This window comes from Methanolobus chelungpuianus (assembly GCF_024500045.1).
In the GTDB taxonomy this organism is placed as follows: domain Archaea; phylum Halobacteriota; class Methanosarcinia; order Methanosarcinales; family Methanosarcinaceae; genus Methanolobus; species Methanolobus chelungpuianus.
This window is the reverse complement of the sequence record NZ_JTEO01000001.1, coordinates 57,158-113,851: the sequence shown is the minus strand read 5'-3', so window position 1 is coordinate 113,851 and position 56,694 is coordinate 57,158. Positions and strand designations below refer to the sequence as shown.

Sequence of the window (56,694 nt, the reverse complement as noted above, 5' to 3'; positions counted from 1 at the left end):
GACATCTGCAGGCCAGGACTATTCGATAAACATCTATAATGGAAACAGCACAGGTGGCATGTGCACTATATCCGGGAACCTTACGTCCGGCCATCCATTCACAATTATGAGGCACCAAGTAGCGAATCCCACACTGAGGATGAGCTCCGGCCAGATGAGCATTAACAGGACAGTACCCATAATCCTGCCGGGAGGGATATCATGAGAGGACTGACAGGAGACGAGAATGCAGTATCGGTCCCACTGGGCTTCATACTCACATTCTCCATAACGGTTCTTGTGCTTGTTATCGCTCTTTCGTCCTTCTATTCAATGATGGGACAGGCAGAGCAAACGGTCATGCGGGATGAGTTCGAAATCCATGGAAGCGACATAGCAGCCCGTATAGCATCCATAGACACAACAGTGGGCATTGCAAAGGATGCAGGAGCCACTATCGGAAAGATCAGTTACAGGCTATCCCTTCCGGACAGGATCGCCGGGGAAGAGTACTCAATTGAATTCTCAAACGCTACAAATGACATTACCATCATGTCTGGGGACAGGATCGAGACAAGGGTCAAGGTACCTTATTCCACCCGGGACACCACTGTTACTCCCACCATACTGTACAGTTCGAAAGGCGAGTTCCTGATGGTTTACAACCCCATAAACAACACTATTGAGATATCCTGAGGATGAGTGCATGGACAGCAGAAGAAGGACGGGAAAAAACATTGTTGCATCCGAAGATGCTCTCTCGGAAGTGCTTGGGTTCAGCCTGACCCTTGGGATCATGGTCCTGGCGCTTGGCGTGATTGGTGTTGCAGGATATCCCATGCTTGAACACATGCAGGAGAGAGGGCATCTCCTCAACATTGAGCAGAGCTTCTCTGTGCTGCAGCCCAATATCAACAAAGTGGCATACGGGAAAGCACCGTCACAATCAGTGGAACTTAAAATGTACGGGAGCCAGGTATCTGTCGCAGGGACCAGTCGCATGAATGTGAGCATGCGGGTATGGAACAGCAGCAGTTCAGCGTATAATACCCGTTCCATTGAAAGGCAGATGAGGACGATCGAGAATCAGTATGGAGAGAATAATGTAGCCTATGAGAACACAGGCACATGGGCCAGATATCCGCAGGGAATGTCGGTGGCTATCTCCAAACCGGATTTTGCATACTACGATAATACCTTGCTTATCCCCATGGTAACTATTTCAGGATCCAGGAGCATATCTGGCTCAGGCCTGACCCGGGTGGTCTCGCAGGGAGGGCAGATATCAGTATCAATGTACGAGAACGTATCCATGGTTAGCCTGACAATCACCAGCGACTATTATGAAGGCTGGGGAAAGTACCTTAATGAGACTTTGGAAATGGGTGTCGATAGTGTGGATCACCAGAATAAGACAGTATCCGTCAGCCGGAGTTATAACCCCGGAATAGATGTGCTTATAACATTATCCCCGATGAGTGTAACTATTGAGTAGAGGTTTTATAGTGGTTCAAAATTTGCTCCGGTCTGAAAAAGCTGTGTCTGCAGTAGTAGGAGTCATGATAATCCTTGCACTGACGATTACATCTACAAGCGTCATCCTCCTGTATTCAGCTCCTTCAATGAAAAACATGCAGGAAATGGCCACAGCTCAGAGGGCTGAGCAGGCATTTACCGTATTCGACTCCAGGACAAGCAAGGTGGCACTGGGAGAATCACCAAGCCAGACAACATCCTTCTCCATAATGGACGGAAGTGTCAGTGTCAAGGGAGATGCAAATGCCTATCAGAACAGCCAGATCGTAGTGGTATGTGCCCAGCTCAGCGAGGGATCATGGTACACTAGTTTTATGAACAACAGATTCAACTGGAACAGTTGGGAGCCTTACGAAAGTCAGCCAAACATGACTGTGTTCGAGTCACCAATGGGAAGCATTACCTATACGCAGGGAGACCGCATCATCGGTTATGAAGGGGGCGGTGTCTGGTCAAAATACCCTACAGGAAAAGCAGTTATGATATCTCCACCCGAATTCCACTATAACGGAGAGACCCTGACCCTGCCGATAATGAAAATAAAAGGAAACGAAGTTTTCAGCGGAAGGACCGATGTTGCAGTGACCGTGAATTCCAACAACATGCCTACTGTCCTCTATCCGGACCCCAGCAGTACAAAGAAAGTGAACCCACTCAGCTCGGATAAAGTACTCATCTACATAAAGAGCGAATTCTACACTGCCTGGGCCGATTACGCCAATTCCCTCACCTATGCCAGTGCAACAACCGATGATGCAAACCAGACTGCCATCGTGGAACTGGAAGTGCTGCCTGAAATGGGAAAGGACCAGCTTAAGCAGACGTTTAAGATTGGTACCCTCAATGACACAAACCCTGCACCAATGTGGGATTTCAAGTTCAACCTCGAAGCAAAATCAAGTCAGGGATTGAATCCTAACAATTATCAGATAACTGCCACATCCGGTTCGAAGACCCTTACATACTATGTGCAGAAAAGCGGCAACTCCCGCTTAAATCTTGAAATTGCATATAAGGATACTGCCATCAGCAGTACAACTGAAACTTGGCAAGGAGCCACCAGTGCAGATTATTTCCCGATAAGCGGCACACAGGCGGATCAGTCAGCGACGGTAGATCTTTTGAGTTCTTCCATTAATATGGCATATATTTCAAGAAACGGGGATTTTTCATGGCCGGATCTGGTTATTACAAAAGACAATATAAATAAAACCCAGTCGCTGAATACCGTATCCCAGCATTACATGAAGCTCCTCACCATGGACGGTTCGGTCATATTCAACATTCAATCCCCGGGAAGCTCTGATCCCGTAGATTATTCAGAATCAACACTCACGCTATTGTATGACGGGATGCCGGGAAGTATCACTTACCTGCATGTGAGCAGGAACGATCTTGAGGTTACTCTCAGTTGAATAACGTTAAAATCATCCCTTAAGGTTTAGCAAGTAGCTTTTTATATAATAAATTGAATATTTATATGGAGTATCATGGATAATAAAGGTCAGATGCACATAGATTATCTTATAGGGATTGCAATATTCCTGATCAGTATTATCTTTGTATTCAATTATACATCCGGGTTGTTTACCCCATTCCAGTCAAACTCAGATGAGGTCACATTGATAGCCGACAGGGTTTCGACAAACATAATTGAGCAGAATATGAGTGCAGGCATGCCCGGAGCAACCAATCTCCTGAATGGCACCAGAGTTGATGATTTCTTTAACTATGCTGACAGTAACTACCAGGATACTGTTGACTTGCTGGGGATGAATGGGACTTACCTGAGGTATGATATTAACGTCACACTAGAGAATACCACAGGAATTATCAGATCTGCAGGAAAGCCACTGCCATCACACGGGAATATAGGGCAGACAATAAGGGTAGTGATGCTGAGGAATGAAAGTGACGGTAATACTTCGGATGCAGTTCTATCTGTAAGAGTGTGGTGAACATGCTGAAAAAAAAAATTACTGCTGCCTTTAAGTCAAACCCTTCTGCTCAGATATACACACTTGAAGCCTTAATGGCATTGTTACTGATAATTGGCGTGATTATTTTTACTGTCCAGGCGACATCCCTGACCCCACTTACTTCCTCTACAGCCAATGCACATATAGAAGCGCAGTTGCAGATACTGGGTCAGGACATGCTTAACTCACTGGATTATGCCGAATACGGACAGGACTCGCCTCTCAAAAGAGACATACTGAACTGGGATGGAGCATATTATACATGGGACTCCTGTGAATATAGCTCAGTAAACGGCGATGTGCTTACAAACAGTTCAACTGCAGAAATACTAAAAACTGTCGCAGCTGGAAAAGGAATAGCACATAACGTAGAAGTTGCATGGCTAAGAGAGGATCTCAAGGATTCCCATAAGTACACATATAGATGGGAGAAATATATCTACAACGGGGAACCTTCGGATAACGCCGTGATAATCACCAAAAGGATACTCTTATCGGATACTGATTTTCCTAATATGGACCCTTCATCTTTCAGACAGAACACAGGTATTAGGGATGCCGATACAGGTACAGATTTCTATAATGTAGTAGATGTAAAGCTAACCCTGTGGCGTATGTAATCATTAAAAGTTAGAGGATATTGTATGAAAAAGTGGAATAACTCTGCACAGATGATATTGATCGCCGGTTTTGCCATAGGGATGGGGATTGTTGTCCTGACAGTCATGCTCAATAATATAATTTATGCAAGTAATACTGCATCAGAAGCAAATATTGAAACTAATGTATTCGATTTCGCCAATACGATGAAAATCACTACTCAGGCTTACGAAAAAGCCTATACCGGAAGCTCAATTGACAGTTCATATATTTCAAATTATACAAATATAATGGCAACCAGTTATGCTCCTTCAGGTTTTATATTCAAGCTGAGTAATGGTCCATTACAGGAGCCATATTTCACAGCGAATGGCCTAAGTAACGGGAAATCTGAATGGACTGTCGTCGAGAGAGTTAACAAAACTGATGTCTTTGAGCTAGAAATAAACACATCAACAATCGGAAATGAGCCAAACTGCCTTGTTGTGGAGGCGCTCAACCATTCAGGCATGTTCTGGTCAGTCAGAATATTCAATTCCAGTGGCATGTACTATGCCAATGTTACAGACAGCAACAGCACGAACATATTGCGTACTGTGCCTATTGGTAGTGGCTATATAAATCTAACCAATAATACGGACTTTCATTTTGATACCATGACAGCAGGGGAGCAATACAAAATCCGGATTGTAAACGGCAGCCAGGCTGGCGGGACTTTTTCTTTAGCAGGAAATCTGACCAACGGAAAGCCCTTTGAGATCAGAAGATACCATGTACTCAATGCCACTATGTCGCTTAATAAGAACGGCCATCTGGAAATGAACGTAACGATACCTATAACATTACCGCAGGGGCAGATATGACTCCGAGAATTGCCAGCAGAAATCTGGTCCTTGACGACAGGGCAGTATCTCTGTCAGTAGGATTTATACTTACTCTTACGATCACAGTCATAGCCACAATCGTTTTGATTAACTCTTTCTACGCTCTAATGGACAGGGCAGAACATACCGTAATGCGCGATGAGTTTGAGATCCATGGCAACGACATCTCTTTGCAGATATCAAATATTGATACGGCTGTCCAGTTAACCAACAACACCGGGGGAAAAGTGGAAAATATTGCTTACCAGCTAACACTCCCGGATACAATAGCAAACAAGGAGTACTCAGTGGAGTTCTCCGACCATCCTAAAGAGATAATATTTGAGTCTGAAGAAAGGGAAGAAACAAGGGTCAGCGTATCGTACACCACCAGAGAAGTCAGTATCAAGCCCACAAAAATATACAGTGGCTCAAGTGATTTCATTTTGCATTATAATACGACCTCAAACATGCTGGAGATCTGCTAAAAACAGGAGGAGCTTTATGAAAAGTATATTTACAAAGTCAGAGGATGCGGTTTCCGAAATGGTGGATTTCAGCATCATCCTGAGCATAATGCTCCTTGCCATAGGAGTAATAGTAGTTACCGGCGCACCAATGCTTGAAAACATTCAAAAGGCACAACAGACAGAGAACATCAGGCAGGGGTTCGAGGTACTGGCCCTTAATATGAACAAAGTGGTACAGGGGAACTCACCATCTCAGTCCATAGAGATGAAGATGTACGGAGGATCCTTATCTGTAGCCGGAGATAATTTTATTAATGTTGATTTAGGGGTGTGGAACTCTTCGACAAACAGTGTTGAGATGATATCCGCTGTAGGTACAAGAGTAAAGAATGTCGAGAACAGCTTCCAGGATACCACCATTTGTTATGAGAACACCGGTGTGTGGGCGAAATATAACAACGGACGGGCAGTGATGGTCTCAGAGCCCCGTTTCACTTATGAGAATAATGCCTTAGTAATACCTGTGGCTAAGATTGACGGTCTCACATCCTTATCGGGCTCCGGGCTTGTTCGTGTAACTGCAGATGGCGGGACAAAAAGAGTGGAAAGATACGAGAACATATCCCGCGTGAACATCTCCGTGACTAGCGACTATTTCGAAGCATGGGAAAAACACCTGAATGAAAGCCTGAAGATGTCAATAGTCTGGGAAAACAGCAGTAATAAAACCATATATATGAGCAAGGAATATCATCCTAATATTGATGTATATGTAGCCAATTCACCCATGATAGTTACAATAAACTAGAAGAAGGGGAGAGCTTTGAAAACCATGTTGAAAAATGATACTGCGGTTTCATCCGTGATCGGTATCTCAATAATTCTTGTTATTAGCCTGTTGTCGATAGGTCTGATGCTCCTTTACACTGCACCTTTGATTGGTGACACTCAGGAGATGGCTAAAGCCCAGAAGGTGGAACAGGCATTTACGGTCTTTGACTCCAGGACAAGTAAATCATCACTTGGAGAATCTCCTCTTCAGACAACGTCGCTTACCCTTATGGGAGAGAATATCGCAGTGCACGGGAACCCGGAGTCCTACAATGAGAGCAGCATAATGGTTATAGCTTTATCTTCCGATTCCTCCTGGTATAACAGTTTTTACCCGAACCGTGGAACCTGGAATTCATGGAAATGGTATGAAGAGAATGAACAGAATTTTACAGGATTCAATGCATCCATGGGGAAAGTAAGATACTATTCCGGAAACAGAATCATAGCTTATGAGGGGGGAGGCATCTGGTCCAGATATCCGGATGGAGGAACTATAATGGTATCGCCGCCTGAGTTCCATTATAACGGCGAGACTTTAACCCTCCCGATCATGAAAGTGACAGGCAGTGACTCTGTCGGAGGAAGTTCAAATGTGAATATGAAGGTGAAGGCCTCCAATAAGCCCGTGGTGCTTTACCCAAACACAACCCTGGGCAATAGTTTCACAAACCCCCTTAACTGTGATAAGATCCTTATCTATTTTAACAGCGAGTTCTATGACGGGTGGGCAGAGTATGCAGAGACACTGACAACCACCACTGCTATGCTTGACCACAGAAATAAGACAGCTATCATCGAGATGGATACAAAACCCAAGATGGGAACATTCCCCTTGATGAATTCGTTCAAGATCGGCAAGTTAAACCAGTCAAACTCCACACCAATCGGCAACTTCTCTTTCTATTTAGAAGCTGTAGATACCGATGCATCCAATTTTAACCCTGCAGGCTCAAAAATCACTGCTACATCAAAAACGAAGACTCTGACATATGAAGTCAAAAAAGTTAGTCAGCCTCATCCTTATACTCTCGGCTTAACTATTACATATACAGATGCTGCTTTTGGTGACGGCAGCCAAGTGGAAGTATGGGAAAGCATAAGCACTTACCCAGTTTATTCAGCTACAAACAAGGAAGCAAACAGTACACTTGACCTTGTGAATGACACTTATATGCTAAAATATGATTCGCAAAAATCTGATGAAGAATATTCTTGGGGTCCTATCAGCCCTACAAGAATGACACCGGATATTAATATCACCGGAAGCAATGCGAACAGCATACAATCAGTGAATAACATCACCCAGCACTATATGAAACTCCTGTCACAGGATGGTGTTATCGAGTGTACGTGGCTGGAAGGTAATAATGCACAGCCAAACAAGAATAAAAAAAACAATAAGATCAACATGGATGAGTCCACATACACCTTGATTTATGATGGCGGAGGCGGCGTCCTCACATACCTGCACATCACAAGCAATGATGTAGAAGTGACACTCGAATAAGTAAGCAATTAAGGGTTTTACAGAAACCCTTAAATCAATCCCGCCCATTGAACCTGCAAATAAGGTGAATCATATGAAGAAAGCGATCATCGAAACCGAGAAAGGCAACATCGTACTGGAACTGTTCGAGAAGGATGCGCCAAAGACCGTGGAGAACTTCGAGAAGCTCATAAAGAAAGGATACTATGACGGGCTCACTTTCCACAGGGTCATCCCCAATTTCGTTATCCAAGGCGGGTGCCCCAAGGGAGACGGCACCGGCGGACCAGGCTACAGCATCAAGTGCGAAACCAAGGGCAACCCGCGCAAGCACGGCAAGGGCGCGCTCTCCATGGCCCACGCAGGCAAGGATACCGGCGGCAGCCAGTTCTTCATCACACACTCGCCACAGCCCCACCTTGACGGCGTCCACACAGTCTTCGGCCAGGTCATCGAAGGCATGGATGTCGTGAACAAGATCAAGGCAAAAGACAAGATGAAGAAAGTCACCATTGTTGAAGAGTAACTCTTTTTGAAGCAGCCGTGATGCTGCTTTTTTCTGTTTTAATGTATAATTTTCTGATCCCAGATATCTACCTGATTCATGTGGGTTCATCCATTAGTCCGTACTCCTTAACTTAACAGAATCCCCCTTCAGAAAACTACTTATAGTAAAATGAGGAAGAGACCGTTATGTACAGTCGGACATAACGTAGGAAATTATCTTTGTCGTTATTCAGGCTACCGGAGGAGAGTAACAATCATGGCACTAAGCAAAAAACTGATCCTGGCTATTGCAGCCATCTTAACGATGGGGCTCTTTGTGAGCGGATGTACGGACACTGACACAGGTACAAGGCCGACGCAGAACACAACAATAACAGTATCCTCTGCTGCAAGCCTTACCGAAGCTTTCACAGCAATGGAGAAGGAGTTCGAAACAGATAATCCGGGCATAGATGTCGTTTTCAACTTTGCGTCATCGGGAACCCTCAGGTCACAGATCGAGGGCGGAGCGCCCATAGATGTGTTTGCATCGGCTGCCCGGGACCAGATGGACATGCTTGCATCAAAGGGCTTGATACATAACGATACAAGAGAGGATTTCGTGGAGAACTCCCTCGTGCTGATAGTCCCAAAGGGTAACGGTCTTGGGATCACAGGCATGGAAGACCTTACGAGGTCCGATGTCAGGAACATAGCGATAGGGAATCCGGAGACAGTGCCCGCAGGTAAATATGCAAGGGAATCACTAGTCAGCGCCGGGATGTGGGGCAGCGTTTCAGGCAAGATGCTCATGGGAGAGAACGTGAAGCAGGTGCTTGTCTACGTGGAAATGGGAGAAGCTGATGCGGGATTTGTGTTCAGCACCGACGCATCGTCTGCACGGCGGGATACAATTGAAGTGGTAACCTCTGTCCCCGTGAGCACACCCGTCACATACCCAATAGCTGTTGTCTCATCCACCCGGCATCTCGAAGAATCACAGAGATTTGTGGACTTCGTGACGGGAGAGAACGGCAGAACCATACTGGAACAATATGGGTTCAGCATTCCTCAGAGCGAGTGAGATGCAGCGCCTGACAGGACAGTTATGTCCGGAACAAAAGTAAATCTATATTGGGGACATAAGGATTCAGGACATATATTTTGGAATGTAAGTGATGATAGAACAGATCTGGTTCCCCCTTTCAATTACACTGAAAATTGCGGTAATATCCACGCTTGCAGTGGCGCTGGCAGGCGTGATCATATCATATATACTCGCAAGACGTGATTTCAGGGGAAAATGGCTTGCAGACATCTTTGTTACTTTACCCCTTGTGCTTCCACCCACGGTGACAGGTTACCTGCTGGTGGTGCTCCTGGGCAGGAACGGCTTTCTTGGCAGCATATTGTACAACATAACAGGATGGAGCATACTATTCACCTGGGAGGCCGCTGCCATTGCGGCTTTCATAGTGTCTATTCCGCTGATGGTCAAGACCACCACGGCAGCCATCGAGGCCGTGGACAGGGATTTCGAATATGCAGCATTCACCCTGGGAAGGAAGGAGCTTGACACTGCACTCTTCATTACGCTCCCGCTTGCCAGAAAGGGCATACTTGCAGGCATCGTCCTGAGCTTTGCAAGGGCCGTGGGGGAATTCGGTGCAACGCTCATGGTCGCCGGCAATATCCCGGGAAGGACCAACACAATGTCGATCTCTATATACAGCGCATTCCAGGCAGGCAACAGCGAGCTTGCCAATATGCTGGTCATCATACTCGTGGCAATATCTTTCCTTTCCATGGCCGTGACTGCAAAACTTGTTAACAGCTGGAGGATATGAGGAGGAAGTATGGGCATCAGAGTGGATTTCAGGAAACGGTACTACAGGAAGAAGAGCGATAAGAAGAGAGGTATAGAGCCGGCTTTCCTGCTTGATGCCAAGTTCGAGGCCGGCAACGAGCTGGTGGTACTTTTCGGACGCTCCGGTTCCGGGAAGACCACGACCCTCCAGTGCATATCAGGGCTGCTGGAACCAAATGGCGGTAAGATAATAGTCAATGACAGGACGTACTTCGACTGCCATAAGCAGATCAACCTTCCGGTCCAGGAACGCAGTCTAGGCTACGTTTTCCAGAACTATGCCCTTTTCCCCCACATGGATGTCAAAAAGAACATAGCCTACGGCCTGAAAGGATGGGGCGAGGAGGAAAAGGACAGAAGGGTCCGGGAGATGCTGCACCTGCTCCATATCGAGGGCCTTGAGGACAATTACCCCTCGCAGCTGTCGGGAGGACAGAAACAAAGGGTAGCGCTGGCCCGCGCGCTGGCCCCGAAACCCGATATCCTGCTGCTGGACGAACCCTTCTCGGCGCTGGACATGATCGTCCGCATGAAACTCCGGGAAAGGATCAAGCAGATACAGAGAGAGCTCGGGATACCGGTACTCTTTATCACGCACAACCATGTGGAAGCTTTCACAATAGCTGATAAGGTGGTGGTTTTCCATGAAGGGCGCGTGCAGCAGACAGGCACGCCCGAGGAAGTATTCTACCATCCCAACAACAGGCATGTTGCCGAACTTGTGGGCATGTCCAACATCTTCGGCGACGCCGTAGTGGTGGAAGCGGATAACGGGTCGGGCACTGTCCTTTTGAAGAGCGGGGAAATGCTGATAAAAGCCAACAATACCGGACTGAGAACAGGGGACAGGACATCCTGGGGCATCCGGCCTGAGAACATCCGTATTCTCCGGGAAGATATGGAAGGCACTACACAGGAGAGCAATATTTTCAGCGCATCTGTGAGGAGCACGATCAATAAGGGATCGAGCAGACTGATGGCTCTTGAAGTGCCTGAGCATCAGGACCTGCTTTTTGCTGAAGTGCCAAATCAGCTTCTGGAGAACAGGGGTCTCCAGACCGGAGATGCCTGCAGGATCCGCATTGACATGAACAGGATAGTGCTCTTTTAAAGACAGGACCGACCGCCTTCTCAGGAGATCCGGGATTTGCAGGAACTGGCAGGAAGCGAGATTCCAACAGGCTTTTAACGCAGGATTCCCTCTGTTCATAAAGAGAATGAAATTCATAGAGAAGATATTCGGGAAAAGGCAGAAAGATACTGAGGTCACACCAGTAAAGCTCCAGTTCAGCAAGCTCCCTGAACTGATCAGGGAGGAGCGCGAAAAAGAATTCGGCTCACTGAGGCCGCAGATAGGGGAGAAGTATACAGAGATAGACGCAGCTGTCAAGCAGATCAGTGGTGCCAAGAAAAGCCTGCTTGAGGCAGAAGCGCTTGCCGAAGCCAGCAAAAAGATGGAGAAAGCAGGAGACTCGAACAGGGATAATGTAGCCCATAACCTTGACCTTGTCACAGGAAAGATAAGGGTGCCTTTCGGCCGGGAACCCAGGGATGCACTTGAATTCTACATGGATGCACGATCCGTCCTTAAAACTGCCTTAGATAACACCCGCAGAAGCCAGTTATACATAAAAGCCCTCTACCCAAGGGAATTCGAGAACATCATCCTCAGCCTTGTAAACCTTGAAAGACAGCTTGATGAGCTCCATGCTCTCCTTGAGAATAAAAGGAAAAGGACAGACGCCTTTGAAAAGCTCCCTGAACAGGTGGAGAACATACATCAGCAAATGAGGATTGCAGAACAGTATAGTGAAAGGATGGCCGATCTTGAGTCAAAGTACGAGGCTGTACAGAAGGAGCTTGCAGCTACTACAGCCGGGATTGAAGGACTTGAGGGCGGCAGGGACTTTGAAAGAGCGAGAGACCTTGAAGAGCGGATCAGGGCACTTGAAGGGAAGGTGTCTGCCGTGGATGCGGAGATCAGCAGATTGTTCACGCCCATGTCCAAGGCGCTTTCCAGAATGGAAAAACAGGACAAGAACGAGATGTACGTGCTATCGCCTGAGAACAGAAAGCTGCTTGGCATGATAAGGGATGAACCTGCCTCGATCCGGGAGAATGAACTCGGGCAGTTTCTCGACATGCTCAAAAAAAGGATTGATAACAGGGACCTGGGACTTAAGGACCAGATGTACGACAAGATACTCAGGCAGATAGAAAAGCTCAGGGATCCCTCAACAATATCCGGCCTGCGTGCCCAGAGAGAACGATATGTATCAGAGATAAGATCACACCGGGAAGAGCTAAGCCGGCTGGATGTCTACAGGGAAAGGGAGAACCTCGTGAAGCAGGTAGTCCAGCGCCAGGCTTCAGCCAGCCTCCTCTTAAGCGAGCTTGATTCGGAAAGGAAAGAACTGGAGGAAACTGAGGGCAAACTGGAAGAGGCAAGGAAGATGCTCAACTCGCAGATAAAAGATATCTTTGGCGTGGACGCCGAGATAATATATGACAGCTGAGATTCACGCATCCTTGCTTACCTACATGTTCTTGCTTATCCATACATACTTATCCTAGTTCGTGAAAGCCAGCAAAAACATAATACTTTTGAAGTTCAATGTTATCCTATTATCCTTAATTCCAGATGCAGGGATCTAGTATGGGAAACAGCAAATATATCCGGTGGTTTGAAGAGATCACAATAGATGATGTTCCGTTGGTGGGTGGCAAGAATGCCTCCATCGGGGAGATGTACAGGGAACTGACAGGTAAGGGTATCAGGATCCCGAACGGGTTTACAGTTACCGCAGATGCATACTGGCACGTTCTCGAATCTTCCGGTTCTCTTAATGAACTTAAGAACACCCTTGAAGGGCTGGATACGGAAGACGTGCACGATCTCTCGCAGAGGGGAAAGAAGGCGAGAGGCATCATTCTTGATGCAGGCATCCCGGACGATCTCTGGAGCGAGATAAAAGAGGCGTATGACAAGCTCAGCGAACAATACGGGCCGGACACCGACGTGGCTGTGCGCAGCTCGGCAACTGCGGAAGACCTTCCTAATGCATCCTTTGCAGGCCAGCAGGAGACCTACCTTAACATCCACGGGTACCACTCACTGAAAGATGCATGCAGCAGGTGTTTTGCATCACTTTTTACAGACAGGGCGATATCATACCGCGTCAATAACAACTTCGACCATTTCAAGGTGGGCCTCTCCATAGGCGTCATGAAAATGGTGCGCTCGGACCTTGCATCCAGCGGCGTCATGTTCACCATCGATACGGAAACAGGCTTCGAGGATGTGGTGTTCATAACCGCAGCCTACGGCCTTGGAGAGAATATAGTGCAGGGGGTCGTGAACCCTGACGAATATTATGTGTTCAAGCCCACACTGAAGGAAGGACACAGGCCTATTATCAACAAGACGCTTGGTGAAAAGGAGATAAAGATGATATACGGCCGCGGGGATTCCAGGGTGCTGACCCGTAACGTGGATGTTCCCGAGGCGGACAGGAAACGCTTCTGTATCAATGATGACGAGATCCTCCAGCTTGCAGCTTATGCACTCACCATAGAGGACCACTACTCCGGAAAGAATGGAAAGAGATCGCCCATGGATATCGAATGGGCAAAGGATGGCGAGACCGGGGAACTATTCATCGTACAGGCAAGGCCCGAAACCGTGCAGTCCCTGAAGAGGAAAGATGTCCTTGAGACCTTTGTCCTTGACGAGAGGTCATCGGTGATCGTCACGGGCCGGAGCGTAGGCAGTAAGATAGCAGCCGGTAAAGTTCGAGTTATTCCAGATGTTTCTGTGCTTCCTTCATTCAAGGCAGGAGAAGTGCTGGTCGCAGATACCACCACTCCTGACTGGGAGCCTGTGATGAAAAAGGCGGCAGCCATCATCACCAATAAAGGCGGGAGAACATGCCATGCAGCGATCGTGAGCAGGGAGCTGGGAATCCCTGCGGTGGTAGGTGCAGGGAACGCTACTGAGAAATTATCATCCGGCATGGATGTCACGGTGAGCTGTGCCGAGGGAGACGTCGGAAGAGTGTATGAAGGAGCACTTAAGTTCCATACTGAAAGCGTAGACCTCAAGGAGATGGAAGGCACAAATACCGAGGTCATGATGAACCTTGGAAATCCCGAGGAGGCCTTTGGCCTGTCAATGATCCCCAATGACGGCATAGGGCTTGCAAGACTGGAGTTCATAATATCCAGCTACATACGCATCCACCCCATGGCACTTGTGCATCCTGAAAAGGTGCAGGACAGCATTATGCTTGAACAGATAGAGGGGCTCACAAAAGGTTACGGCAGCAAAGAGGATTATTTTGTGGAAAAGCTCTCCTTTGGAGTGGGGACCATTGCAGCCGCATTCTATCCCAAGCCAGTGGTCGTACGCATGAGCGACTTCAAATCCAACGAATATGAGAGCCTGCTGGGAGGCAGGTACTTCGAGTTTGCGGAGAGCAACCCCATGCTCGGTTTCAGGGGAGCTTCCCGTTATTATGATGAGAGGTACAGGGAAGGCTTTGCTCTTGAGTGCAGGGCAATGAAGAAGGTCAGGGACGAGATGGGACTCACCAACCTTATTCTTATGATCCCGTTCTGCAGACGTGTGGACGAGGCGGAAAAAGTGCTTGCCGAGATGAAGAAGCATGGCCTTGAAAGGGGCAGGAGCGGCCTGCAGGTGTATGTGATGTGCGAGATACCAAGCAACGTCCTTCTCGTAGACGAATTCAGCAAATACTTTGACGGCTTTTCCATAGGCTCCAATGACCTGACCCAGCTGACCCTGGGCGTTGACAGGGATTCGGAGATACTTGCCGAGTCCTTTGATGAAAGGGATGAGGCAGTCAAAAGGATAGTTTCCATGGCGATACAGGGAGCAAAGCGTAACGGCAAGCATAGCGGCCTGTGCGGGCAGGCGCCCAGTGACTTCCCGGAATTTGCCGAGTTCCTTGTGAGGGAGGGCATTGATTCGATATCCCTGAACCCTGACTCGGTCCTGCGGATCGTGCCAAGGATACGGCAGGCAGAGAAAGAGATGGAGAAGCAGGGATAAATCCCCTGCCAGCCAGAGGAAGTGCCCCGGGAGGTGCTTCTTTAAACATCCCCCGGCATCGCAAAGCTACCCGTTAAAGGTAAACTCCGGTATCTACTTAAAAGAGCCATAAGGAAAAGATATCTACTGAATCTTATTTCCATAAGTTTATATTTTCTGTTCAGTCATATTTATTCTGTGCAAAGATGCATATAGAACCGCCTGCAGAGGTGCTCTTAATATTTGCATGGAAAATGCAGCCGACAGTTTTGAGGTACTCATCCTCTGCAGGTACAGTACCAGAGATTCATTCGCTGAATATCAAAAACTGATATCAGCTATTAAAGAGTGGGAGGAGAATATGGCTAAAGAATTCTATAAGTTACCGGCTTTGAAATACGGTTATGCTGACCTGGAACCATATATATCCGAGCAGCAGCTGCGGATACATCACGACAAGCACCACCAGTCCTATGTGGATAATGCAAATTCACTGTTGCAGATGATGGATAAAGCCAGAGAAGAAGGAACTGACTTTGACTATAAGGCAACTGCAAAAGCTTTTTCCTTCAACCTGGGTGGTCATGTACTGCATGATTATTTCTGGTGGGAGATGACACCCGCGGAAAAAGCCAGCAAGGAACCGGTAGGTGAACTGGGCGAAGCTATCAGGGATAATTATGGAAGCTTTGAAAGGTTCAAGAAGGAATTCAGCCAGACAGCATCGACTGTGGAAGGGTCCGGGTGGGCAGCATTGACCTATTGCAGCGATACTAAGAGGCTTGGAATCCTCCAGATCGAGAAACATAATGTGAACCTGGTGCCTGACTATCCTATAATCATGGCTCTGGACGTATGGGAACACGCCTACTATCTGGATTACAAGAACGAGAAAGGTAAGTTCATAGATGCGTTCTGGAACATAGTTGACTGGGAAGAACTGGACAAGTGGTTCAGGAAGACGCAAAACAAGTAATATAGACCTTATCAACAGGGATTTTGCAAGAGAAACGACAAAGCATTCCGATGATTGAACTGGAGAATGCTTTACTTTTTTGGGAATTGAAAAATTTAAAGCGATCCCGGAGGGATTTGAACCCTCGACCCTCGGGTTAGAAGCCCGATGCTATATCCTGGCTAAGCCACGGGACCACTTTAAATGCTCAGGGGTACGAAATAGGCGTTTATGCATAAAAGTCTTTTGTGCCGCAGAGGAGAGTATATAAATACAGTCTCAGGGAAGTAGACTGGCAAATACAAATATATAATAGATTAACATCAAGTCTACCATCAACTTAACGAGGCTTTATAATGAGTGAACTGCTGATCTACTACAACGGCGAGTATGTCCCCAAATCCAAGGCCACCACCTCTGTCTATGACCATGGTTTCCTCTACGGGGACGGCGTTTTTGAAGGCATAAGGGCTTACAACGGACGCGTCTTCAAGTTACGCGAGCATGTTGACAGGCTCTATGATTCCGCGACTGCCATAGCCCTGAAGATCCCCATGACCAAAGAGGAAATGGAGGAGGCTATCCTGGAGACCCTCAGGAGGAACAATCTCAGGGACGCTTACATCAGGCCCATCGTCTCAAGAGGCAACGGCGACCTTGGACTTGACCCGAGGAAGTGTGCAAAACCCAACATATTCATCATCAGCCAGGAATGGGGAGCAATGTACGGCGACCTTTATGAAACCGGGCTTACAGGCGTCACTGTCGCAGTCAGGAGGAACGCAGCAGATGCTCTTTCACCCAACATCAAGTCCCTGAACTATCTCAACAACATCCTAGCCAAGATCGAGGCCAACGAGAAGGGTGGCGATGAGGCGATCTTCTTTGACAGCAACGGTTACCTTTCCGAAGGCTCAGGAGACAACATATTCATCATCAAGAATGGCAAGGTCTACACCCCTCCCACAGTCAACAACCTGAGAGGCATCACAAGGGCAACTGCCATCGAGCTGCTTGAAGAGATGGGCATCAAGGTCCATGTTGAGAACCTGGGGATGTTCGACCTCTACACTGCTGACGAGATCTTCGTCACAGGTACCGCTGCGGAGGCCGCTCCTCTTGTCAAGGTCGACGGACGTGCAATAGGCACCGGAAAGCCGGGACCCGTCACGAAGAAGATGGTAGAAGCCTTCAAGCGTGTCACCCAGAGTACCGGCACCCCGATATTCAGGTAACGCCCTCAAGTTTTAGGGAGGATACAGTCCTCTCACTGCTTTTTTCTAGTATCTCTCCTGCACTCATCGATCAGGCACTAATCAATTATATACTATCAGAATAATATACAAATGGCTAAATAATATCCTGTAGTCCTGTCTACCAGGCAGGAGGGGATTTTGTTTATGGCTAAAGATAATAGTTTAAATGATTATATGAGGAATTACAATGGATATAGCAGGAGAAAAAGGCAAAGTAGTGATGGAGAACCTGAAATACCTGAACGATTCGGTAATGGCCATACTGCTGCTGATGCCTGTGACACTTTTGATAGTCTTTGAGGCCCTTGACGATAATCCTACCCTGAAATGGCTCTCCATTCCCACATGGATAGTGTACCTTCTGGGCCTCTGGTATGTCACATCACGGATATTCAAGCTCAACAAAACGCTTATAGCGTATATTGAAGAAAAGTAAGACTACAATGGAACGCAAGGAATTCAGAGAGCTCACCCCTGTGGACGAGGCAAGGAGACTGGTCAACCATATTAAAGTGGCACCAGGCACCGAATATGTATGCATTGGCAATGCCACGGGGCGCATCCTGGCAGAGGATGTGCTCTCCGGTGTTGATGTTCCCGGATTCAACCGTTCCGTTAAGGATGGTTATGCCCTGCGTGCCAGAGACACTTACAGGGCCACCGAGCCCGAGCCTGTGACATTAAGGGTGACTGCATCCATTCCGGCAGGCTGCGCAGGGAAATTCTTTGTTGGTGATGGTGAGGCCATAGAGATCTCCACCGGCGCGCCTATTCCTGAAGGCTCTGATGCGGTCATAATGGTGGAGCAGACCAAGCAGGTCGGTGATGATGTGCTTATCTACCAGCCTGTGCACATCGCCGAGAACATCATGAGGGCAGGCAGTGACATAATGAAAGGGGAGCGCGTGCTCAGGAGGAATACGCGCATAGGATCGCGGGAAGTAGGTGTGCTGGCATCCATTGGAATAATGGAAGTGCCTGTAAAGAGGCTGCTCGTAGGGATCATTTCTACAGGTGACGAGCTCGTCGAACCGGGGAAGGAACTGCTGTCCGGGAAGATATTTGACGCTAATTCATATGCTATTGCCTCAAATATAGAGGAATGCGGCGCGGTCCCCAGGATGTACGGCATCGTCCCTGATGATGAGAAACAGATGGAAGAGGCCCTTGAGAGGGCCATAAATGAGTGCGATATCGTTCTCACTTCTGGCAGCACTTCGGCCGGCATCGGTGACATCATGTACCGGATCATTGAGGAAAAAGGAGAGACACTCGCCCACGGGATATCCATCAAGCCGGGCAAGCCTGTAGTCATCGGGATGATAAACGGAGTGCCCACTATCGGCCTGCCGGGAAATCCAACCTCGGCGCTGAGCATATTCAACGAGTTCGTAGCACCCATATTATACAATTCACTGGAAGTCGCACCTTCCTTTAAGACAAAGGTGCAGGCGGTCATGGGCACAGGCATTCGCTCAGGCGGCCGTGAGGAATTGTTCCCAGTGGGAGTGGTGCGCGGCAGGGCATACCCCGCAGATAAGACCTCGGGCGCTATTACAACCCTTGCAGATGCGGACGGCATTATTGAGATCAGGGCGCATACGGAGTATATAGAGGCAGGCAGTCCCGTGGAGGTTACCATGTTCGGGAATGCAAGAAGCCCGGACATAATGTTCGTAGGAGGGCAGTGTCTTGGTGTTGACCTGCTGGAGGATGTGACAGGAAAGATTATCAGGACACTCAACATGGGTTCCAGTGCAGGATTCACTGCCATAGCCGGGGGAACCACCGACATTGCAGGGGTCAATATGCCTGATGCTGAAGGGGAATACAACTCACATGTCATCAGGAAGATGGGGCTTACTGATGTCGTGCTTGTCAAAGGGTACAAACGCGAACTGGGACTCATCTTCCGCCCGGAGACAAAGGTAGGGGGAATTGATGACCTTCCGGGCCTGCGCCTGATAAACAGGAACCGCGGTTCGGGAACAAGGGCCATACTGGATATGGAACTGGGCAGGCTGGCTGAGCAGAAGGGCATTTCAAGAGCTGAACTTACAAAGACTATTGAAGGCTACAACTCCGGATCAAAGACACATCGCTCGGTCTGTGAGAGCATAAAGGATGGAAGAGCAGATGTAGGATTCGGCCTGAGAGCTGCTGCGGAGGAGGCAGGTCTTGCGTTCTTTCCTGTGACCGAGGATGAGTTCGATCTTGTGGTACGCAGAGAGGTGCTGGATGCACCGGAGATAGAGGTGCTTCTGAGGACTTTGGTCTCAGAGGAATTCTCAGAAAGACTCCCGGCAGGGCTGCGCACCTACGGGAGAACGGGCGAAATGATATTGTCTTTCTGATGGGACGGATGGATGATGGGTAACTTATCCGGGAAAATCTTTTTTAGTTTAGCACGGTATTGTAGGTGCAAATGAGCATAAATGAAGAAATAATAGCAGTAGAGGAAGAAATAAGAAAAACGCCATACAATAAGGCTACTTCCTTCCACATAGGCAGGCTTAAGGCCAAACTTGCCAGGCTGCGGGACGAGGTTACGAAAAAAGCCTCCAGCAAGTCAGGCGGAGAAGGCTATTCTGTAAGGAAATCAGGCGACGCCACGGTTACCCTGGTAGGTTTCCCTTCAGTCGGCAAATCCACCCTGCTGAACAAGCTCACCGGTGCACATTCGGAGGTGGGCGCCTATGAGTTCACCACGCTTGATGTTATCCCAGGGGTTCTGGAGTACAAGAATGCGACCATCCAGATACTGGACGTGCCGGGACTTGTAAAGGGTGCGGCAAGCGGGCGCGGACGCGGCAAGGAAGTCATCGCGGTGGTGAGGAACTGCGACCTTGTGCTGTTCCTGCTGGACGTGTTCCAGCCCCAGCACTATCAGGTACTCACCCAGGAGCTATACGATGCAGGAATACGCCTGAACCAGAAGCATCCCGACGTGGTCATCAAGAAACAGGACCGCGGAGGTGTCACTATCAGCAGTACCATCGAGCTTGATATGCCCGACGAACTTATCAAGACTATCCTGGGCGAGTACAAGATCCACAATGCCCACGTGCTCATCAGGGAGAATATCAACATGGACCAGCTCATTGACGTGATCATGGGCAACAGGGTCTATGTGCCGGCAGTCGTTGTAGCAAATAAGGTAGACATGGCGGATGAGTACACGCTGGGCAAGTGCAGGGAGGAGTTTCCCGATGCGACCTACATCTCAGCGGACAAGGAAAAGAACCTGGCGGAGGTCAGGGATGTCATTTACGATGCCCTGGATTTCATAAGGATATACCTCAAGCCCCAGGGAGGCCCTGCCGACATGGAGGAGCCGCTCATTGTCCGCAAAGGTATCACAGTCGGCGACATATGTGACCGCCTGCACCGTGATTTCAGAAGAAAGTTCAGGTACGCCCTTGTCTGGGGCACTTCGGCCAAGCACCCCGGACAGAGAGCAGGCCTTGACCATGTCATGCACGACAAGGATCTTTTGACCCTCATCATCGCAAAATGAGCCTGCACAAAAAATAAGTACCATCATGCATTTATTGTGCTGACCAACGTAGTCCTGTAGGGTAGTGGTCAATCCTTTCGGCCTTTGGAGCCGAAGACCGTGGTTCGAATCCGCGCAGGACTACTTTGATTTTTCTTGAATATTCCCTACTACAGAACCAAAATACAATAGATATTTATTTTATGACCCCCGACTAAAATTATACAGTATCCTTGCTTATTGGAAGTATATTGGCGCCGGCAAGGACAAAAAACGATGGAAGGGAACTGGGATTGAGAGCAAACGGGATTCCGGAAGGGAATGTGAAAGGGGAAAATAGGATGCACAAACTTCATTTTTCAATCGGTATCAACACGTCGAGAGAGAAGGTATGGAACACTATGCTCGGCAGGGATACCTATCGGCTGTGGACAGATGTATTTGGACCCGGTTCCCACTATGTAGGCGACTGGAGCAAAGGAAGCAAGATGCTCTTCCTTGGACCTGAAGAAACAGGTGCTATGTCCGGCATGGTGAGCCGTATAAAAGAGAACCGGCCCTACGAGTATATTTCTATAGAGCACATAGGCATCGTTCAAGACGGAAAAGAAGACACTACAAGCGAATCAGTAAAGGGATGGGCCGGTGCACTTGAGAACTATACATTTAAGGAAGTGGGCAGCACAACAGAAGTGCTGGTAGATGTGGACACAGCAGAAGGAGAATACGAGCAGATGTTCCAGGCTACCTGGCCTGAAGCACTGCAAAAGTTAAAACAGCTTGCAGAGAATGCATGAGATCGACTCGTTCCCTGCCCACCCTGCAAGCTGCCTGAAGCAGTTCTTCAACATACTAGCTGCAAATCTAAAAGCAGCAAAGCCTAAGAACATCAAAGCAGCACATCCTTCAGTCCTGCCTCTTTTACCATTGCTATGGCTTTTTCCGTCTCCTGCCGGCTCAGGCACCTGTCAATCCCAGGATACCTGCAGGCAAGATACTCCGGCCTGTACTGGAACATAAGGTTGAAGCGGGTTTCCGGTATGTTCCGGGAAGTCCAGTCAACTACCTTTCGGGTACAGCAGTCCAGATGTCCGGGGAGCACCAGGTGGCGAATCAGTATTTCCGCATCACTGCTTGCAAATTTCAGGTTGGATGCGACGGTTTCCATGTATCTCCCGGCTTTTGAATACTTCAGTGCGCACTCGTTGTTCCCGTACTTGAGATCGGCAAGGAACACATCCACCACGCCCTCAAGCAGCTTTCCGGCCTCAGGAGAGTGGTACATATTGGAATTCCATACTACAGGCGTATTTACGGAAATTTCCCTTATGATCTTGAGCATATTGTTGAGGTGTGGAGTAGGTGTCACCAGGTTCAGGTTCCTGGCTCCCTTAAACCGCATTTGATCGATTTTGCGGGCAAGCTCGACAGGACCTATCTCTCTTCCGCGCTCAGGATGCATGGATATGTCCCAGTTCTGGCAGCAGACGCAGGAAAACACACACCCGGTAAAGAATATCGTATGTGATGGCACAAGCTCCGGCTCCTCTCCCATGTGCAGGAACTCGGCAGCGTACCTGGAAGTGTCCGTCAGCCTGCAAAACCCCTTCTCTCCTCTGTTCCTGTCCACACCACACCTGCGCCGGCACAGGTGGCAATTCCCGATAACTCTTTCCGCGATCCTTATCTTCAGGTCAAGAAGACTCTTCTCTGCTTTTGCCTGGCTGATCTCTTCATTGAAGCAGTATATCCGTCTTTTACACTTCCTGTATTTACCCATGTGTTCGTCATGGATTTTCCAGAGCTCTTCTTCACCGGAATCCTCATTAAAGACAACAGGTATCCTTTTCAAGAGCCCGGCTCTTGAAGGCAATCCATTGTTTGCGATCTTCAGGTACTGTTTCAGGAACAAAGGTTCAGGCATGGTAATTCCCTCTTAATGCCAATTGACACAAAATGATGTCATTGCATGAATTGAGATACTCAGGGATCCAGTTCTTCGCTGTCCCTGCACCTGCAAAGATCGCATACTGCCACATCAACATCTGATTGCTTGTTCTTGACAGGACAGTAGTACTCACCTTCATGAGAAACTATCATAAGCCCGCCGGGAAAGATCATCCCGACAGGATGGATAGTCCTTTTTGCAATGAACACAAGATAGGGGATGACCACAGATGCAAAGCGATGAAATGCTTTATGCTTGCTGTTCCCATCATCGGTCTGATGGCATATTCTCACTAGCAGGCTCCTGTATTCCTCATCATCGATCGGCTCGCTTTTATCGGGATATCTGCATATCCTGAGCTCCTGGAAGGCTTGGTAGAGATGAGAGAAATAATCGGAAGAATAAGCTCTTCTGTACTTTTCAGGCAGGTCCTTCACGCTGTCAAAGATTGCTGCCCTTGCAAGGCAGATGTCCTGGTCCGTGATCTGCCGCGCTTCCTTCTTCAGGGCGCTGAGGAGTTGTTCGGATTCCATCCAAAAGGGAGTATCTGGCTAATCATAGATATATGCAACCTTACAGGCAGCCTAAGAAAACATTAAATTATTTCCTGCTAAATTCCCAGTGGTAATTATGACAGAAGAGATAGAGGTAAATGAAGTAAAGGGCTTCCAGCCAAGGTCGGTCCGCTATGCAGGACAGATGGATGAAGCCTTTGGGGAAGGGCTTGCAGGTTTCTACAGTGCGGTCTGGGCAGACCGGGAAGGAGGGCTTTCAAAGAAGGATAAGCACCTCCTGGTGTTTGCAATCGCCTGCTCCAGCCTTAAGACAGAGAGCGCGGTCAAGATACTCCAGAGGCTCAAGAAATTCGGGGCAACTGCCGAGGAGATCAAGGACGCGATGATGATAGCAGCATGGACCGGCGGCATCCAGAATTTCACGGATGTCTCACCGCAGGTGCTCAAAGAAATGGAAAGGCTGGGCTTTTGAGCCAGCCACCTTTGATGCTGATCAGACGAACAGGCCCAGGATATATCTCCCGAAGAAGTAGACCTGCAATACAAGGATGAGGGGCATCCCTATCTTAAAGGACGTATGGCGGGTCTTATGGCGGAAGTGCTGCATTCCTGCAATAGAACCTATACTTCCGCCAATAATGGCCCAGAGGAAAAGGGTCTTCTCGGGTATCCTGCTATCGCGGGTTTTAGCTTTTTTCTTATCCGTGCCCATCAGATGAAAGGCGATCAGGTTCACAGCCACAAGGTAAAGAAGAACTATCGTGGAGATATTCATAACCGTTGATTTATCACATTGTTTTTAAATATTTCCTGTTAAGCATCCGATCTTGAACTGAGAAGTTTTATTAAGAAGAAACTGCACCATGATATATGGTACTAAACGCAATTCCTGTTGTAATTAAGGAATGATGGTAGGCGATATTCATGAGATCGAAGTGGTTGTTGTTTATTTTCTTAATAGCACTCGTAATAGTTTCCGGGTGTACGGAAGAACAGGCAGAATCAGATGACACAACGGAACAACCCATAGCACCGGCAGTCGAAGAGAATGCTGAAGAAGAATCAGCATCTGCCGTTGCGACCCAGGAATATGGAGTAAGGCTGGACTATACTTATTTCTCACCTGCTGAACTGGAGATAAACAGAGGAGATACAATCACCTGGAGAAACAATAACAAACAAAAGATATACACCCTTGTCAGCAATGAGGGGCTCTTTGAGAACCAGGTTATGAAGTATGGAAATGTGTATCACTATACATTTGAAAACAGAGGAACATATAACTTCAGTGAGGCGGAGACTCCTGAAATGACCATGACCGTAAACGTCAGGTGAGATCGCATATTATCTGGAGGCCACTTCCATGTGGCCCTTTTCTGATATTTGATCCCTGCATTGTGTTCCTGATCACTCTGCTTTCCTGAAGTCAAGGGATATGGAATTCATACAGAACCTCTCACCTGTGGGCGCGGGACCGTCATCGAATACGTGACCCAGATGGCTGCCGCACCTGCTGCACAGGACCTCGACCCTTTTCATGAAATGGCTGTTGTCTTCCTGCCTGATAACCCTGTCCTCAGCAATGGGCCTGGTGAAACTTGGCCAGCCTGTGCCTGATTCATACTTATCATCAGAGCTGAAGAGCTCCTGTTTGCATGCGGCGCACAGATAGGTGCCTTTTTCCTTGAGATTGTAGTACTTGCCTGTGAAGGCCGGCTCAGTGCCTTTTTGCCTCAATACAAGATACTGGTCCCTGGATAATACCTTTTTCCATTCCTCTTCAGACTTTTCAATCTTCTCTGCCATCTTATAACCCCTGAGAAAAACAATGGTTCCCTGATAGAACTCACAGGTACAGTGATAAATAAATGTCGATACCTATGTTTTCATATATAGATAAATATAAATATTAGCACAAAGCAATAAATATTGAGAAAACAATCTCTCATTTGAATAGTTTCGGACTCCAGCCAGGATAAGATGCCAGGGGGTATTAACACCGAATGGATTGCGTACTATGAAGAGAACAGGAAGCATGCACTGGACCTGATAGAAAACATGCCGCTTTCCGCACGATACAGGAGAGAGCTCGACCTGTGGATAAACAACTATCTTGATCCCTTTGCCCTTAACAGGACAGTGGCAGCAAGAAAGAAGGATTCTGCAGACCCGTTCGCCCTGATCCGCACAGAAGCTGAGAAGGACCTTGAATTCACTGTGCTCAATGCCACAGGGAAAGACAGGACCGGAGAAGATATTTTCCTTCTTGAAAGCAACCTTTTGCTGCAGTTCAATCTGCTGCTGTCACACATCAAAGCATCCTGAGGGTAAGTGAGGAAGATGTTTCCTGCATCTTTACCTATGATTTTCCCTGTCATTCAGGTATTGCCAGATTATTCCTTATCAGAGGACGTCAAAGATACCCAGTTCTGCATATCCTGAAAACAACGCATTTATGAACCTTCAGGACTATTTTACTTACATGCTCAATATCAGAAAACCCCTTATGCTCATGATACTTGACGGATGGGGTTACACACAGGAAACAATAGGAAATGCAGTGCTTGCCGCCAGGACACCGGTGCTTGACGGCCTTACGGACAAATACCCATGGTGCCTCCTGGAGGCTGCGGGGGAGCCGGTGGGCCTCCCGAGAGGACAGATGGGAAACTCAGAGGTCGGGCACCTTAACATCGGTGCAGGAAGGATAATCTACCAGGACTTTACCAGGATCAATAAGTCTATCGAGGATAAGGACTTTTTCAGGAACCCTGTGCTGCTTCAGGCCATGGATAATGTGAAAAGGAACAAGTCCTCCCTCCATGTCATGGGGCTTTTCTCATATGGGGGAGTACATAGTCACATGGAGCATCTCAGGGCCCTCACAGAGATGGCAAAAAAAGAAGGGCTTGAGAACATTTACATACATGCTTTCCTGGATGGCAGGGATGTTCCTCCGAGGGCTGCCCTTGAGGACATGAAGGGACACGAGGAGTTCTGCCGCTCAATTGGGTTCGGAAAGGTTGCCACGGTCATGGGCAGGTATTATTCAATGGATCGCGACAAACGCTGGCAGCGCACGCAACTTGCATATGACGCCCTCACCCAGGGAGAAGGACTTATCGCAAGGGATCCGGTATCCGCCATCGAGCTGGCCTATGAGAGAGGGGAGAACGATGAGTTCGTGAAGCCTACTGTGATAACTGATGAACAGGGGATACCGCTGGCAACCATCAGGGACGGGGACTCACTTGTGTTCTACAACTTCAGACCGGACAGGGCCCGCCAGCTGACATATTCATTTGTGAACAGGGATTTCGACGGTTTTGAAAGAAGGGCGTCCCCTGAAGTGTTCTTTGTATGTATGACAGAGTACGACGAGACACTTGAAGTGCCTATTGCCTTCCCGCCCGAGAATATTGAGAACACCCTGGGAGAAGTGCTGAGCAGGGAAAGTCTCAAGCAGCTCCGTATTGCCGAGACAGAGAAATACGCCCATGTAACTTTCTTCTTCAACGGAGGCGTGGAGAAACAGAACGAAGGTGAGGAGAGATGCCTTGTGCCCTCCCCCCGGATCGCGACCTACGACCTCAAGCCTGAGATGAGTGCCTATGAGGTCACCGACGAACTGATAAAGAGGATAAGGTCCGGGAAGTATGATGTCATTATCCTCAATTTCGCCAACATGGACATGGTGGGACATTCCGGTACCATGGATGTCACTGTAAAGGCGGTTGAGGCTGTTGATGAGTGCGTGGGCAGGATTACCGACACGCTGGTAAGCGTGGGAGGAGCGGCCTTTATTACAGCGGACCACGGCAATGCAGAAAAGATGATAGACTATGCCACAGGAGAGCCTCATACTGCACATACGTCCAATCCTGTTAGGTGCATCCTTGTAAACGGTGGTGAAGGCATTACACTCAAACCCGGAAAGCTCGCGGATATTGCACCTGCCATGCTGGAACTCCTTGGCATCGGCAAGCCGGAGGAGATGACAGGGACTTCCCTGCTTGTCAGGAACGGCTGAGAACAAGTATAAGTTACAATCAAAATTTAGAACCAGCTGTCAAGTGTCCTCTGGCCTGCACCGGAAGACGCTTCCAGCTTTTCCAAGGCCTTGGTGACCCTCTCGCGGGAAAAATCGTGCTCGTCGCAAAGCAGCTGCAGGACCGAGTCCGTTTTTGGTTTCTTCCACCTGAGTGCGTAATCCTTCGTAACAGGCGGGTTCATGAAGAATTCCTTTATGTCAGCCAGCCCGGGGATCTCGTTGCCGGTCCTTGCAAGGACTTCCTTTATGCCGCCATGCTCCTTAACAAGCTTGAGGGCTTTCTTGGGACCTATGTTTGCAAGACCCGGATTATAATCCGTACCCACGCAGAGGGCAATATCTATCAGCTGCTCGCGGCTTATGCCCAGCCCGTTAAGGGTTTCCTCCAGCTGCATTATTTCCGGTTTCACATCCACATAGAGATTCTTCCTGGGCACTTTCCTTTTTCCTGATACCGTAAGGTTCCTGACCACACGGGGAGCACCGAATAGCAGGGAATCATAATCCTGGGAACCGGTGTAATCCGCATCCCCCCTGCTCACCATGTAGGCAGCCTGGGCCTCACCTTCAGAGGGTGCATCCACAAAGGGTATACCCATCGCATCCAGCAGTTTCCTGGAGTCTTCGACGATTGTCGCATCCACGCGGGAAGATGCCTGAGCATATTTGTAGGCTTCCTCTGCGAGCCCGGCCTCCTGTGCCTGGGTCCATTTGATCTTTGCATTCTCACGGGCCTCCACACGCTTCTCTATGGTGGAGGATTTCATCTCAGGGGGCTTTCCGTCAAATACAAAGACAGGTTTTATGCCTGCCTCCATGAGGCTCGACATCCTGTAAAGCAGGCCTGAGAGATGGGAGGTGACATTCCCCTTTGAATCCTTTAAGGGAGTACCATCCCTCTGGCGTATAATACTGAGAAACTGATAAAGCGTGTTATAGGCATCTATGGCGATGACCTTCGACGAAAGATCCGATAGTTCTACGGGTTTCTTTTTCAGGAGGTCCCCTAGATCAACACCCATTTAATGCCCTCCCTGTCCTTTTACTCCACTGGCTGAAACTATTTATTCCAACCTGACATCGATGACGGAATCATCATTGGCATCTATTTTCCCCACTCTAAGGATGTTTCCCGCCCAATCGATAAGATTTGTTTTTGTAATCTGTACCTGATGGATATCGTTATTGAGTTTATTTTTGTGTATTATAAGCAGATTGCGTCCTGCTTCCTCGTTCTTACTCATCTTTGAGACAATGTTCTTGATCAGTTGCTCAAACTCAGAGTATATCAGAACCTCGGAGCATTTCCCAGCTTTCTTGATAATACCTACCGGCTCTAAGTTAATGCGCATATACGCACCTCTGTAATAGAATGAAAACTATCGAATCATACTACGTCATTCGACGTATATATGGTTTTCGGATTTGTAGTCGGTACTTTTGACAAACAATTGAAAGGCGGGAAAATTATCTGTAACGTGTCCTGTCAAGAGAGTCCATCATCTCATCCATTTTCACAAGTACTTCATTCACTCTTTTATCCAGGTTGCCTTCAACACTCTGTACATTGATCCTCAGGGAGCGTTCCTTTGCCTCCAGTATATGATCGATCTTTCTCAGGCGCATGTCCACTGAAAGGATCATCGCGGCAAGGGCTCCCACCATTACCATAGCGGAAAGTACTATTAAAGCGTTTGCAGGGCTGTATTTGAACCTTCCAAGCCATTCATAGGTAAGAACAAATGCAGATACTACCATTACGATAGAGAATATTATGTCACGGCTTTCCATTACGTTCCCTCTTGAGTTATATGAGTTTCCTTGCTATTTATATTATTTTCTTTTTAATAAAGATTGGCATAGAATTAAATACTGCATCTACCTCTAACATATTTGTAATAAATATAAACATTTGCAAAACATTTGCAGCTATTGTTCAACTACTGGATATTTGACAACGGGAGTTGCGATATTGAGCTTAGAAAAAAACAGCGTTAAGGAATACGCACCAATGCTTGCAATGGCAGGCATTATAATAGTAGTGCAGATGATCGCCTTGCTGCTTGCAGCACCAATGGCAGCCAATGACATGAGGGCTTTCGAGGACCCGGACTCTGCCGCTAACAGCATATACTATATCATACTCGTGCTTGCATTCACCTTCGTCCTGCTGGTGGCTATCAAAAGGAACATGAAATGGGTCATCCAGCTGACAATATTACTGGCCGTGGGTTCCACGATGTATTATGTGTTCTATGCCCTGCTATCCATTGCGGACATATCCCCGCTGACAAACAACATAATCTCCATTGCTGTCGCAGCCGGGCTCACGATCCTCCTTTACAGGTTCCCTGAATGGTATGTGATCAATACCATCGGCCTCATAATAGGTGCCGGGGCCAGTGCCATCTTCGGGATATCACTCTCCATCCTGCCTGTGGCAATACTGTTGGCACTTCTTGCAATATACGATGCGATCGCAGTTTACAAGACAAAGCACATGATAGACCTTGCAGAAGGCGTGATGGACCTGCGCCTCCCGATATTATTCGTGATTCCCAGGCATATGAAATACTCTTTCATTGAGGATTCTTTCAAGAAAGAAGAAGGAAAGAAGAGGGAAGCTTTCTTCATGGGCCTGGGTGATGCCATAATGCCGACAATACTGGTAGTGTCTGCAAACGTCTTCCTGGTGCAGAAATACGGGGCGGAGCTCCTGGCCGGGTTCATAACGATCCCTGCAATTACAGCAATGGCCGGGACCATAATAGGATTTATTGCACTGAGCGTACTGGTGATGAAAGGGAAACCACAGGCGGGACTGCCTTTTCTCAATGGAGGAGTTATCCTTGGGTACCTTGCAGGTGTCCTGATAGCCGGAACCCCCCTCTATTGACCTTTTTTACTACTCTCGGTCTTACTTTTTTCTTATTCCTCTTCAGGAAGCTGGGAAACAATACTGCAGATAGAACAATTACTTCCCCTTCCGGAACTTTCGTTTTTGGGGTTGGTGACCTGAGAGTCCAGGGAACGGGTCCCCTCAGCAAGCACCGCTGCGCTGGAAATGGTAGCTGATATCAGCATAGCACTGAACATCTCCTCCTTTGTGATTCCGAGACGTTTGGCAACCCTCAGATGGGTCTTGAGGCAATACTCGCATCTGAGTGCAGAGGCTACTGCAATGCTTATCAGCTCAACCGTTTTTGGATCAATGAAATCCATCTGCCTCATGACACTGTTCTCATATATCATTCTTGAGATGAACAGGCCAGGCATATCCTTCATGAAGTTTATGATATAGGGAATCTCACCATAGCGCTCTTCCACATCCTCAAGCATATCAGCGACAGCATCTTCCGGCTCCTGGTCCAGGATCTTTTTTATCTTTTCGATGTCCATACTCATAACCCCATAAGTCCGATATCCTGTGAATCTGCCTATAATGCAAAACCTACTTCTGATTCACGTTTGATCTTTATTAGTATATAATCCTTCATCTTAGAAGGAAGCACTCTTGCAAGTTCCATAAGACGGGTCCCTTCGTCGAATTCAAGGTTCTCCACCTTCCCATGGAACTCATCGTATGGGAGCTTTACCCGCAACCCGTCCAGCTGCAGGGTCACCGGGGCAGGCGTTAGCACCTGTTCTATCTCCGGGATCTGTTCATAGATCTCTTTCATTACCCTAGGGGGGAGCACCGCGAGAGGGTCTTTTGAAAGGTCCTCCCTCATTATCCCGACTACCTCTGCCACTTTCCTGTTCATTATGTCCAGGGAACTCAGTTCCTCCGACTTTCGCAGGCGGTGGGCTACCCTGCCTATGTTCCCAATGTAGACATCAGCATTAGGGACATCCTCAGTAAGAAGATCAGGGCCCCCTGTCACCACAATTGGGATCTCGATGCCTTCAAAGAGCTTGGGTTTCTTGTTCTTGATACAGTCCGCAAAGGTCCCGAAAGAGAACAGGGCAATATCATGCTCATTTATGAGCCGTCTTTCATAATCTGCAGAAAGTGCAACCCTTCTTCCCATTCCCCTTGCAAGGCCTATCATGTTTGTATTTGCCCCGTCCCTGCGCAGGTGCTCGGCAACGTCACAGGCCGAGTGCGGCAGGTGGTGAACTGCAAGCGTGGGAGAGACAACAGCGATCTCGGTACCCGTGAGAGGGGCTGGCGTCAGCTTCCCAAGGAGTTTTTTCCCCAGCTCTTCGACAAGATGGACATCCTTTTTGGGGATGAGCATTATCAGGGTGACTTCGGTTGCTGCCGGGATCTTCTGGATCAGGTACCCTCCCAGGTCTTCGAGAAGCTCGGTGATGAGGGTATGCTTGTGAATCCCACCCTCGTAGATATAAGGTTCAAGCACTGCAGCCATTACCGGGCCTCCCTGAGCTCAGCAAGCATCTGATGCGCTTCCTGTATCCATTCCGGTTTCAGGGTGTCTTCGCTTGCTACGAAAATAAAGCTGTTCTCCTTCATGGAGTGATAGCGTACCCTGAAACCCTCCGGGGTCGATCTGATAGCCATCTCGATAAGCCTTGACTGGAGGCTCTGCTTTGGGTCAGCTATCAGCATGCCACCCAGGTATTCTATCTCCTTCCCGGGATCCTCATCCTGGCGCACTACAAGAGTCTTCCTTTCGGGCTGCAGTACCTGGCCACGCCCGTATCTGGCCCAGAGCTTTTCCAGAAGCTCTGGAAGATACTTCTCCTCCCTCAGGGATATTTTGACCTCCTTGCGCTCCATCACCCCATAGCCAAGGTCTGCAAAATCCCCGAGCCTGACGGGAGGCTGGCTGCCTCTCAACAGGATAGCCATCTGGAACAGGGAGTCCTCCGGCCTGAGTACGACTTTTATCCGCCCTATGGCCCCGCCCAGCACAAGCTCCGAGATAACATCTGCTATAATACTCCTGTAAGCTTCCGCTTCCTGCGGGACAGCAGACTCCACGACAAAGGTCTCAAGAGCGTCCATGGTGCTACTCCTCCACGAACCCTGATGCAAGCAGGGCGCTTCCCACGGCACCTATCAGATGGGAGTTCGGAGGAACCAGCACCTCTATCTTGAGCAGCTTGCTGAGTGCCTTGGGCACTCCTTCGATAAGGGATGAGCCACCTACAAGGATAAGGGGCTCCCTGACATCGACTTCCTGCAACTGCTGCTCGAATATCTGCTCCACCACACTGTAACAGGCTGCTGCTGCGACGTCCTCCGGGGTGGAGCCTTTTGCAAGGGAATTGACCAGTGACTGAATACCGAAAACGATGCAGTAGCTGTTCATTTCCACATTCTCCTGCATTCCTTTCACTGCCAGGGCCCCGAGTTCGGTGATGTCTACACCAAGCCTCTTGGCAGTCATATCAAGGAAACGGCCCGATGCACCGGCGCAGATGCCACCCATGGTGAACATGCCCGGTATGCCGTCCTCAACTGAGATGGCCTTGTTGTCCATACCACCGATATCGATCACAGTCGCAGGGCCTTTCTGCTTGTTTGCAAGATAGACAGCACCCTTGGAGTTCACGGTGATCTCCTCCTGCACCAGTTTGGCCTTGAAGTGCTCACCTATCAGGAAACGCCCGTACCCCGTGGTTCCTATTGCCTGGATGTCCTCCTGTTTGACACCCGCCTGCTCTAGTGCCTGGTTGAAAGCCTCGGTGGCACTCTCTATGACCTTGATCGTGGGCACCCATCCGGACCCGATGATCTTGTCATCCTTCATCACGACAGCCTTGGTCGTAGTGGAACCCGAGTCTATGCCTGCAGTGAGCCCTGTCTGGTGCTCCCTGGCAAGCAGGTGCTTCCGCCTTGCTATTGTTGTCAGGGCCTCCATACGGGTCATCAGGGTTGCCGCCGTTGTGCGCTCGGTGAATGAATAGCTGATAACAGGGATATCGGAATATTTGTGGATATATCGTCTGAGTTCGTTCCTGACGATCGCAGCCTCTGCACACCTGAAGCAGGAAGTGATGAACACTCCGTCCACATCCGCCATTCCCTCGACCACGGCCCTGGCCCTTGCCATCATGAGCCTGAGGTCAGGGCTGGCTGCCTCAATACCAAAGTCCCTGCCGATATTGTCCAGGGAGGATACATCTATCTCCGGGAAGACCAGTTTGGCATTAACGGATTTTGCCACGGACTCAAGTTCCTTATGAACACCTGCATACTCAGAGCCACAGGATACAAGGGCTACCTTTACAACGGATTTCTCACTCATGCCTTATCTTCCTCTTCATCCTTGGGCAGGGACTTTAAGAACTCTGCGATCCTGTATACAAATTCCTTGGCCTCTTCCTCATTATCCCCACGCGGATAATCAACTTCCAGGACTGGTATATCACGCTGCCTTATCAGGTACTTTGTCAGTTCGTTGGTACGAGCACAGCCCATGCAGCCAAAGGCCATGGGAGACTCGTTGACAATTATGCCTGCCTGTGCCTCCTCTATCATGGGGCCTACTATTGACATCCTTCCTCTCACTCCGGCAGGCACTTCCACTGCCGCGTACTTCAGACCCATTTTGGGCTCCTCGGCTGTAATGTTCAGTGGCGGTGAATCCACGCTGACCGTTGAGATCTTCTCTTTGATCTTCTCCATCATAGCAACGGGTTGATGGCCGAACCGTTCAACCAGATCGGAAAGGATAAGGCTGTTTGTCGGGTATATGATGACTTTTACCATGATATTGCCTCATAATTGGGATTCAATTAGGTCTTCCAGTTTATCGACATCAAGCTTCTTCTTTTGCTTTGCCTCTTTGAGAGGTGCTTTCCTGTCATAGGCATCGAGCGCCTTGCCGATAGTGGGCAGCATCTGCACCTCATGCCTAAGGTAATGAAACCCGGGCCTTGGGCCGCCTCCGCGGGACGAGCGGCACCTCCTCTCGTCTCCCGGCAGGAAACCTCTCTCTTTTACGAAGATATGGTTCCGGTCAAGGTCCACCACTTCCTTCACGACCCTGTTCACCGCATCCCGGGGACCTGTGACCATTGTCCCGAAACAGGTTTCCTTGATAACTATATCGGTATTGGACTGATATATCTTCATGGCAGCATCTACAGGCAGGACACTGTCAGAGCTTATCACCACGATCTTGGTGATATTATCACTTTCCCCTTCTGCCATCATGATTCGTCCCCGCTGCTGTCTATGATATACACGACATCGTCTTCCTTAAGGTTCTTTAGCTTGCCAGTGTCGACGACCTTCCCGATTATGTTCGTGCTGCCGAATCTCTCACCGGTCGGTCCGAAGAGATCGTTGTCCTCCAGCTTGACACCTATCATACCGGCCCTCTTGGCAGCCTGGTTAGTGACACCTATCTCACCGCCTCTCACCTTCCCCTGGGGAGTGTTCTCAGGCAGGATCTCCTTGTACTTGTCAGCCTCTTTTTCCATGGCCTTGAAGATATATGTGTTGTCATAGGTCATAAGCACAGCCAGGGCGCCCACAGGCTTGTACTGCATCCCGGTGGCGTGCCTGAAGAAGTCGAGTGTCTTTGGAGCAAGGTCCTTGTACAGCTCAACCCTGATAAGATGCTCTGGATCAACTCCTCTGAGTGTCACTTTAGCCTCGCCCAATATGCCTATTGTCGTAGCGGGGGTTTGCGTGACAATGAAACCGTCATCCCCCATGTAACCTTCCCTGATAACTTCCACACCCAGGGGCTCCATTCCTGCTTCAGCTTCAGCATAGTTCATCCCAAGCAGCATTATCGGGCGAGGAGCGCTCTCTATCATGATCTTCTGGCCTTCACGTGCCATCTTGGCAAGCTCCAGTCCTTTAACTACGTGACCGACCACCGAATGCATGATAGTGGATGTCCTGTCATCGGTTGCAATGAACAGCTTACCTGCCCCGTATCCGACGGTTCTCACAAAGACAGAACCGGCAGAGCGGGATTCGAAATTCTCGTAGGTCACAAGCTCGCTCTGGAACCTGTGATCGGAAATATAAGAGGAAGAAACGGAATCAATGTGGAAGGTACCGTCACGGGTCACGGCAAAGAGATGTTCCGCACCCTCGGGAGCTTCGGGGTCGATCTCGATCTCCACATAAGTGAATATCCGGGAGCCGTTCTCCAGTCCTGTTGAAAGGTCTGTGGTGCATATGTGTTCCCCGGCTTCCTCAGACTCGATGACAGGCTCAATATCCAGTATCCTGTCATTCTTAGACAGGTCAGACAGGACATGCTTTCCGCTGATCACTTTTGCAAAAGTGCCTTCCTCCGGAGCTCCATACTCGGCTGAATGCCTTGCCTTGGTAAGGATCAGATGAGTGTTTACAGGATCGGAGCCACCCGCAAACATAAGCTCGAATCGCCTGTGGTCCACGCTGCCCCTGAAGGGAACCATGTCAGAAGAGAAAGGCCCGAAAGCAACTGCATCCCTGCTTATCCAGCGGACAGGCATGTCCCTGTACTCAGCATAATGGGAAACCCAGGTCTTTCTCGAGGGAGATGCTTCTTCATGAAGCTCTATGCGGAACTCACCCCTGGATGTTCTGACGGTATACCTGGAAACATCCTTCGTTTCCTGGCCAGCACGCTCGATAAGGATACCCACGGCTGTACCTTTCCTGTAAGGGGCGTTTGACACCCTGATAGCATCCTCGAGGACAGAACCTTCAGGCAGTTCTATCCAGTTCCCATTGACCTCTACCTTTATTTTATCGCTCGTGTCAAACACCTCTGTTATGACAAGATTACCGGCTCACCCGGCATCAGGACACGTTCAGGAGCCTGCAGCCGCTTCCATGCGCTCCTTATCCGTGAGTTTTGAAAGGACTGCTGCGGGAGCACCGACATCAACGATCTTCCCGTTCCTCATAAGAGCAACACGGTCGCAGATCTCCTCAAGGAAGTCCATGTCGTGTGAAACGATAACGAAAGTGTCACCCATCTTCTCACGTGCCTTGAGGATGGACTTTGTGACCTCCATCTTTGTTATCGGGTCCATGGTACCTGTCGGCTCGTCCATTACGATAATGACAGGCTCCTTCATGAGGATCTGGGCAAGCGCAACCCTGTGCCTCTCTCCTTCACTAATCTCATCTGACATCTTCGATAATATAGATTTTGCCTTTTCTTCAGTAAAACCGGTAGATATCAGTGTGTTAATGGCCTTTCTTACAGCAAGCTCGTAGGGCAGGTCGATACCTATTGATTCTGTAAGATTGTCGATGATGGTCCTGTGGTTGTACAGTCCATACTCCTGGTGGAGAATACCCATATATTTCACCGCACGCCCCCTGCATTCCGGGCCGGGTTTCTTCATATCGACCCATTCGTCACCGACCCTTACCTTCACTTCACCGCTGGTTGGCTGCACTATTCCCATCAGTATCTCGGAGGTCGTGGTCTTGCCTGCTCCGCTGGTCCCTGCGAGACCGAATATCTCGCCTTCCTTTACATCGAAAGAGATATCGTTGACAGCATAGACAACACCCCTGTTAACAGATATATACTTCTTGACAAGGTGATCGACCTTGATCAGGGTGTCGCCGACCTCGACATCGGGTTTTTTCTCCACGGCGCAGACGAGATTCATGAACTCCTTTGCTATCTTTTCCGGGGAACCTTCACTTACAATTGCCCCGTCCTCAAGGACAATGGCCTTGTCAGCCAGCTGCTCTATGACATCACACCAGTGGGATGTGATCACCATTGTCATATTATAGTCCCTGACAGCCTTGTCGATGACATCGTGAACCACCTGGGCAGTCCTGGGATCCAGGGTACCCGTGGGCTCATCAGCTATAAGCAGCATGGGGTCCCTGACAAGCTGGCGTGCAAGGACAACCCTCTGCTTCTCACCGCCGCTCAGGTCACGGGCCACGTGCATCATGCGGTGGGAAAGCTGTACCTTTTCAAGCAGGTCCACTGCCTTGCCCATTGCATCCTCAGTGGAAACTCCGATCTCAGTAAGGGAATTTACCACATTGGCAATGACCATGTCGTCACCATATAGTGCAAATGTACGCTGAAGCATGATAGCGATCCTTTTAGTGATGTCTCTCCTATGGGGGTCATGGATGGAGAGTTTTACAAAATCAGCTTCGAAAGCTTTTAAAACACCTTCACATGCCGGGCAGTTCATTCCGATCTTGCTGGGAGGCTCTATGTGTCCGCATTTTTCACAGCGTGCTAGGTGATAGATCACCTGTCCGCTTATGCCTTCATACTCTTCCACACCACGCAAAACATGCATCAATACAGTCTTGCCCGAACCGCTCCTTCCAAGTATTCCCAGGACCTCTCCTTCGTTGATAGTCAGGTTTATGTTCTTTAGAACTTTGACACCGTCAAATTCCAGTGAAAGGTCTTTGACTTCAATAAATACTGCCATACCGTTTCCTCCGCCTACTGGATGCATGGGTGTTATTGTCCATTATATCTTTCTATGCATACCTTTGCAAATTACTTAACGGTTTTGCATAGTCTGCACAAAACTAATACCAAAGTATCCGATATCCCATACAAACCATCTGACAACATTCTAATGAGTTTTTTACAAATAAGTTATACTTGGATTATCAAACTCACTACATAAACATAACGCATCGGCTTTGCGCCGTTAACTTTCAAAATAAAGGTAGATCGTTGACCCATATCCGCTCAGAGGCTCCTGCAGGTTTGCGACAGAACCTGCTTCACGATCCCTGTTACTTCATTGATGTTGTCAATGACTCTGTCTGCCGCATCCCTTAATGCCCGGGGTCTCTCATCTCCCTGCTGGGTGGTCATTATACCGATATCTGCTGCCCGGAGTGCAAGTATATCGTTCATCCCATCCCCCACCATGATAACCGAATCGTATCTTTCCTTCAGTTCAAGGATGATCTTTTCCTTGTCCCGGGGAGAGGCAACCCCGTACACATCCTTGCCCGGGATGCCCACTGTCGCTGCAAGTCTGTTCAGGTTATGATAGCCGTCTCCCGAAGCAATGAACACGTCCGCACCCATTTCCCTGAGCTGTTTTATTGTCAGAGGCGTATCTGAATACATTCTCCCACCTGTGCTAAGCACATAGGGCACCGTGCCCTCCTGCACATCAACAATGATACCTGCAGCAAGATAGAATACATCAGGACAGCGGCCCCTTACAATAGATATCACGCCCCTGAGATCGTCAACGCACACACTGCTCTTTTGTATTATCCCGTATGCTTCGTCCAGCTCTATGGGACCGCTAGAGCAGCTTATCTCGATAGAGACCCCGTACGCTTCGAGGAACTGATGGAATGTCATGGGCGGACACGAAAAGATGATACTTTCAAGATCACCGTTCATAACTACAAGAGCCCTGCGGGGTTTAAGGGCCACCAGAAGAGTGGTCTGGATATCATCAAGGATCATACCTGTGGCAGCCTCCCTTGCCACACGATACATCCGCAGGAGGGTACCTGCACTGTCAAATACTACAGCCACGCGTTTTTGCATGTAGGGTGCTTTGTACTGATGAGTGATTATCTTTACGCCGGGAAGGAGGGATACTGTGATGGCAGGGAATGTCATCAGGTATATTATATAGGACCTTGATACTTTGTAGAGAGACAGATGCAAAACAACAGAAGAACAGCAATGCTTGCGGTCCTGGCACTGCTTTTCCTTGCAGTGCTCCTTTCCCCGTCAGAGAATATATATCCTGAACTTAATCCTGATCCATGGGGTAACGAGACTATCACCGTTCACATAGACGACAGGAACGTACCAGCCCATTACAGCCCCAGCTACAGGGTGCAGGTGGAGAAGGCCCTTGACTACTGGAGCGAGGGAGGGAACGGTAAACTAGGATACACTCCTGAGTTCAGGATAGTGGACGTGAACGATGCGGATATCCTTATCATGTGGGTGGAAAACCTCGAAGCGGAGGCGGGAGTTGAGAGCGGCGTCGCAGGCTTTGCCAGGCCATATGAAGTGAACGGCAGGTACGAGCATGTGGATATCGTGCTGGAAACAGGCAACTACGCGGGATATTCATGGAGACAGTATGGGGATTCCAACATGCAGGAGATAGCAAAGCATGAGATCGGACATGCATTGGGACTGGGCCACAGCAACAACAGGAAGGATATCATGTATCCGACCTACGACCGTATGGACGACATCGACCCGCTGCTCGTACAGAGGACACTGCCCCTGATAATCCTGGGAGCCCTGCTTGGGGCCGGGATCGTGTTCTACCACGGTGGAGGATGGCTGCACTCCAGGAAGAAAAGGGAGAGACTTGAGAAGGAGATATTCGGCGAAAAGGAAAAATGAAACGGAACGCAGTTTTCCAGGACATACTCCGCTATTTCAGCGGGGAAGATGTGGATTTCTCAGGCTACGAACCCGATCTGAGCGACCTTACGGAGTTCCAGCAGGAAGTGCTCACCGAAGTAAGGAAGATCCCCTACGGGCAGACCGTAACCTACGCCGAGCTTGCCTGCCGCATAGGAAAGGAGGGAGCTGCGCGGGCAGTGGGAAGTGCGCTTGCGAAGAACCCGTACCCGATAATCATACCCTGTCACAGGGTAGTTTCATCATCTGGTATTGGCGGCTTTTGCGGGGAGACCTGCGGAGAGAAAACGGAACTTAAGAAGAAAATGCTTGATATGGAATCAAGGGTATCTTCAGGCAGGGAATGAACATGTTCGGATGGACGGGAAGGACAATAGCAGTGGACCTGGGAAGCAACTCGGTCACGGAGTCGAGGACAAAGAAAAAGGATGCTGAACAGTTCATCGGCGGGCGCGGACTTGCCTGCAGACTGATGGCCGACCTGACCGGACCCCATACAGAACCGCTGAGCCCGGAAAATCCGCTTATCCTCTGCACCGGGCCGCTTACAGGCACTACGGCGCCTATGTCAGGACACTTCACGATAACAACAAGATCACCCCTTACCGGGACAATCTTTGACTCCAATGCCGGCGGCCTGTTCGGGGCCGAGATGAAATTTGCAGGAGTGGACTGCCTGATAGTGACAGGAAAGGCCGCCGAGCCTGTATATATCCGCATAGAGGATGAGGAAGTGGAGATACTGCCTGCGGACCATCTGTGGGGAAAGAACACAGGTGAAACAGCATCAGTTCTTGGCACCAGGGGGAAGGTAGCATGTATCGGAAGAGCAGGAGAGAGGCTGGTGCCCATGGCAGGCATGGTGAGTGATGGCTATGTTGCCGGGCGCGGAGGACATGGGGCGGTGGCGGGCTCAAAGAATCTCAAGGCTGTTGTTGTGAAGGGAAGCAATAAGCCGGAGATAGCCGAACCGGAAGCTTATGGAAAGGCCGTGGAGAGGATGAACAGGCTGCTCATTGCAAATCCTCCTGTATCGAAGGGACTTGCCAATTACGGAACAGCAGTCTTTGCGGACCTGTTAAGCTATATGGGTATTCTGCCTGCAGATAATTTCAGGAACACTGGATCATCTTCGGGGCAGGGGATATCAGGTGAGTCTATTAAGGAGAACTACCGGACCGAAAAGACACCATGCTTTGCCTGCCCTGGGGGTTGCAGGAGAACATTCGAGGATGGCTTCCAGGTACCGGACTATGATTCCCTGTGGGCGCTTGGGCCAAATATCGGCGGGCACGATCCGGAAATCATTACCAAGATCAATAGCATGTGTACGGATTATGGGATGGATCCCCTGTCCTGCGGGTCTGCCATTGCGGCATACATGGAGCTGCAGGGCGCCGGACTTGGTGAGGAGGAGCTTATGGCGCTTGTCAGGGACATGGGAGAAGGGAGAAGTGAACTTGCTGCAGGCTCGTACTCGTACCTGTGCTCCATGGAAAAAGGTCGGGGAAGCATGAGCGTCAAAGGGCTTGATATTCCGGGATACGATCCCCGGAGCATGGCAGGAATGGCTCTTGCCTATGCCACATCCAACAGGGGAGGATGTCACCTGAGCGCTTTCATGGCAGCACCGGAAGTGATGGGAAAGCCCATGGTCCTCAACAGGCTCACTTTTGATGGCAAGGCAGCCCTTGTACAGTACTTCGAGAATCTTGCGGCGGTCATTGATTCTCTTGTTATCTGTCCTTTTGCTGTTCTCGCTCTAGGAGAGGGGGAGCTTGCATCCCTTCTCAACGCCGCAACCGGGAAGAACTACACTGCAGAGAGGCTGCTGCGTTGCGGGGAACGCATCTATAACTTGGAGAGAATGCTCAATGTAAGGGAGGGATTCTCACGGAAGGATGACACCCTGCCGGAGAGGTTTTTCGGGAAGGACGGTCTTGACAGGGAAGCATTCATGAACGCCCTTGATGACTACTACCATTTCAGGGGATGGGATGAAAAAGGAAGGCCAACAAGGGAAAAATTACAGGAACTGGGTCTGGGCGAACAAATTGATTTATATAGTTGAATGCGTTAGTTATGCCTGCTATAAAGTATTTCCGGTTCTTGTGGGATATATAGGTTAAATTGATATATAGAACAGGGAATTATACCCCACGAATTACGATCATAGTTTAACTTTCCAATGGAGGATCATAAATGAAAGTACAAGTTGAAGTCAAGGAACTCAAAGAAGGTAAATACGTAATTGTCGATGACGAGCCATGTGTTATCAAGAGCATATCCAAGTCCAAGCCCGGAAAGCACGGTTCTGCAAAAGCAAGGATAGATGTCATAGGACTCTTCGACAACCAGAAAAGGTCAATTGTGGGCCCTGTTTCTGACAAGGCGTACGTTCCCATAGTCGAGAGGAAGACAGCACAGGTGCTCTCCTTTGGCGGGGACATCGTCCAGCTCATGGACATGGGAGACTTCTCAACCTTCGAACTGCCGGTTCCCGAGGAGTACAGGGACAGGATAAAGGAAGGAGAAGAGATCACCTACATCACAGCCATGGGCAAGATGAGGATCGACCTTAGATAATCTCACTTAAACTAGTCACGTATGTTCCATAAGCCTGAAATGATGGATGCCCTGTCGGATTACGCATCTGCCAGATATGTGATATTCGGTGTGCCTTTCGACGGGACATCATCATACAGGTCAGGAAGCCGGTGGGCGCCGGATGCCATGAGGAAGGCATCTGCAAATTTTGAAACTTATAATGCCTATTTTGACGTAGATTACGAGGACCTGATGATACATGATGCAGGCAACCTCGAGCACTATTCCACGGTGGACCAGACACTTGAGGAACTGACCCTTGCAGTCGAACCCATTGTAGCAGACGGAAAAATCCCTATCATGCTGGGAGGAGAGCACTCGCTCACCCTGCCCTGCGTAAAAGCCTGTGCCAGGTACTCGGATGAGAAGATCGGCTTTGTGGTACTGGATGCGCATTTCGACCTGCGCGAGGAGTATGGAGGGGTCAAGTATAACCATGCCTGTGTCTCAAAGCATGTCCTCAACGAGGTCACTGACAGGTATGTGACCATCGGCGTGCGCAGCGGGCCAAAGGAAGAATGGGTGTTCGCAAGGGAGAACAACATCAGGTACTATACTCCTGACGATGTCCGCAAGAAAGGTATCAGGAAGGTCCTTGAGGAGATCATTGATTATCTTGGCTGCTCGAAGATATATCTCTCCCTGGACATGGATGCTCTCGACCCGGCATATGCACCCGGCCTAGGTACTCCCGAGCCTTTCGGCCTCAGCGATATAGAGGTCCGTGAGGTGATCCACAGGCTCGCACCCATGTGCGTGGGTTTCGATATCGTAGAAATAGCCCCGGAGTACGACAACGGCCAGAGCGCACTGCTTGGCACGAAGCTGCTGAGGGAATTCATCGCGGCCCATGCCGCAAGTGAGAGGCAGCATTAGGCTGCAACTACTCACCTCGCTCATTTTTGTGCCTATGCAGTAAAAAAGCCAGGCTGCATACATATGGCAAGTAAGCGTGTTCTTCAAGAACGGCCCTCAAAATATAATTGAAGGAACAGAGCTGTCCTTCATTCAGTGGTTATATTTACAAGTTCCAGACTTCCTGATCCACCCTCCACAGTTTCTTCCATGATCAGGCCAACATCCATGGCATAATATTTATTCTCCTCTATCCCGGGTTCAAGCGGCGTCCATTCCCTGGTAACCAGGCAGTTCTCAAATGAACCATAAGACACTGTGGCGTTCCCACTCAGACTGATCACTTCGGCCATGTCCTCGGCTTCACCCTCATAATATTCCTGCCTGTACACATCACCTGTCCGCGGGTCTGCCTGCATGATGATCCCGGGTTTCGCGCCGTCCACACCGGCCTCCCACGAACCTGCAGTACTCACGACTTCACCGCCCTCATACTCTTTCGAATCCTCACCGAAATACCATACGTTCCCGTCGGTGTCCTGGGCAAACCAGTCATATGTATCTTCCACCAGCTCACCGTCCTCCCATTCCGTTTCCCTGACGATGGTAGTGGCGACACCCATTACATCTCTTGTTTCATTGGTGACATATATTTCGACATCTATAGTTGCCCCTTCATCCTCGCCTTCATAAATAAAGGTCGTACCCGGCGTCAGTGGAAAATACGGGTTGTCTATCCTCTCAACAAAATTTGCAGGATCTATTGCAGGATGGTACTCACCTGTAGAACCTCCATCATTCGCCATTCCCCCCTCACTGGCATTACCGGTCTCGTTGGTCACTCCTCCATTCGTCGTTTCCTGAAAAGGTGCTTCTTCTGAATCTGAATTGCCCGTGCATCCTGACGCAAGGACAATAAGCACTCCCAGAAAAACCAGTGCTGTGCTCATTACTGGCTTTCGCTCCATATCCTAACCTCCCTCACTCTACCGGATAGGGTAGAAGTTATCAAACCAGTTTTTTGTTGTGGGCCATAATAACATTTCTGGTATTCTGATAAGACACCTGTGAAGAGCCAGGGCGCCCTATCCAGGAATCATCTGCATGATTGGCAGAACGCCTTTGGAAACTTCCGGAACGACAGTACAGGAGCCGGAAAATTATCTTCACCCTGTTACTCCACTCAGTTAATTATTTACATTCCCCGGACAATGATACAACCGAGATCATGAGCGAAGAAGTTGAAGTAGAAGTCGTATGCCCTTCGTGCTCACCCAAGGAAGAGGTGCCGCATGACGTACTGAAGACCGGGCAGAATATCATAGTGCGCTGCCAGGAGTGCGGTACAGTGCACCCCGCAACCATCGAGAGACCGAAGGATGTAGTCATAAAGGTAATAATCAGCAAGGGCCAGGATTCCATCAGTTGCATTAACAGGATGACAACAGAGGACACAGTGGCAGTGGACGATGAGATAATAGTCGATGACGAGGAGAACGATGAGGTATACCCGATAATCGTAACAGCCATTGACACGGCCCAGAAGAGGGTCGATTCCGCAAACGCCGCAGATATCACTACCATCTGGGGCAGGGCCATTGACGAGGTTATCGTTAAGATATCCGTGCATCAGGGCAGGCATACCGAAGCACTGCAGAAGAGGGTGCACGGAGGATATGAGTTTGTAATAGGCCACACTGACAGGGTTGGCAATGTGGACTTTGAGATAACCAAGATAAAGAAAAGGGATGGCACTTTCCTTTCAGGCAAGGGTGCAACCGTGGAGGCAAAACACGTTAAGAGGATCTTTGCTGACGAAATCAAACGTAAAGGATGGTCTGACGGCAAAACCGCATGGAGTATGCGCGGGAAAGGTCGTAGCTGGTAAATCCCTTCAAGAGGACAGGAGGACGGGAAGAAGTACCTGGAACAATCCAGAATGCTTCAGGCAGCTTTTCATACCGGAGGTTCCCGCCACAGCTCCCGGAGCTGCCTCACATCCGGCAGAATGAGGATCCTACAATTTCCTACTATTTGATATTGACACTTCATTCTGGCAGAGATAATATGCTTTCAGAAAAAATGCCACTAAAATCCACGGAGAGAGAAACAATAAAAGGGGGCTCCTGGGAATTCTGGATAGACCGTGGCGGAACTTTCACTGACATTGTCGCAAGGTCTCCTGAAGGGAGACTGCTTACCCATAAACTGCTCTCAGAGAACCCCGGACATTACCAGGATGCAGCGGTGGAGGGAATCCGCAGGATACTCGGACTGGGGCCCCAGGATCCTCTGGGAAGTGAAAATATCTCTTCCGTTAAAATGGGAACCACTGTGGGAACCAATGCCCTTCTGGAGCGCAAGGGCGAGCCTACGGCCCTGGTCATCACCGAGGGATTCAGGGACGCCCTGCGTATAGCTTACCAGAACCGCCCCGACATCTTTGCACTCGAGATCAGGCGGCCTGAACTGCTTTACAGAAGCGTTACGGAGGTGAGGGAGCGCTACACCGCCGGAGGGGAAGAACTGGTACCCCTGGATACCCGAAAGGCCCGGAAAGAGCTTGAAAAGGTATACGCAGAAGGTATCAGGTCCCTTGCCATAGTACTGATGCACGCCTACCGTTATCCTGACCATGAACTCCAGCTTAAGAGAATAGCCGAGGATATAGGGTTTACTCACATCTCACTATCCCATAAGGTAAGCCCCTTAATTAAATTCGTAAGCAGCGGAGAGACCACCGTGGTGGACGCCTATCTGTCCCCGGTTTTGAAGAGGTACATCGACAGGATCGCTGCAACACTTGAGGGGGCAGGCGGAAGGACACGCCTGCTCTTCATGCAGTCAGGAGGCGGCCTCACAGATGCCCGATATTTCAGGGGCAGAGACTGTATACTTTCCGGTCCTGCAGGAGGCATCGTGGGGGCTGTGCGGACGTCGGAAATGGCGGGGTTCAGGGACATCATCACCTTTGACATGGGAGGTACATCCACGGATGTCGCACACTACAACGGTGAATATGAAAGAAGTTTTGAGACCGAAGTGGCAGGAGTTCATCTGCGTTCCCCCATGCTTCATATACATACAGTTGCGGCCGGGGGAGGCTCCATACTTCACTTCGATTCGGGCAGGTTCCGTGTGGGCCCTGACTCCGCGGGCTCGGACCCAGGGCCTGCCTGTTATCGCAAGGGAGGGCCGCTTACTGTCACGGACTGCAACCTGATGCTCGGCAGGATACAGCCGGAGAATTTTCCCTGCCTGTTCGGCCCGGGCGCGGACCTGCCCCTTGACAGGGAGACCGTCGCTCACAAATTCAGGGAACTCGCTGAGGAGATCGGCTCATTCACCGGCGAGGATTATTCGCCTGAGAGAGTTGCAGAGGGCTTCCTCACGGTCGCTGTGGAGAATATGGCAAACGCCATCAAGAAGATATCCATCCAGCAGGGCTACGATGTCAAGAATTACACTCTCTGCTGTTTCGGAGGAGCCGGAGCACAGCATGCATGCCGGGTGGCAGACTCGCTGGGACTGAGAACGATCTTCATCCATCCCCTTGCAGGCGTACTTTCTGCATACGGCATGGGGCTTGCAGACAGGAGGATACTGAAAGAGCATGCAGTCGAACGTGTGCTTGATGAAGGACTTCTCACGCAGCTGAGCATGGAATTTTCCAGGATGGAGACAGATGGAAGGGAAGAGATGCTGGATCAGGGAGTAACGGAGGAAAAGATCACTGCACAGCATAAAGTTCATGTGAGATATATCGGAACGAACACTCCGCTGCTAATGGATCCTGCCGACATGGACAGCATCAGGGCCGCCTTTGACCGTGAGCACAGGAAACGTTTCGGATTCATCATGCAGGACAGGAAACTTGTTGTGGAAGCAATATCAGTGGAGATCATAGGCTCCGGGGAAGATATGCAGGAAAACAATATTCTCCCATCGACAGGCTCTCAGGATGAAGCCACAGACTATACTCTTATGTATACCTCCGGCCAGTTCCACAGAACACCTGTCATCAGGCGAAGCAGCCTGAAAACTAAAGCCGGGATTTGCGGGCCCGCCATTATAACGGAAGAGAACACAACAGTTGTCATCGAGCCTGGCTGGGAGACAGAGCTTACCCGGAAGAACTGCCTGATACTCACAAAAGTGCAGCATTCACCGCAAAAGCAGGAGATAGGTGCGGAAGCAGACCCTGTTATGCTGGAGATATTCAACAATCGTTTCATGTCCATTGCAGAGCAGATGGGATATACCCTCCGGAACACCGCCTATTCAGTGAACATCAAGGAAAGACTGGACTTCTCCTGTGCGGTCTTTGATAAAAAAGGCAATCTTGTGGCTAACGCACCTCACATCCCTGTCCACCTGGGTTCCATGGGCGAGAGCGTCCGGTCGGTGATAGGGCGGTTCGGAGATATGCGGCCAGGAGATGTGTTCATGGTCAATTCCCCTTACAGCGGAGGTACCCATCTTCCGGATATTACCGTGATAACACCCGTTTTTATCGAAGACAGGATAGCGTTCTATGTGGCCTCAAGGGGACATCACGCCGACATTGGAGGGATAAGCCCGGCTTCCATGCCGCCTGAAAGCAGGCACATAGGAGAGGAAGGTGCCATCACAGAAGGAAGCCGGATAGTCGAGCAGGAGCGCTTCCTTGAGGAAGAGGTGAAACAATGGCTCCTCTGCGGACCATATCCCGCACGTAATCCTTCACAGAACATCGCCGACCTGCGGGCACAGGTAGCTGCCAACGAGAAGGGTGCGGCTGAACTGAAGAAGCTTGCAGAGCACTTTTCCCTTGAAACTGTGGAAGCGTATATGAGCCATGTACAGGACAACGCAGAGGAGGCGGTGAGAAGGGTTATCACATGTCTCAGGAATGGGGAAGCTGTGCAGGCCTTTGACGACGGCAGCGTGATAAGGGTGAGGGTCAGCATTGACAGGGAAAGGAGAACTGCACACGTTGATTTTACCGGCACCTCAGCACAACATCCCGGAAACCTTAACGCACCTGTGGCAGTATGCAAGGCGGCCGTGCTCTACGTGTTCAGGACACTGGTGCAGGAGGACATACCTCTCAACGAGGGATGCCTCCGGCCGCTGGAGATCACCATACCTGAGGGATGCATGCTCAACCCCTCATATCCTGCCGCAGTGGTTGCCGGGAATGTGGAAACATCCCAGGCCATAGTGGACGCTCTCCTCCTGGCGCTGGGAGTGATGGCAGGCTCCCAGGGCACCATGAACAATTTCACCTTCGGGAACGCAGAGTTCCAGTACTACGAGACCATCTGCGGCGGCTCGGGTGCAGGAAACGGTTTTAACGGAACGGATGCGGTGCACACCCACATGACAAACTCAAGGATCACCGACCCCGAAGTGCTGGAATGGCGCTTCCCGGTGCTCCTGGAGGGATTCTCCATCAGGGAGGGAAGCGGCGGCAGAGGAAAATACACCGGCGGATGTGGTGTCATCAGGAGATTGCGCTTTCTTGAACCCATGAGGGCTGCCATCCTTTCAGGCCACAGAAGGATACCACCTTCCGGACTGCAGGGTGGAGAGGATGGAAAAGCGGGACGTAACTATATCGTTAAAAAGGATGGAGTACTTCTTGAACTGGGGGAAAAGGCCGTATGTGAGGTAAGTCCCGGAGATGTTTTTGTCATTGAGACCCCTGGAGGTGGGGGGTTCGGAGAGATAGAGATATCCGGGAAGAAACCTTAAAATAAACACTGGAACAAAATGCTAAGTATCGCTGCTTATCAACCTGCTTTGTGAATAGTGAATAAAGCAAAATCACCCAATTATATGAAACCTGATAGAAGCTTAAAGGAAGTCAGCATCAAGGGAGTATTCATGATAAGTATTCTGGGTAGTTCCGTCCCTGCTGTCATGCTTGAGGATGACGAAGGCTACCTTATGCCGATACATATAGGCAATTCCGAAGCCATTTCCATAAATTCGGTGCTGAGGAATGAGACAATGCCAAGGCCTATGACCCATGACCTGATGATAGCCATGCTGGAAAGGCTGGGCTCAAAGATCGAGAGCGTGCTCATTGACGAGAAGATAGACAATATCTACTATGCAAGGCTCAGGCTGAGCAGGGACGGCGCAGACATGGAGTTCGATGCCAGGCCGAGCGACTGTATTGCAATGGCCCTCAGGCAGAATGCACCTATATACATAAACAAGGAGCTGTTCATGAGCGATTCGATCAACAAGGACAGCTTCCTGGGCTCCGGGGCCGGTAACGCCAACAGCATAGGCTGAGCCCTGCTCACGACATATCCAGGGGGACAGGCAGTATTTGTGATAGGCATAAATACCATCAGACTATAGAAATATTAATACTATGCAACCACTTTTTTACAGCCCGTTCAAAATCGCTTTTACCATAGTCCTGACACTGTTCGTTGCCGTTGTCGTCTCCGTGCTGTTCTTCGGGCTTGCCAGCACTGCTTTTGCCAGGATAGGCTTCTCATGGAGGGATGCTTTCATCCTGCTTTTCTTCTCCCTTATCGGAAGCAATATCAATATCCCTCTCCGGACTGTCGAAGCGGAGATATCCATTGAGGAGCAGCGCCATGCAAGGATGTTTGGCATCAGTTACAGGGTGCCCTTCAGGGAGACTTTCTTGAGGAAGACCACACTTGCCATCAATGTAGGAGGAGCAGTTATCCCCGCCCTTGTATCGTTATACCTGCTGAGCCTTTTCCCCGAAGCCTTCCCATACGTTCTTTATGCAACCGCCATCGTTGCTGTTATCACAAAGATGGTAGCACGCCCCGTCAGGGGAGTCGGCATAGTCTCACCCGCATTGATACCTCCCCTTACGGCGGCGCTTGGCTCCACCCTTGTCATCTCCATGACACAAGCCGCCCACGACCTTATCTTCATTACAGCTTACGTCAGCGGCACCATGGGAACCCTCATAGGCGCCGACCTGCTGAACCTGAGGGCAATAAGCAAGATAGGAGCGCCGGTTGCCAGTATCGGCGGCGCGGGGACATTCGACGGAGTTTTCCTGGCAGGAGTCATTGCGGTGCTGCTGGTGTGAAGGATCCTCGTATAGATAAGCAATTATATCAGACAGTGTCGCCCTTGCTGTCCCTGTACCATATTAAAATGACAGCCACCAGTCCAGCCACCAGCAGCAGTATATCCTCCAGGATACCAAAGGCAAATGCAGCCGAGAATCCCACAAACGACCACAACAGAGGGATTGCAAGAAGCTTTTTTGGCACTCTCGCAGGAATCCATAGCAGAAGCCCGAAAGTGAATATGGTTGTGGGGCAGGGAGCACCAAAAGTCGGCTGATACGGGTATACGTGGCCAATGAAATATCCAAAGATCGGATAGATAATAAGGCCATACAGGATCATTGCCAACCCGGCGAGTCCGTATATGTTCTTGCTGAAGCTGAAGGAAAGTTTTCTGTCAAGCACTCCATATTTAAGGAAGAGCGCAGCCTGTACTATGAATAGGAACCCGAAGATGTAGGCCGGTTTATTAATCGAGGAGAAGAAGAGGATATAGTAAACAATACCCATCCAAGACCAGAGGAAAAACAGTATACAGGAAATCAGCCTGTCAGAATAAGCTTTTTTATTAAATACAAGATATATTGAGAGTCCTGCAAGCAAGTAGAGGAAAACCTGCGCTGGAAATATGTCTGAATTATAATCAGCGAAATTGTTCAGAAACTGATCTTCTGTAAAAGGTAAACCCATTTTATCACTGGCCTTCATATATTTGGATTGTAGCGGGACATAATAAAAACATAACAATGATCAGGTATATATTTATGACTATTTTGCCGTAAGCCTTGCAACTTACACAACAAGTATTAAATAAAGAACCAATGTCTTCTTATCCATATATGCCATCTGCCAGGCTCGCCGGCAGACAAAAACACACATCATTGGAAAGGATAGGTCATAATGCTCACTAAAAGGATCATACCATGTCTTGATGTAACGCTTGACGAGGCCGGTGGGACGGTCGTCAAGGGTATCGAGTTTGTAGGACTCAGAAAAGCAGGCGACCCTGTGGAACTTGCAAAGAGATACAACGAACAGGGCGCTGACGAGCTTGTCTTCCTGGACATCACGGCCTCCCATGAAGGGCGCTCCACCATGATAAACGTCATCGAGAGGACCGCCAACGAAGTGTTCATTCCCCTGACCGTAGGTGGCGGGATAAACTCCATCGACGACATCAGGCAGATACTCCGGGCGGGTGCAGACAAAGTGTCCATCAACACTGCAGCGGTAAAGAATCCACAGCTTATAAAGGAAGCCTCGGAAATCTTCGGAGCACAGTGCATCGTCACAGCCATCGACTGCAAGAGGAACACCAACATCGAGGACAATACCGACAAGACCATACTGGAGCTGGAGGACGGCACCAAAGCCTGGTACGAGGTCGTCATCTACGGCGGACGCAAGCCAACAGGCCTTGATGCCGTGCAGTGGGCGAAGAAGGTTGAAGAGCTGGGTTCCGGGGAAATACTCCTCACCAGCATGGACAGGGACGGCACCTACGACGGCTTTGACATACCCATCACTAGGAAGCTTTCCGAAGAACTGGAGATACCCATCATCGCATCCGGCGGTGTGGGTAATCCCGAACACATGTACAGAGGTTTCGTTGACGGAAAAGCGGATGCTGCACTGGCGGCAAGCATATTCCACTTTGGGGAGTATACAGTGAACGATGTCAAGGAACACCTGAGGAAGAAGAACATCCCAGTAAGGCTCTGATGCGGTGATAGTATGGAAATCCGAGAATTCCAGCAACTCATGTCTGACCTCTACGCACACAACGACAGGAAGCGCGGACCCACGGCAACCATGCTCTGGCTGGTGGAGGAGGTCGGCGAACTTGCAGAGGCCGTGCGCAGGGATGACAGGGAGAATCTGCGGGAGGAGCTTGCGGACTGTTTTGCCTGGGTGGGCGCACTGGCAAATCTCTATGGTATCGACCTTGAGGAAGTATTCCTTGAGAAATACCCGGGCAAGTGCCCGACCTGCGGGCAAAAGCCCTGTATCTGCACAGATTGACCGCTTCTGAAATATCAGATGTGAAAGATAAGCATGATGAGAGAGCTGCCTGAATGGTACTATGACGAATTCATCCAGGTCGGTACTGATTACACGGATAAGGAGGAGATCCTGCACTACGACCAGAAGATGCAGAAGATCCGGAACATTGGCAGTGAAGCCGAAACAATGCTCCGGCTCATCGGCCTTCAGCAGGAGGACAGGGTACTGGAGATAGGATGCGGAACCGGAGAGTTCTCCATTGAGCTCTCAAGGCATTGCAAGCAGGTTGTTGCTTTGGATGTCTCCGAGGGGATGCTTGAATTTGCCAGGGAAAAGGCAAAGTCGAAAAACAGGAACAATATCCACTTCACCAAAGGAAGTTTTCTCACACTCGAACCAGATGACGGGCCGTTCGATGCGGTGGTAACCCAGCTGGCACTGCACCACCTGCCTGATTTCTGGAAGCTCATTGCACTGCAGCATGTCGGTTCAATGCTAAGGACAGGTGGCAGGTTCTTCCTGAAGGATGTGGTCTTTTCATCAGAGATCCATGATTTTGACCCCTTTATCTCAAAACTGCTGCAGAGCATCCCGGAACAAGTAAAGGATGAAATGACCAGGGAATATATCCTTCACATAAAGGAGGAGTTCTCAACCTTTGACTGGGTGATCGAAGGGCTCATAAAAAAGGCCGGCTTCAGGATAGAAGAGGCGTTCTATGAGAACGGGTTCCTCGCAACATACCTGTGCATAAAATAAAGATAAGGATCACTGTATGTGATTGAAGTCATTCTCACATTTTTAGGGGACGTTTCTCATACTGAGATTACATATCAGGCTCACAGTGAATATACAGAATACTCTCCTTCCCGTATTTTGACCGTAAGCGGTTCTCCACTTCATTGCATATGTTATGGGCTTCAATCAGACTGAGGTTCTTATCCACCTGTATATGCACATCGGTGGCAATGTTGGTGCCTATCTTTCTTGTCTTGAGCTTGTGGAAGTCCCTGACGCCTTCCGTTGAGATAATAGTGTTCACTATGTCTTCAACAACCTCTGCATCAAGAGCAGCTTCCGCAAGTTCGTTAATGTTCTTATAAGAGATATCAAATGCCACCTTGAATATGACAAAACTCAGTATGACCGCTGCAAGAGGGTCGAGGACAACCCATTTACCCCCCAGGATTATCGCACCCCCAATGCCTACCATTGTCCCCACTGATGATAATGCATCTGATCGGTGGTGCCACGCATTTGCTATCATAGCGTCACTTTTAATCGCATTGGCAGCCTTCAAAGTATATCTGTATAGCCCTTCCTTTACTAAGATCGAAGCAACTGCTGCAGCCAAAGCTATCATTCCAGGCTGTTCCAGGTTTTCGCCATGTAATACCAGAAGGATCTTGGAAAGACCGTTGACAAGGATCTCCAGTCCTATGAAAACAAGGGCAATACCAACAAAAGCCGCACATAGGGTTTCTATTTTACCGTGGCCATACTGGTGGTTGTCGTCCGCAGGCTTCCCCGCAGCCCTGAGTCCCACGATTACCACCATATCGGTAACAAAGTCAGAGAAGGAATGAACAGCATCTGCGATCATCGCCGAACTGTTACCAAAGATACCGGCGATAAATTTGAATATGGTCAGGACAACGTTCAATATCAGCCCGTTAAAGGTCACCTTTACTGCAGTATCGCTTCTGTCAGTTTCATGGGTCATATTGAACGCTCCTTCTAGTAAATAGTAGGCGATAAGACAATATTTAAGCTTTTCTACGCATTATAGGCCCCATAATGTCTTAAAAGCGCCTTAAATAGTTTCTTTTACCTTTAATTGATATATGCTCAAACACATTTTTTGTTATCCTAACATGTGACGGTCATATGTTAGGAAGAAAAACAAACTGTTGACACGGTGGGCTTATACCATCTGCAAATGTGAATTTACTTCAATGCGTTCCAACCAAATGGCGGCAAGGCAGTTTCTGGTCGGGTATACGAAGTAGTGGCGTAGACCATTATTAGATTACATCTTTTTCCCAATATAAAATACATATCCATAATACTGTTTGTATTTTGAATACAATTCTGCCTCACGCCTCATAAATGCAATCATATCCTCAACGGTTTTGTTTCCCGCATGCTTTTTCAAGAATTCTTCCTGCCTTGCTTTCTGCGGAATAAAATAATAATCGGTCCAGCAATTTTCAGGCAATATAAATGCGGCAACAGGAATATAGCCTGTTTTTTGCATGATGGAAATATTATACCCTATTGTGCCAATCTCAGGAACTGCGTCCAACCACCACTTCTCAATTTCAGCGGGGCGCTCATCGGTAAACCATGACTCGTATGTTACGGCAATATAACCATCTTTTTTGAGGAAGCCTTTCCAGTAATTCAAGCCTTTTTCAAAACCTATATTGGCAATAGCCCCCTCAGACCATATAAGATCAAATTCTTCATTCTGAAACGGCAAACTATCCATTGAACCGACAATACCTTTTACCCTGTCCTGCAAACCAAGTTTTCCGGCTGTTGCGTTAAGTTTATCGATCGATCCGGCGTAAAGGTCGAGGGCGGTGATGGTTGCTTCTGTATTTTGTGCCAGGACCGTTGTTTGAAAGCCTGTGCCGCAGCCTAAATCGGCAATTTTTGTTTTGTTTGAAAGATTCCCGATAAAAGCTAATGCCCTGATGGTTTCTTCGGCGCTGCCGGGTCCCTGCCGCTCAAGCTCTGTGAAAAATTCATTGATGAGGGCAAAATCGAGTTCGTCGATTGTTATTTCTTCCATTGTCATACTCCTTATCTTCTAATTATACCTTTGGCTTTACTCCTTTTGTTCCCGTGGGGCGGAGTTTTTTTCTATAAATCGCTCAATGTGCGCTGATAATAGCCTAGCGGCCTCTTTCTTGTCAGGCATTGTATCTGAGATGCCTAACAACAAATAAAACGGTGCATAAAACTCAAGCGCAAGCTGTTTTGGATTGCTTTTGCTCCAAATACCTTGCTCCATCATTTCACGGAATAGGTCTTCCATATAGCTGACCGGCCCGCTTACAAGGCATTTTTGATACAGTTCCATTATTTCCGGGTTTCTGTATTGCTCCAAAGTCAACATTTTTCGGAAATTACTGGTAAATTCGTCCTCCGTCAAAAAATGAAACTGCGCTTCCATGAAGACCTTGATGTTATCCACAGCAGTATTGCGGTATGCGGATGGGGATTTATCAAATGTCTCCTCCGGCACTTCATACTTGTTCGCTCTTTCGACATCCATCTGATACATACGCTCGACAATGTTGTCGAATATATCCCGCTTACTCTTATAGTGCTTATATAAAGCCCCTTTTGTAATTCCAAGCTCACCGGCAATATCGCTGACCGAAGCAGCCTCATATCCATCCCGCGCAAACAAACGAAGCGCAGTATGTAAAATGTTTTCTTTTGTGTCGGCCATCTAGAAGTCCTCTCCATGCAGTAAACTATCGTTCACCTTATTATAGTTAACGACCGTTTACTTGCTGGCGAATTCCACAAAAGCGGCACTTCAAATTAAACTAAAATTTTGCTGCCCCGTTAATAGGCAAGCCATAAAAGACTGCTTGCTGGGGCCAGCCCCAGACCCTGCCACTTCGAACTTATTTTTTGCCCATATTCCGGGCTATTTTGCAGTTTTCCTAATACACTTGGCACACATGAGAAACTTCACAAACTGGTTACCGGTTTATCTTTTATAGGACCGCCTTACATATTCGTAATCATATCTCATGGGGGTTATTTATGAACGAGTTGAAACCGGGAGAAGTGATCAGTGATTTTACGCTGTATGACCAGAACCTAAATGAAGTGCATCTGCACGACCTGAAGGGTAAGAAGATACTGCTCGCCTTTCATCCGCTGGCCTGGACCAGGGGATGCGCAAAGCACATGCAGTTACTTGAGGATAATTTCGAAAGATTCCAGGCAGCAAATGCATTGGCCTTTGGCATTAGCATTGATTCCGTGCATTCCAAGAAGGCCTGGGCCAGGGAGCTGGGGATAGAGAACACACTTTTCCTTGCGGATTTCTGGCCTCACGGGCAGGTGGCCAGGATGTACGGGATGTTCGATGAGGACAGGGGAGTGTCTCAGCGGGCCAGCATTGTCGTTGGCGAAGACATGAAGATAAGGTTCGTGAAGGTCTATGAGACCCGTTCGCTGCCGGATATTGAAGAGATATTTGATGCCCTTCGGGACTGAAATAAATTTGTCATATGCACATTAACTTAATTAGATGCGCTGCAGAAATAATTAACAATGTTTAAATAGTATCCCTTCTTCTGTAGATTGGAGGAACATCCATGAAAAAAAGGGATAGAGAAATACGTCTTATTCTTATTCTATTTATCACCGCATCCGTTGCTGCTTCCAGCGGATGCCTCAAGGATTTTGAAGAGAGCAGTAATTACGGGATAACGGATATCGAGATATCTGCCAACAGTATAAAAAGCTCCTATGCCGAACTGAACGTAA

At 49.0% G+C, this 56,694-nt stretch carries 62 protein-coding genes and 2 tRNA genes (2 of these 64 only partly in view); 42 read left to right on the top strand and 22 right to left on the bottom strand.

The window, feature by feature from the left end; translation table 11 throughout:
- The 17 genes from PV02_RS00610 to PV02_RS00530 form a co-directional block, all read left to right on the top strand.
- Positions 1-205, top strand: partial view of a hypothetical protein gene (locus PV02_RS00610; protein WP_256621382.1) — the 3' end only. The gene continues 665 nt to the left of window position 1, outside the view; 205 of the gene's 870 nt are visible here — the last part of the coding sequence; the start codon falls outside the window, past its left edge; it ends in the stop codon at positions 203-205.
- The gene (locus PV02_RS00605) at positions 202-675 is read left to right on the top strand and encodes a DUF7266 family protein (RefSeq protein WP_256621381.1); all 474 of its coding nucleotides are present in this window, start codon (positions 202-204) and stop codon (positions 673-675) included. The genes PV02_RS00610 and PV02_RS00605 overlap by 4 nt, the downstream gene beginning before the upstream one ends.
- Positions 676-685: 10 nt before the next feature.
- Entirely contained in the window at positions 686-1,474 is a 789-nt protein-coding gene (locus tag PV02_RS00600) for a DUF7289 family protein (RefSeq protein WP_256621379.1), read from the top strand.
- Between the two features lie 10 nt (positions 1,475-1,484).
- Positions 1,485-2,930, top strand: a complete 1,446-nt coding sequence (locus PV02_RS00595) for a DUF7289 family protein (protein ID WP_256621378.1) — start codon at positions 1,485-1,487, stop codon at positions 2,928-2,930.
- 75 nt (positions 2,931-3,005) lie between these two features.
- Entirely contained in the window at positions 3,006-3,473 is a 468-nt protein-coding gene (locus PV02_RS00590; protein WP_425438336.1) for a DUF7287 family protein, read from the top strand.
- Positions 3,474-3,475: 2 nt separating this feature from the next.
- Entirely contained in the window at positions 3,476-4,114 is a 639-nt protein-coding gene (locus PV02_RS00585; RefSeq protein WP_256621376.1) for a DUF7288 family protein, read from the top strand.
- 24 nt (positions 4,115-4,138) lie between these two features.
- Positions 4,139-4,957, top strand: a complete 819-nt coding sequence (locus tag PV02_RS00580; protein WP_256621374.1) for a hypothetical protein — start codon at positions 4,139-4,141, stop codon at positions 4,955-4,957.
- Positions 4,954-5,445 carry a DUF7266 family protein gene (locus PV02_RS00575; protein WP_256621372.1) on the top strand — a complete coding sequence of 164 codons (492 nt, stop codon included), beginning with the start codon at positions 4,954-4,956 and terminating at the stop codon, positions 5,443-5,445. Before PV02_RS00580 ends, PV02_RS00575 begins: the two co-directional genes overlap by 4 nt.
- A gap of 16 nt (positions 5,446-5,461) precedes the next feature.
- Positions 5,462-6,235 carry a DUF7289 family protein gene (locus PV02_RS00570; protein WP_256621371.1) on the top strand — a complete coding sequence of 258 codons (774 nt, stop codon included), beginning with the start codon at positions 5,462-5,464 and terminating at the stop codon, positions 6,233-6,235.
- A gap of 24 nt (positions 6,236-6,259) precedes the next feature.
- Complete coding sequence (locus PV02_RS00565) at positions 6,260-7,768, top strand: DUF7289 family protein (protein ID WP_256621369.1); 1,509 nt, start codon at positions 6,260-6,262, stop codon at positions 7,766-7,768.
- Positions 7,769-7,841: 73 nt separating this feature from the next.
- Positions 7,842-8,273: a peptidylprolyl isomerase gene (locus tag PV02_RS00560; RefSeq protein ID WP_256621368.1), complete on the top strand. Its 432-nt coding sequence runs from the start codon at positions 7,842-7,844 to the stop codon at positions 8,271-8,273.
- Between the two features lie 237 nt (positions 8,274-8,510).
- The gene (gene modA, locus PV02_RS00555) at positions 8,511-9,317 is read left to right on the top strand and encodes a molybdate ABC transporter substrate-binding protein (RefSeq protein WP_256621366.1); all 807 of its coding nucleotides are present in this window, start codon (positions 8,511-8,513) and stop codon (positions 9,315-9,317) included.
- A 94-nt stretch (positions 9,318-9,411) separates the two neighbouring features.
- Entirely contained in the window at positions 9,412-10,080 is a 669-nt protein-coding gene (gene modB, locus PV02_RS00550) for a molybdate ABC transporter permease subunit (RefSeq protein WP_256621365.1), read from the top strand.
- A 9-nt stretch (positions 10,081-10,089) separates the two neighbouring features.
- Positions 10,090-11,211, top strand: coding sequence for an ABC transporter ATP-binding protein (locus PV02_RS00545; RefSeq protein ID WP_256621364.1), 1,122 nt, complete (start codon positions 10,090-10,092; stop codon positions 11,209-11,211).
- Positions 11,212-11,317: 106 nt separating this feature from the next.
- Positions 11,318-12,616 (top strand): hypothetical protein, encoded by a 1,299-nt coding sequence (locus PV02_RS00540; protein ID WP_256621362.1) that lies wholly within the window; start codon positions 11,318-11,320, stop codon positions 12,614-12,616.
- Between the two features lie 140 nt (positions 12,617-12,756).
- The gene (gene ppsA, locus PV02_RS00535) at positions 12,757-15,171 is read left to right on the top strand and encodes a phosphoenolpyruvate synthase (RefSeq protein ID WP_256621360.1); all 2,415 of its coding nucleotides are present in this window, start codon (positions 12,757-12,759) and stop codon (positions 15,169-15,171) included.
- Positions 15,172-15,511: 340 nt separating this feature from the next.
- Complete coding sequence (locus PV02_RS00530) at positions 15,512-16,126, top strand: superoxide dismutase (RefSeq protein WP_256621442.1); 615 nt, start codon at positions 15,512-15,514, stop codon at positions 16,124-16,126.
- 101 nt (positions 16,127-16,227) lie between these two features.
- On the opposite strand, the gene PV02_RS00525 is transcribed toward PV02_RS00530, so the two are convergent.
- Positions 16,228-16,302: transfer RNA gene (locus tag PV02_RS00525), tRNA-Arg, on the bottom strand.
- Positions 16,303-16,461: 159 nt separating this feature from the next.
- Here PV02_RS00525 and ilvE point away from each other — a divergent pair.
- The 6 genes from ilvE to PV02_RS00495 all read left to right on the top strand — a co-directional run bounded on the left by ilvE (position 16,462) and on the right by PV02_RS00495 (position 21,654).
- Positions 16,462-17,340 (top strand): branched-chain-amino-acid transaminase, encoded by an 879-nt coding sequence (ilvE, locus tag PV02_RS00520; protein ID WP_256621359.1) that lies wholly within the window; start codon positions 16,462-16,464, stop codon positions 17,338-17,340.
- A gap of 208 nt (positions 17,341-17,548) precedes the next feature.
- On the top strand, positions 17,549-17,797 hold the full coding sequence (locus PV02_RS00515; protein ID WP_256621358.1) for a sodium:proton antiporter: 249 nt from the start codon (positions 17,549-17,551) through the stop codon (positions 17,795-17,797).
- 7 nt (positions 17,798-17,804) lie between these two features.
- The gene (locus tag PV02_RS00510; protein WP_256621357.1) at positions 17,805-19,715 is read left to right on the top strand and encodes a molybdopterin biosynthesis protein; all 1,911 of its coding nucleotides are present in this window, start codon (positions 17,805-17,807) and stop codon (positions 19,713-19,715) included.
- Positions 19,716-19,786: 71 nt separating this feature from the next.
- Complete coding sequence (locus tag PV02_RS00505) at positions 19,787-20,878, top strand: OBG GTPase family GTP-binding protein (protein ID WP_256621355.1); 1,092 nt, start codon at positions 19,787-19,789, stop codon at positions 20,876-20,878.
- Between the two features lie 50 nt (positions 20,879-20,928).
- A tRNA-Gln gene (locus PV02_RS00500) sits at positions 20,929-21,001 on the top strand.
- 197 nt (positions 21,002-21,198) lie between these two features.
- Entirely contained in the window at positions 21,199-21,654 is a 456-nt protein-coding gene (locus PV02_RS00495) for an SRPBCC family protein (RefSeq protein WP_256621354.1), read from the top strand.
- Positions 21,655-21,746: 92 nt separating this feature from the next.
- On the opposite strand, the gene PV02_RS00490 is transcribed toward PV02_RS00495, so the two are convergent.
- Positions 21,747-22,781: a radical SAM protein gene (locus tag PV02_RS00490; protein ID WP_256621352.1), complete on the bottom strand. Its 1,035-nt coding sequence runs from the start codon at positions 22,779-22,781 to the stop codon at positions 21,747-21,749.
- Between the two features lie 59 nt (positions 22,782-22,840).
- Positions 22,841-23,338 carry a DUF2115 domain-containing protein gene (locus PV02_RS00485; protein ID WP_256621351.1) on the bottom strand — a complete coding sequence of 166 codons (498 nt, stop codon included), beginning with the start codon at positions 23,336-23,338 and terminating at the stop codon, positions 22,841-22,843.
- Between the two features lie 97 nt (positions 23,339-23,435).
- Between PV02_RS00485 and PV02_RS00480 the strand changes: the two genes are divergently transcribed.
- A complete protein-coding gene (locus tag PV02_RS00480; RefSeq protein WP_256621349.1) occupies positions 23,436-23,792 on the top strand; it encodes a carboxymuconolactone decarboxylase family protein in 357 nt (118 codons plus the stop codon).
- Between the two features lie 21 nt (positions 23,793-23,813).
- Here the strand turns inward: PV02_RS00480 and PV02_RS00475 are convergent, their stop codons facing one another.
- Entirely contained in the window at positions 23,814-24,095 is a 282-nt protein-coding gene (locus PV02_RS00475) for a DUF1294 domain-containing protein (RefSeq protein ID WP_256621348.1), read from the bottom strand.
- A gap of 167 nt (positions 24,096-24,262) precedes the next feature.
- Here PV02_RS00475 and PV02_RS00470 point away from each other — a divergent pair, with 167 nt between their 5' ends.
- Positions 24,263-24,655, top strand: coding sequence for a cupredoxin domain-containing protein (locus PV02_RS00470; protein WP_256621347.1), 393 nt, complete (start codon positions 24,263-24,265; stop codon positions 24,653-24,655).
- A gap of 72 nt (positions 24,656-24,727) precedes the next feature.
- Here PV02_RS00470 and msrB read toward each other — a convergent pair whose 3' ends face one another.
- Positions 24,728-25,126, bottom strand: coding sequence for a peptide-methionine (R)-S-oxide reductase MsrB (msrB, locus tag PV02_RS00465; RefSeq protein WP_256621345.1), 399 nt, complete (start codon positions 25,124-25,126; stop codon positions 24,728-24,730).
- A 174-nt stretch (positions 25,127-25,300) separates the two neighbouring features.
- Between msrB and PV02_RS00460 the strand changes: the two genes are divergently transcribed.
- Together PV02_RS00460 and gpmI are read left to right on the top strand one after the other, a co-directional pair.
- Positions 25,301-25,645, top strand: coding sequence for a hypothetical protein (locus PV02_RS00460; protein WP_256621343.1), 345 nt, complete (start codon positions 25,301-25,303; stop codon positions 25,643-25,645).
- A 157-nt stretch (positions 25,646-25,802) separates the two neighbouring features.
- A complete protein-coding gene (gene gpmI, locus PV02_RS00455; RefSeq protein WP_256621341.1) occupies positions 25,803-27,350 on the top strand; it encodes a 2,3-bisphosphoglycerate-independent phosphoglycerate mutase in 1,548 nt (515 codons plus the stop codon).
- 26 nt (positions 27,351-27,376) lie between these two features.
- Here gpmI and fen read toward each other — a convergent pair whose 3' ends face one another.
- From fen to PV02_RS00440, 3 genes are all read right to left on the bottom strand, one after another.
- Positions 27,377-28,393, bottom strand: a complete 1,017-nt coding sequence (fen, locus tag PV02_RS00450; protein WP_256621340.1) for a flap endonuclease-1 — start codon at positions 28,391-28,393, stop codon at positions 27,377-27,379.
- Positions 28,394-28,435: 42 nt separating this feature from the next.
- Positions 28,436-28,723, bottom strand: coding sequence for a hypothetical protein (locus tag PV02_RS00445; protein WP_256621339.1), 288 nt, complete (start codon positions 28,721-28,723; stop codon positions 28,436-28,438).
- Between the two features lie 115 nt (positions 28,724-28,838).
- Positions 28,839-29,162 carry a hypothetical protein gene (locus PV02_RS00440; protein WP_256621338.1) on the bottom strand — a complete coding sequence of 108 codons (324 nt, stop codon included), beginning with the start codon at positions 29,160-29,162 and terminating at the stop codon, positions 28,839-28,841.
- Between the two features lie 181 nt (positions 29,163-29,343).
- On the opposite strand from PV02_RS00440, the gene PV02_RS00435 reads away from it, so the two are divergent.
- On the top strand, positions 29,344-30,267 hold the full coding sequence (locus tag PV02_RS00435) for a presenilin family intramembrane aspartyl protease PSH (RefSeq protein WP_256621336.1): 924 nt from the start codon (positions 29,344-29,346) through the stop codon (positions 30,265-30,267).
- Positions 30,268-30,299: 32 nt separating this feature from the next.
- Here the strand turns inward: PV02_RS00435 and PV02_RS00430 are convergent, their stop codons facing one another.
- From PV02_RS00430 to PV02_RS00390, 9 genes are all read right to left on the bottom strand, one after another.
- Positions 30,300-30,770: a carboxymuconolactone decarboxylase family protein gene (locus tag PV02_RS00430; RefSeq protein WP_256621335.1), complete on the bottom strand. Its 471-nt coding sequence runs from the start codon at positions 30,768-30,770 to the stop codon at positions 30,300-30,302.
- Between the two features lie 38 nt (positions 30,771-30,808).
- Complete coding sequence (locus tag PV02_RS00425) at positions 30,809-31,744, bottom strand: methanogenesis marker 7 protein (protein WP_256621334.1); 936 nt, start codon at positions 31,742-31,744, stop codon at positions 30,809-30,811.
- Positions 31,744-32,343 (bottom strand): methanogenesis marker 17 protein, encoded by a 600-nt coding sequence (locus tag PV02_RS00420; protein WP_256621332.1) that lies wholly within the window; start codon positions 32,341-32,343, stop codon positions 31,744-31,746. Before PV02_RS00420 ends, PV02_RS00425 begins: the two co-directional genes overlap by 1 nt.
- Before the next feature lie 4 nt (positions 32,344-32,347).
- Positions 32,348-33,589 (bottom strand): methanogenesis marker 15 protein, encoded by a 1,242-nt coding sequence (locus PV02_RS00415; RefSeq protein WP_256621331.1) that lies wholly within the window; start codon positions 33,587-33,589, stop codon positions 32,348-32,350.
- Positions 33,586-34,053 (bottom strand): methanogenesis marker 5 protein, encoded by a 468-nt coding sequence (locus PV02_RS00410; protein WP_256621330.1) that lies wholly within the window; start codon positions 34,051-34,053, stop codon positions 33,586-33,588. The genes PV02_RS00415 and PV02_RS00410 overlap by 4 nt, the downstream gene beginning before the upstream one ends.
- A 9-nt stretch (positions 34,054-34,062) precedes the next feature.
- A complete protein-coding gene (locus tag PV02_RS00405) occupies positions 34,063-34,497 on the bottom strand; it encodes a methanogenesis marker 6 protein (protein WP_256621441.1) in 435 nt (144 codons plus the stop codon).
- A complete protein-coding gene (gene mmp3, locus PV02_RS00400; protein ID WP_256621329.1) occupies positions 34,497-36,059 on the bottom strand; it encodes a methyl-coenzyme M reductase-associated protein Mmp3 in 1,563 nt (520 codons plus the stop codon). Before mmp3 ends, PV02_RS00405 begins: the two co-directional genes overlap by 1 nt.
- Before the next feature lie 45 nt (positions 36,060-36,104).
- Positions 36,105-37,718: a methyl coenzyme M reductase system, component A2 gene (gene atwA / locus PV02_RS00395; RefSeq protein ID WP_256621328.1), complete on the bottom strand. Its 1,614-nt coding sequence runs from the start codon at positions 37,716-37,718 to the stop codon at positions 36,105-36,107.
- A 269-nt stretch (positions 37,719-37,987) separates the two neighbouring features.
- On the bottom strand, positions 37,988-38,887 hold the full coding sequence (locus PV02_RS00390; RefSeq protein WP_256621327.1) for an HAD family hydrolase: 900 nt from the start codon (positions 38,885-38,887) through the stop codon (positions 37,988-37,990).
- Between the two features lie 42 nt (positions 38,888-38,929).
- Here PV02_RS00390 and PV02_RS00385 point away from each other — a divergent pair, with 42 nt between their 5' ends.
- The 5 genes from PV02_RS00385 (at position 38,930) to speB (ending at position 43,138) form a co-directional block, all read left to right on the top strand.
- Complete coding sequence (locus PV02_RS00385) at positions 38,930-39,634, top strand: matrixin family metalloprotease (protein ID WP_256621325.1); 705 nt, start codon at positions 38,930-38,932, stop codon at positions 39,632-39,634.
- On the top strand, positions 39,631-40,002 hold the full coding sequence (locus tag PV02_RS00380) for a methylated-DNA--[protein]-cysteine S-methyltransferase (RefSeq protein WP_256621323.1): 372 nt from the start codon (positions 39,631-39,633) through the stop codon (positions 40,000-40,002). The genes PV02_RS00385 and PV02_RS00380 overlap by 4 nt, the downstream gene beginning before the upstream one ends.
- Before the next feature lie 2 nt (positions 40,003-40,004).
- On the top strand, positions 40,005-41,726 hold the full coding sequence (locus PV02_RS00375; protein WP_256621322.1) for an aldehyde ferredoxin oxidoreductase family protein: 1,722 nt from the start codon (positions 40,005-40,007) through the stop codon (positions 41,724-41,726).
- A 131-nt stretch (positions 41,727-41,857) separates the two neighbouring features.
- The gene (locus PV02_RS00370) at positions 41,858-42,241 is read left to right on the top strand and encodes a translation initiation factor IF-5A (protein WP_256621321.1); all 384 of its coding nucleotides are present in this window, start codon (positions 41,858-41,860) and stop codon (positions 42,239-42,241) included.
- Positions 42,242-42,262: 21 nt separating this feature from the next.
- Positions 42,263-43,138 carry an agmatinase gene (speB, locus tag PV02_RS00365; RefSeq protein ID WP_256621320.1) on the top strand — a complete coding sequence of 292 codons (876 nt, stop codon included), beginning with the start codon at positions 42,263-42,265 and terminating at the stop codon, positions 43,136-43,138.
- A gap of 128 nt (positions 43,139-43,266) precedes the next feature.
- Here the strand turns inward: speB and PV02_RS00360 are convergent, their stop codons facing one another.
- Positions 43,267-44,085, bottom strand: a complete 819-nt coding sequence (locus PV02_RS00360) for a hypothetical protein (protein WP_256621319.1) — start codon at positions 44,083-44,085, stop codon at positions 43,267-43,269.
- Positions 44,086-44,345: 260 nt separating this feature from the next.
- Between PV02_RS00360 and PV02_RS00355 the strand changes: the two genes are divergently transcribed.
- The 4 genes from PV02_RS00355 to PV02_RS00340 all read left to right on the top strand — a co-directional run bounded on the left by PV02_RS00355 (position 44,346) and on the right by PV02_RS00340 (position 50,189).
- Positions 44,346-45,005, top strand: coding sequence for an HVO_0476 family zinc finger protein (locus PV02_RS00355; RefSeq protein WP_256621318.1), 660 nt, complete (start codon positions 44,346-44,348; stop codon positions 45,003-45,005).
- 179 nt (positions 45,006-45,184) lie between these two features.
- The gene (locus tag PV02_RS00350; protein WP_256621316.1) at positions 45,185-48,853 is read left to right on the top strand and encodes a hydantoinase B/oxoprolinase family protein; all 3,669 of its coding nucleotides are present in this window, start codon (positions 45,185-45,187) and stop codon (positions 48,851-48,853) included.
- A 132-nt stretch (positions 48,854-48,985) separates the two neighbouring features.
- On the top strand, positions 48,986-49,402 hold the full coding sequence (locus tag PV02_RS00345; protein WP_256621315.1) for a bifunctional nuclease family protein: 417 nt from the start codon (positions 48,986-48,988) through the stop codon (positions 49,400-49,402).
- Positions 49,403-49,484: 82 nt separating this feature from the next.
- Entirely contained in the window at positions 49,485-50,189 is a 705-nt protein-coding gene (locus PV02_RS00340) for a DUF1614 domain-containing protein (RefSeq protein WP_256621313.1), read from the top strand.
- A gap of 28 nt (positions 50,190-50,217) precedes the next feature.
- Here PV02_RS00340 and PV02_RS00335 read toward each other — a convergent pair whose 3' ends face one another.
- Positions 50,218-50,862 (bottom strand): DUF6064 family protein, encoded by a 645-nt coding sequence (locus PV02_RS00335; RefSeq protein WP_256621440.1) that lies wholly within the window; start codon positions 50,860-50,862, stop codon positions 50,218-50,220.
- Between the two features lie 210 nt (positions 50,863-51,072).
- Here PV02_RS00335 and hisF point away from each other — a divergent pair, with 210 nt between their 5' ends.
- The 3 genes from hisF to PV02_RS00320 are packed head-to-tail and all read left to right on the top strand — an operon-like array spanning position 51,073 to position 52,935.
- Entirely contained in the window at positions 51,073-51,894 is an 822-nt protein-coding gene (gene hisF / locus PV02_RS00330) for an imidazole glycerol phosphate synthase subunit HisF (protein WP_256621311.1), read from the top strand.
- A gap of 12 nt (positions 51,895-51,906) precedes the next feature.
- Entirely contained in the window at positions 51,907-52,194 is a 288-nt protein-coding gene (locus PV02_RS00325) for a MazG nucleotide pyrophosphohydrolase domain-containing protein (protein ID WP_256621310.1), read from the top strand.
- A 33-nt stretch (positions 52,195-52,227) separates the two neighbouring features.
- Positions 52,228-52,935, top strand: a complete 708-nt coding sequence (locus PV02_RS00320) for a class I SAM-dependent methyltransferase (protein ID WP_256621309.1) — start codon at positions 52,228-52,230, stop codon at positions 52,933-52,935.
- Between the two features lie 67 nt (positions 52,936-53,002).
- Here PV02_RS00320 and PV02_RS00315 read toward each other — a convergent pair whose 3' ends face one another.
- From PV02_RS00315 to PV02_RS00305, 3 genes are all read right to left on the bottom strand, one after another.
- Positions 53,003-53,899 carry a cation diffusion facilitator family transporter gene (locus tag PV02_RS00315; protein WP_256621308.1) on the bottom strand — a complete coding sequence of 299 codons (897 nt, stop codon included), beginning with the start codon at positions 53,897-53,899 and terminating at the stop codon, positions 53,003-53,005.
- Between the two features lie 306 nt (positions 53,900-54,205).
- Positions 54,206-54,973 carry a class I SAM-dependent methyltransferase gene (locus tag PV02_RS00310; protein ID WP_256621307.1) on the bottom strand — a complete coding sequence of 256 codons (768 nt, stop codon included), beginning with the start codon at positions 54,971-54,973 and terminating at the stop codon, positions 54,206-54,208.
- A gap of 36 nt (positions 54,974-55,009) precedes the next feature.
- A complete protein-coding gene (locus tag PV02_RS00305; protein ID WP_256621305.1) occupies positions 55,010-55,639 on the bottom strand; it encodes a TetR/AcrR family transcriptional regulator in 630 nt (209 codons plus the stop codon).
- Positions 55,640-55,962: 323 nt separating this feature from the next.
- Here PV02_RS00305 and PV02_RS00300 point away from each other — a divergent pair, with 323 nt between their 5' ends.
- Entirely contained in the window at positions 55,963-56,421 is a 459-nt protein-coding gene (locus PV02_RS00300; RefSeq protein ID WP_256621304.1) for a redoxin domain-containing protein, read from the top strand.
- A 101-nt stretch (positions 56,422-56,522) separates the two neighbouring features.
- Positions 56,523-56,694 carry the 5' portion of a DUF7490 domain-containing protein gene (locus PV02_RS00295; RefSeq protein WP_256621302.1) on the top strand. 800 nt of this gene lie beyond the right edge of the window, so the window shows 172 of its 972 coding nt (coding positions 1-172); its start codon is at positions 56,523-56,525; its stop codon lies beyond the right edge, outside the window.

Excerpts from the sequence above, each read along its gene's own strand:
- PV02_RS00605 (WP_256621381.1), top strand. The coding sequence starts at position 202 with ATGAGAGGACTGACAGGAGACGAGAATGCAGTATCGGTCCCACTGGGC.
- PV02_RS00600 (WP_256621379.1), top strand. The coding sequence starts at position 686 with ATGGACAGCAGAAGAAGGACGGGAAAAAACATTGTTGCATCCGAAGAT.
- PV02_RS00590 (WP_425438336.1), top strand. The coding sequence starts at position 3,006 with ATGGATAATAAAGGTCAGATGCACATAGATTATCTTATAGGGATTGCA.
- PV02_RS00585 (WP_256621376.1), top strand. The coding sequence starts at position 3,476 with ATGCTGAAAAAAAAAATTACTGCTGCCTTTAAGTCAAACCCTTCTGCT.
- PV02_RS00580 (WP_256621374.1), top strand. The coding sequence starts at position 4,139 with ATGAAAAAGTGGAATAACTCTGCACAGATGATATTGATCGCCGGTTTT.
- PV02_RS00575 (WP_256621372.1), top strand. The coding sequence starts at position 4,954 with ATGACTCCGAGAATTGCCAGCAGAAATCTGGTCCTTGACGACAGGGCA.
- PV02_RS00570 (WP_256621371.1), top strand. The coding sequence starts at position 5,462 with ATGAAAAGTATATTTACAAAGTCAGAGGATGCGGTTTCCGAAATGGTG.
- PV02_RS00565 (WP_256621369.1), top strand. The coding sequence starts at position 6,260 with ATGTTGAAAAATGATACTGCGGTTTCATCCGTGATCGGTATCTCAATA.
- PV02_RS00560 (WP_256621368.1), top strand. The coding sequence starts at position 7,842 with ATGAAGAAAGCGATCATCGAAACCGAGAAAGGCAACATCGTACTGGAA.
- modA (WP_256621366.1), top strand. The coding sequence starts at position 8,511 with ATGGCACTAAGCAAAAAACTGATCCTGGCTATTGCAGCCATCTTAACG.
- modB (WP_256621365.1), top strand. The coding sequence starts at position 9,412 with ATGATAGAACAGATCTGGTTCCCCCTTTCAATTACACTGAAAATTGCG.
- PV02_RS00545 (WP_256621364.1), top strand. The coding sequence starts at position 10,090 with ATGGGCATCAGAGTGGATTTCAGGAAACGGTACTACAGGAAGAAGAGC.
- PV02_RS00540 (WP_256621362.1), top strand. The coding sequence starts at position 11,318 with ATGAAATTCATAGAGAAGATATTCGGGAAAAGGCAGAAAGATACTGAG.
- ppsA (WP_256621360.1), top strand. The coding sequence starts at position 12,757 with ATGGGAAACAGCAAATATATCCGGTGGTTTGAAGAGATCACAATAGAT.
- PV02_RS00530 (WP_256621442.1), top strand. The coding sequence starts at position 15,512 with ATGGCTAAAGAATTCTATAAGTTACCGGCTTTGAAATACGGTTATGCT.
- ilvE (WP_256621359.1), top strand. The coding sequence starts at position 16,462 with ATGAGTGAACTGCTGATCTACTACAACGGCGAGTATGTCCCCAAATCC.
- PV02_RS00515 (WP_256621358.1), top strand. The coding sequence starts at position 17,549 with ATGGATATAGCAGGAGAAAAAGGCAAAGTAGTGATGGAGAACCTGAAA.
- PV02_RS00510 (WP_256621357.1), top strand. The coding sequence starts at position 17,805 with ATGGAACGCAAGGAATTCAGAGAGCTCACCCCTGTGGACGAGGCAAGG.
- PV02_RS00505 (WP_256621355.1), top strand. The coding sequence starts at position 19,787 with ATGAGCATAAATGAAGAAATAATAGCAGTAGAGGAAGAAATAAGAAAA.
- PV02_RS00495 (WP_256621354.1), top strand. The coding sequence starts at position 21,199 with ATGCACAAACTTCATTTTTCAATCGGTATCAACACGTCGAGAGAGAAG.
- PV02_RS00490 (WP_256621352.1), bottom strand. The coding sequence starts at position 22,781 with ATGCCTGAACCTTTGTTCCTGAAACAGTACCTGAAGATCGCAAACAAT.
- PV02_RS00485 (WP_256621351.1), bottom strand. The coding sequence starts at position 23,338 with ATGGAATCCGAACAACTCCTCAGCGCCCTGAAGAAGGAAGCGCGGCAG.
- PV02_RS00480 (WP_256621349.1), top strand. The coding sequence starts at position 23,436 with ATGACAGAAGAGATAGAGGTAAATGAAGTAAAGGGCTTCCAGCCAAGG.
- PV02_RS00475 (WP_256621348.1), bottom strand. The coding sequence starts at position 24,095 with ATGAATATCTCCACGATAGTTCTTCTTTACCTTGTGGCTGTGAACCTG.
- msrB (WP_256621345.1), bottom strand. The coding sequence starts at position 25,126 with ATGGCAGAGAAGATTGAAAAGTCTGAAGAGGAATGGAAAAAGGTATTA.
- PV02_RS00460 (WP_256621343.1), top strand. The coding sequence starts at position 25,301 with ATGCCAGGGGGTATTAACACCGAATGGATTGCGTACTATGAAGAGAAC.
- gpmI (WP_256621341.1), top strand. The coding sequence starts at position 25,803 with ATGCTCAATATCAGAAAACCCCTTATGCTCATGATACTTGACGGATGG.
- fen (WP_256621340.1), bottom strand. The coding sequence starts at position 28,393 with ATGGGTGTTGATCTAGGGGACCTCCTGAAAAAGAAACCCGTAGAACTA.
- PV02_RS00445 (WP_256621339.1), bottom strand. The coding sequence starts at position 28,723 with ATGCGCATTAACTTAGAGCCGGTAGGTATTATCAAGAAAGCTGGGAAA.
- PV02_RS00440 (WP_256621338.1), bottom strand. The coding sequence starts at position 29,162 with ATGGAAAGCCGTGACATAATATTCTCTATCGTAATGGTAGTATCTGCA.
- PV02_RS00430 (WP_256621335.1), bottom strand. The coding sequence starts at position 30,770 with ATGGACATCGAAAAGATAAAAAAGATCCTGGACCAGGAGCCGGAAGAT.
- PV02_RS00425 (WP_256621334.1), bottom strand. The coding sequence starts at position 31,744 with ATGGCTGCAGTGCTTGAACCTTATATCTACGAGGGTGGGATTCACAAG.
- PV02_RS00420 (WP_256621332.1), bottom strand. The coding sequence starts at position 32,343 with ATGGACGCTCTTGAGACCTTTGTCGTGGAGTCTGCTGTCCCGCAGGAA.
- PV02_RS00415 (WP_256621331.1), bottom strand. The coding sequence starts at position 33,589 with ATGAGTGAGAAATCCGTTGTAAAGGTAGCCCTTGTATCCTGTGGCTCT.
- PV02_RS00410 (WP_256621330.1), bottom strand. The coding sequence starts at position 34,053 with ATGGTAAAAGTCATCATATACCCGACAAACAGCCTTATCCTTTCCGAT.
- PV02_RS00405 (WP_256621441.1), bottom strand. The coding sequence starts at position 34,497 with ATGGCAGAAGGGGAAAGTGATAATATCACCAAGATCGTGGTGATAAGC.
- atwA (WP_256621328.1), bottom strand. The coding sequence starts at position 37,718 with ATGGCAGTATTTATTGAAGTCAAAGACCTTTCACTGGAATTTGACGGT.
- PV02_RS00390 (WP_256621327.1), bottom strand. The coding sequence starts at position 38,887 with ATGACATTCCCTGCCATCACAGTATCCCTCCTTCCCGGCGTAAAGATA.
- PV02_RS00385 (WP_256621325.1), top strand. The coding sequence starts at position 38,930 with ATGCAAAACAACAGAAGAACAGCAATGCTTGCGGTCCTGGCACTGCTT.
- PV02_RS00380 (WP_256621323.1), top strand. The coding sequence starts at position 39,631 with ATGAAACGGAACGCAGTTTTCCAGGACATACTCCGCTATTTCAGCGGG.
- PV02_RS00375 (WP_256621322.1), top strand. The coding sequence starts at position 40,005 with ATGTTCGGATGGACGGGAAGGACAATAGCAGTGGACCTGGGAAGCAAC.
- PV02_RS00370 (WP_256621321.1), top strand. The coding sequence starts at position 41,858 with ATGAAAGTACAAGTTGAAGTCAAGGAACTCAAAGAAGGTAAATACGTA.
- speB (WP_256621320.1), top strand. The coding sequence starts at position 42,263 with ATGTTCCATAAGCCTGAAATGATGGATGCCCTGTCGGATTACGCATCT.
- PV02_RS00360 (WP_256621319.1), bottom strand. The coding sequence starts at position 44,085 with ATGGAGCGAAAGCCAGTAATGAGCACAGCACTGGTTTTTCTGGGAGTG.
- PV02_RS00355 (WP_256621318.1), top strand. The coding sequence starts at position 44,346 with ATGAGCGAAGAAGTTGAAGTAGAAGTCGTATGCCCTTCGTGCTCACCC.
- PV02_RS00350 (WP_256621316.1), top strand. The coding sequence starts at position 45,185 with ATGCTTTCAGAAAAAATGCCACTAAAATCCACGGAGAGAGAAACAATA.
- PV02_RS00345 (WP_256621315.1), top strand. The coding sequence starts at position 48,986 with ATGATAAGTATTCTGGGTAGTTCCGTCCCTGCTGTCATGCTTGAGGAT.
- PV02_RS00340 (WP_256621313.1), top strand. The coding sequence starts at position 49,485 with ATGCAACCACTTTTTTACAGCCCGTTCAAAATCGCTTTTACCATAGTC.
- PV02_RS00335 (WP_256621440.1), bottom strand. The coding sequence starts at position 50,862 with ATGGGTTTACCTTTTACAGAAGATCAGTTTCTGAACAATTTCGCTGAT.
- hisF (WP_256621311.1), top strand. The coding sequence starts at position 51,073 with ATGCTCACTAAAAGGATCATACCATGTCTTGATGTAACGCTTGACGAG.
- PV02_RS00325 (WP_256621310.1), top strand. The coding sequence starts at position 51,907 with ATGGAAATCCGAGAATTCCAGCAACTCATGTCTGACCTCTACGCACAC.
- PV02_RS00320 (WP_256621309.1), top strand. The coding sequence starts at position 52,228 with ATGATGAGAGAGCTGCCTGAATGGTACTATGACGAATTCATCCAGGTC.
- PV02_RS00315 (WP_256621308.1), bottom strand. The coding sequence starts at position 53,899 with ATGACCCATGAAACTGACAGAAGCGATACTGCAGTAAAGGTGACCTTT.
- PV02_RS00310 (WP_256621307.1), bottom strand. The coding sequence starts at position 54,973 with ATGGAAGAAATAACAATCGACGAACTCGATTTTGCCCTCATCAATGAA.
- PV02_RS00305 (WP_256621305.1), bottom strand. The coding sequence starts at position 55,639 with ATGGCCGACACAAAAGAAAACATTTTACATACTGCGCTTCGTTTGTTT.
- PV02_RS00300 (WP_256621304.1), top strand. The coding sequence starts at position 55,963 with ATGAACGAGTTGAAACCGGGAGAAGTGATCAGTGATTTTACGCTGTAT.